The sequence below is a fragment of the Yinghuangia soli genome (genome assembly GCF_021502675.1).
Taxonomy (GTDB): Bacteria; Actinomycetota; Actinomycetes; order Streptomycetales; family Streptomycetaceae; genus Yinghuangia; species Yinghuangia soli.
This window is the reverse complement of sequence record NZ_JAKFHA010000001.1, coordinates 56,965-113,597: the sequence shown is the minus strand read 5'-3', so window position 1 is coordinate 113,597 and position 56,633 is coordinate 56,965. Positions and strand designations below refer to the sequence as shown.

Sequence of the window (56,633 nt, the reverse complement as noted above, 5' to 3'; positions counted from 1 at the left end):
GGCAAGACCACGCTCGGCCGTACCCTCCTCGGCCTGGCCAAGGCCACCGGCGGCAGCATCCAGTACCGCGGGCGCGACCTGGCCAAGCTCAAGGAATCCGAGCTCCGGCCGCTGCGCCGCAGCCTGCAGATGGTCTTCCAGGACCCGCACGCCTCGCTCAACCCCGCGATGGACATCGCCACCGCGGTCGGCCACCCGCTGCAGGTCCACGGCCTGGCCAAGAACGCGGAGGAACGCCGCGCCAAGGTCGCCGAGACCCTGGAGCGCGTCGGCCTGAGCCCGGCCGAGCTGTTCATGGACAAGTACCCGTCCGACCTGTCGGGCGGCCAGAAGCAGCGCGCGGTCATGGCGCGGGCCATCATCGCCGGACCGGAACTCCTCGTCGCCGACGAGCCGATCTCGATGCTCGACATGAGCGTCCGGGCGAAGATCCTGCAGCTGTTCCTGGACCTGAAGAACGACCTGGACCTGACGTACGTCTACGTGACGCACGACCTGGCCAGCGCGAAGTTCTTCTGCGACCGCATCGCGATCATGTACCTCGGCCGGATCGTCGAGATCGGCACCGCCGAGGAGATCTTCGCGAACCCGCGGCACCCGTACACCAAGGCCCTGCTCGGTGCGATCCCGGACCCGGACCCGCACCGCGCCGCCGTACCGCGCGAACTCCCGCGCGGCGAGGTCCCGGACGCCGCACTGCCGCCGCTCGGCTGCTCCTTCCACCCGCGTTGCCCGGTGGCGGTCGCGGGCTGCGGCTGGGAGGCCCGCGACCTGGGGGCCCTCCTCGAACGCCACTGGATGGCGGCCGGCGAGGACGCGCGCCTCGCCGAGTCGGCCCTCTTCGGGCACCCTCAAGAACTGACCACGGCCGGACTGCGCTCCGTCGCCCTCACCCCGGGCAAGAACGCCACGGCCGTCGACCTGGTCGAACTCCTCGAACGGGTCCGGGAGAAGACCTCGGACGACCCGTTCTGGCGGGGCGTGACCGGAATCAAGGGCGCGGCGGGCAAGGCGCACGTCACCTTCGCCGAGGGCAGCGACCCCCGCCTCAAGATCGTCGCGGACGCCACCCGCGCCGACCGCCCCCTCCAGGTGGCCTGCCACCTGGTCGACTGACAACAAGGCGCGCCCGGTTTTCGGGCCGCCGACATACCCGGGGTTGGGGACGGCCGCCCGCACTGAGACTCTCGGTGCGGGCGGCCGCCGTTTGGCCGGGGGCGGGGGCGGGGCCGTGGCCGGGTCGGGGTCGAGGCCGGGTGGGGTAGTCGTGGCGTCCACCGCCCACCGCCCACGGCCCACCGCCCACCGTCCGGCGCTCACCGCCCTCTGGAGGCGGCGCGCATGGCTTCCGCCCACCGCGAACGCCGACAAAAATCCCGTGCCGAACACGAAATTTCTCGGACTACTCCTCATGCTGACCACGTCATGACTCAAGGACCCGCACCGCGCCCCCTGTCCGACGAAGCCCTCTCCGACCTGCTCGGCAAGCACCAATTCGGCACCCTCGCCACCGTGAAGCGCAGCGGTCACCCGCACCAGACCACGATGCTCTACAGCTGGGACCCCGAGGCCCGCATCGTCCGCCTCTCGACCACGGCCGACCGCATCAAGGTCACCCACCTGCGCCGCAACCCGCACACCTCACTGCACGTCCAGGGCGGCGACGTCTGGTCCTTCGCCGTAGCCGAAGGCGACGCCGAGGTCTCCGACGTGACCACCACCCCCGGCGACGCGGTAGGCCGCGAACTCCTCGGCATGATCCCGCCTGCGGCCAAGCCGGAAGACGAGGACGCCTTCCTGGAGCAGCTCGTCGCCGAACGCCGCGTAGTAATCCGCCTGAAGGTCGACCGCCTGTACGGAACAGCCCTCGACATCAACGGCTAAGCGACACCCCGCGTCGTAGGCGGCCGCCCCTCAGCGGGCGGCCGCCGGGCCCGATGACTTGCGGCGGCGGCCGGTGCCCGGTTTCCACGGGTGCGCTCCGGGCGTGGCTTCGAGCCACGCCCGGATACCGTCGTTGCCGGTGGCGTACCCGCCACAGGCCCACTCGGTCCCGGTCCACCATTCGAGTGCGACGGCGCCGGGAGCGTTCACCCCGAGGCGTCGGACGCGGCGCGCGCCGATGTACTCGCCCGGTTGCTTCAGCAGATCATCCAGACTGCCGCCCTCCATGTGCGCCCCCTCCCGTGCCGTCGCCCAGCAGGTTACCGGCGTCCGGGATTCGAGGGTGGTCCGGCTACGTGTGTCAGAGGCTCGACGTTCTCGACGGTTCGCACGTTGCAGAAGCTCGCCGGACAAGGCGAGCGACTTGTGGGCGGGCTTGTGTCGCGAGCCGCTGTCCAAGCGCATTGGTACGCATCTGCGGGACTCTCCGAGCGCTGTCAGATCATGTGGAACCGCGGATGTGCGAGCCAGGCGTCCAAGAAGTCGCGGTCGCCGACGTGGCTGTACCAGCGGCTGCCGCCGTGCAACGTGTACGGCAGGGTCCACACCCGTCCGGGCAGTGCCGCGACGAATGCGTCGACCTCGGCCAAGTGGGCTCGGCGTCCATGCTCGGAATCCTCGTCGGGGAGGTAGGAGCCCGAGCCGAGAAGGCCGTTGAAGTCGACGACCGTGTCGAACCGGGCAGCCAGGATCTGCGCCACTTGCCCAAGGACCAGGTGATTGGCAGCGCCCGAGCAGTAAGCGGAAACGGTCATCTCGGCAACTGGCGGGCGACCCAGCCCGGGCAGATCGAAGTCTTCGAAGTCCTCGGCAGGTTGCACGTCGAGATGGAAGTCGCCGAGTGTCGACCAATCCTCGTCGCGCACTCCGAAGGCGGACGGCTGTCGGACGGTGAATTCGAACGAGCCGTCGTCGCGGAGGGAGACGTCGCAACGGTCTGCGATCCATGGCAGGGCGTCCTGCGCGGTTCGCACTTCGCGCAGCCAGAGCACAGCTGCTGGGCCCATGTCGCCTCCTGGCGAAGTCGCGGTCGTGAGGGTGGTGAGTCTGTACTCGGGCGGATGTGGGTGTACCCGGCGATTGTCGGTGCGGGGACGTAGCGTTCGGGTCATGGGGTCGTCGACCGGGGATCCCGTGCCGCGCGACCGACTGATGCTTCAGGGGGCTTCATGTACCGCCAGGGTGACATTCTGCTGCTGCCCGTCGACGATGCCGCCGTGCCGCTCGGGGTGACCGCGCTGCCGGCCAAGCCGCGCGACAACCGCGGGCGCATCGTGCTCGCGCTCGGCGAAGTGACCGGGCACGCGCACGCCGTCACCGGGACCGGGACGCTCTTCCTCGACCCCGAGCCCACCGTCATCGGACACCTCAAGCTCGACGCGCCGACCCGGCTCGTCCACGAGGAGCACGCGGCGATCTCGCTGCCCAAGGGCTGGTACCGGGTGATCCGGCAGCGCGAGTACATCCCGGGTGCGGTCCGCATCATCGCCGACTGAGCGAATCTCAGTCGGCCGGGTCCGCTTCATCGCCGACGGGCTCGGCTGCTGCGATCCATTCATCGAGGCGGTCCGCGAGGCGGAACTCCTGTGTGACGCGCTGCCGTTCTGGCTCGGTGAGCTGCGGGAGGAGTTGTTCGAGGTCTCGTACGAGGGGCTTGACTCCGTCCCGTTCGTCGAGCGCGATCGACAGTTCGACGAGCGTCGCCACTGCGAGCGCGCGGTCGACGGGTGCAGCTTGGGCGCCGTGTCGGCGCAGGGCTGACTTGACCGCTCGGAACGCGGCGCGGTCGTCGTTCTTGAACTCGCGGAAGATGCGCGCATTGTCGAGTGCGCGGGCCAGCGGAGGCAGGGTCTTGTCGCCGCCGTACTCCAACTCCTCCGGCTCGTCGCGCTGGATGAAGATGATGCCGTTGCCGGACGGGTCGACGACCGTGAAGCGGGACGCGCCCGGACGGTAGCGGGTGATCCGGGGCCGACCAGACGCCAGGACCTTGCCGTACGTCTTCCGCATCGCCGCGGTGAAGGCAGCGTGGTACGGCGCCACCGCGTCCACCAGGACCAGGCAGCCGCCGCCGTCCTCGGTTGCCGGGTCGTGGTTTTTCGGCGCCCGGCCGAAGTGCAGGGCGAAGCCGCTGTATTCGACCACCAGGTAGACGTACGGCTTGCGCATCTCGTACGTGACCTCAAAGCCGAGCGCGCGGTAGAAGGCGAGCGTCTCGTCCGGGTCGGCGCAGGGGAGCAGCGGGACCGTGGTCTCGTTCGGCTTGACGGTGCTTTCTGTGGCGTCGTGCTGGGGCGGGCTCGTCTGCGGCATCGTGGCTCCTCCAGCGGCCGCGGGGACGGGCGGGGCCGCGGCGGCCCGGCCGAGCGTAACCCGGATCGCGATCTTGCGCCTATGACGTGGCGGCCGTCCCTAGTCCGACGGACGGAAGTACGTGGATTCCAGGGGTGGTTGGTGTCGCACCTGCCGGCCTGAGGGGAGCCAGTGGGCGATCTCCAGGGCGAGCTGGATCTCCAGGCGCGCGGTCGCCAGCGGGCGGCCGAGGAGTTCCTCGGCCTGCTTGACGCGGTAGGTCACCGTGTTGCGGGCGATGTGCAGGTCGTCGGCCGCGGCGCGCAGGCTGCGCCCGGCGGCCAGGTAGGAACGCAGGGTGAGGCGTAGCTCCGCGGTCCGGTCGTCGTCGGCGGCCAGCGCGCCCAGAGTCTCCTGGACGAACCACTGCGCCTGCTCGGGGTCGGCGGTGCACAGCGCTGCCACGTGGATGTCGGCATGGTCGCACCACGCCGCCGATCCGGTCGAGGACGCGGCGATGCGCTCGGCGGCCCGCGCTCCCATGTGGCTGCGCCGGAAGCCGTCGACGCCGGACGTCGGGGGACCGCAGGCGACCCGTACTCCGGCCGGCGCCTGTGAGTTGCGGTTCGGTGTCCCCGCGAGCCAGATCCACACGGCAGATTCGGCCACGGGGACAATCAACGAGCATGATTCGTAGGCCAGTTCCGCGGCGTACCTGAGCAGCACCTGCTGCGAGGCGACGCGCGGGTCGGTTGCGGACAGAATGAGCGCGGTATGCCGGGAGCGTACGTCGTAGCCCAGAATCCGGCCTGCGGGCTCGGCCTCGACGGAGCGTCCAGCGACGATGTCCTCGACCATGCGGCGGCGCTGGGCTGCGGTGCTGCCCGCCCAGCGGTCGAGTTCGGCGGTGTAATCGTCGGCCAGGGTGCTGGAGTGCACGTCGACGTACGCGAAGAGCAGTTCGCCGACACGGCGTGCCTCGTCAGGGTCGTCGCCGATCACTTCCATGAGCGCGCGGTGCAGCGCGGCGTGGCCCAGGCGTACGCCGCGCAGCACCCGGTCCAGGGGGATCGAGCGTCGGACGAACTCCCGGTTTCCTTCGAGGGCTTCGGCTGGAATCGAGTCGGACGTCGCCATGACGTCCCGCCGGATCCCGGACAGCGCGGCCAGCACTGACGACTCGGTCGCGCGCCGAAGCGTGTCGAAGGGAGCTGCGCCGCCGCCGTGTTCGGGGACCTGTCGGATGATCTCCGCGGCCATCGGCAGGGCCAGCTGGATGCCCCAGTCCACCGGCCCGTCGCCGAGCACCTCGACCGCGGCCGCGATTGTCACCGGCGAGCAGATCGGCTGCGGCGCGGGACCGTCGGAACACAGCTTGTCTAGCCATTCGCCCGTCATGCCGCCACCCGGCCGGCGCAGTCGTGGGTCATGCAGCGATCACACCTGCCGGGTGGGGCCGCCGTACCGGGCCCGAAGCGCAAGCCGTCCGGCCGCTTCTGGGTTCGGGACGCAAGCCCGGGTCCGCCGTACTGCCCTGGAATCGACACCATGACGCGACCTTGGGACTTCCCGCTGCAATACGCCACCGCCATCGACCGCGAACTGGTCGCCCGGGCCCGGAATCTGCGCCCGCTGCTCGCCGAGAACACCGGGCGAGCCGAGGCCGAGCGACGACTGCCGGACGAGACGATCGCGGCGCTGGCCGGGGCCGGGCTGCTGAAGCTGACCGTCCCCAAGCGGTACGGCGGCCACGAGGCCGGCTTCGCGACGTTCCTCGGCGTGGCCGCGGAACTCGGCCGCGCGTGCGGTTCCACGGCGTGGATCGCCACCTTGCTGAACGTCTGCAACTGGGCGGTCGGGACGTACCCGACGGAGACTCGGGACGAGATCTTCGGCGCCGATCCGGGGGCCACGACGTGCGGCGTCCTCGCTCCCACGGGGACGGCGCGTCGCGTCGGTGGCGGCTACCAGGTCACCGGTTCGTGGGGCTTCGCGTCCGGGTGCCTGCACGCGGACTGGACGCTGATGGGCGTCGCGGTGATCGACGATGCGGGGCAGACGGTCGACCACGGCAACGTGCTCATGCGGATGTCGGAGGTGGCCATCAAGGACACCTGGTACGTCGCGGGCATGCGCGGAACGGGCAGCAACACGGTCTCGGCCGAGGACGTCTTCGTCCCGGACCGCCGATTCCAACGCCTGGCCCTCGGCCCGGATGCCGCCACCGACCCGCACCCGGGGGAGCCCCTCTATCGCTCTGCGGTGGTCCCGGTCCTGGCCCTCGTCCTGGCCGGCCCGCAACTCGGCCTGGCCCAGGCGGCGCTCGACCACACCCTCGCGACGATCGGCGAGCGCGGCATCTCGTACACGTTCTACGAGCAGGCCGCCCAGGCCCCGTCCGTACAGTTCGCGATCGCCGAAGCGGCCCAACTCATCGACACAGCCGCCTTGCACGTCTTCCGCGCAGCCCACGACATCGACACCGCAGCCGCCGGCGGGGAGGCCATGGACGTCACCCAGCGCATGCGCGTACGCATGGACACCGGCCACGCGGTCGCCTGCACGCGCCGCGCCATCGACCTCCTGATCGACGCGAACGGCGCTGCCAGCTTTGCCGAGAAGCACCCGCTCCAGCGCATCTGGCGCGACGCCAACACCGCCGCCCGCCACGCGGTGGTAGGCCCCGACATCAGCAAGGAGGCGTACGGGAGGGCCCTGCTGGGGCTCGACCAGATGACTCCGATGATCTGAGTGCGCCGGGCCGCTGCGCGCCGCTTGCCGTCCGCCGCCCGTCGCCGGCCGCCGTCGGCCCGCACCGAGGTGGAACCGCCGACCGGTCGGCCGCGTCGAAGCCGCATGTCGACTCCGGACGAGGACAGATCCCTCCGGCCCCTTCGCGTGGTCGCCACGGCGATCGGCATCCTCCTGCTGCTGTCGTTGCTGTTCCGCTGCACGGGAATGATGACCGGCGGGGATGTATCCGGCATGCCTGAAGGGGACTGGCGCCAACCGGGCGGCGTCCGCATCGACTCCGGAGTGCTGGCGCTGTCGGACCAGGTGTCCAACTCGGCTCAGATCTTCGAGGTCGCGCACTCGCAGGACGAGTTCGACGCGGGCCGAGCTGGGGACGCAGTCTCCAGTGGGACGCTTCCGACGCCGCGCCCTGTCGACTTCGGCGAAGACGTGATCGTGACGGTGTCCTTCATGTTCGGGTGCCGTATGCCCGGCACCCCCACGCTGCACGCCGTCAACGCCAACTTGGGTATTGGCTTCGTTCCTGGCGACAGGGAGCGCCGCAACTGCGACTTTCACCGTTCCGCCGTGGCGGCCTTCGTAGTTCCCCGTGTCCTCCTTCCTGCGAGCCCCGTCTTCGGAGGACGGGCGCCGGGCCAGGCGGAATTGAAGCCGACGGTCGAGATCCTCGTTACCGGCGCTCCTGGCACCGGCGTCCGCCCGCAGGAAGTGCCGGACGCAGCAGCACTGGAAGCATGGACGAACGACATGCCCGGCTTGACCAAGTTGCCGCCGGACCTGGATTTCGAGTCTCTGTACCGGAGTTCCGCCCGCGGCCTACCTTCCGAAGCCGCGCCCACGGAACGCTACTTCGCCTTCACCGTCCCCGGTTGCGAGGACGAGTCGGAGCGCCGCCTCGACATCGGCCCGGGCGGCACGGTGGCCCTGCGCGTCGACGCCACATGGCGCAGACTGCTCTACACCGCCAGCCCGCCGCCACAATGCGCGGACACCGACTACTGGCTCGTCGTCTTCGCCGTCCCACGCTCTTACATCCCGGAGACGCCGATCCTGCCCACAACGTCCACGGTCACGACCCGGTAGGCCCCCAAGGACCGATCCTCCTGACCACACCCGGTCGCCGTAGGACTGCTGTGCTGCGGCCGCCCTACGAGCTACTGCCGGTTGCGAGGCACCGTGCGCACCGGCAAGCGGGGTAGCCCATGGGGTTCATGTCGATGCCGTCCGCGGCTGGCGGCCATACGGCCTCGAAGCGTTGCGTCGGTTTGATCTGTCTGGCGGTGCCATCAGGGGCGACCGAGTAGACGCGAATGGTCATGCTCGCCTGTCGGCGACGCGATCTGCGCGGCGTCGGATTCGGGTCGGTCACTGGCGCTCCCTCGGATCAACGAGTGGGTTGCTGGTGACCGTACGAGCGCTGACGGGCGAGTCCCAGGAGAGCTCTGTCGTACTTGGGGCGCCAAGGGAGGAGAACTACTACGTAGCGTGGTAGTTGGCCTGTTGTGGACCTCTGGGTGCCCCAGCCCTTAACCGGTGATTTCGAGGAAGACGGCCATGCTGCGTATCTCCGCGGTCAACGTGCGCTTTCTTTTGTGGAGGAGTCCGCTCAGTACGTCCTTGCCCAAGTTCTGGTGGCGGAGCCACTCGGGGGAGCGGGCGCGCAGGTAGGTCAGTTCGTCCATGGACTCTTGATGCCGACCGAGGGCCAGGTTCGCTTGGGCCACGTCGAGTCGGTGCCGATGCCAGTTGTCGCCACTAGGACGCCCGGACTTGCGGCGGCCGTAAGCGCTCAATGGTCCCTCGTCCGCCTGGCGCAGCGCCGTGCGGGCATCTCCGGTGATCATCGTCGCCTCGACGGCTTTCATGGCCACGGTGACCGGCCCGAAACGGGACCACTGATGCCGCGGATCGCTGTACTCACCCCCGAGCGCCACCGCGGCCATCATGGCCATGCGTTGATGCTCCTCGGCCTCCTGTGCACGGTTGTTGCGGACGGCAGCTGCGGCGGCGCGGAGAGCCAGCCATCCCCATGCGGCGTAGCGCTCGCCTTCGCGCTGGGACATTCGCGGTTCGATCACCTCGGCGGTCGTCGACGCAAGCGTCTCGGCGTCATCGAAGCGCCCTTGGCGCAGGAGAAGCCACGCGAGGCCGTTGACCGCGGACGCTCCGGTCATCGTGTCAGCGGCAGCCTTGGCGTCCTCGATGGCCGCCGCCAAAGCGTGGTACGCCAGGTCGTACTGCCGCGTCTGCGTGAGGAATCGACCGGCGAGTTCGTACGTCTGCGATCGGAAGGTGAGCGCGGACGTTCGCAGGTCGCTGCTGGCAGCGGAAGCCAAGGCGGCGGTGGATGCGTCCACCAAGGCTGGGAGTTGCCGAGCAACCTCTTCGTAGCGATCCGCGTGGTATAGGTCACCTGCCTTGCGGAGCGCTCTTTCGAGCGTCGGCAAGTCCTCAGCACTGTTGTTGACTTCATTTTGGGGAGCGAGGCCTACCACCGGCGTGAGCGCCTTGCGCAGGCCTACCAGGAGCGTCCGATTGGAGTCGTGGCGGTCCACCGGTACGGGCGCTCCTCCCGCGAGGAGCGCCGAGGTCTCCACGCTCAGCGCGCGCGCCAGTTTGTGCAGGGTTGCCATCTCGACGGCCTTGCCCTGTTCCGCCTTACGGACCGTCCCTACGCTCAACTCTGCTGTCTCGGCGAGCTTTTCCTGGCTGAGTCCGGCCCGACGCCGGTACATCCTGAGGTTGTCGCCCAGTGTTTGCGCCATCGTTCCGCCCGTCACGTGCGAGATCGATCCCACTCCACCGTACGCCTTGATCCGTTGACTCAAGGGTGGTTGAGGAATTGCCCTGTGCGCGGACGACGAGGCGACTTTGCCCTCCCGCGCCAGCCACAAGTACCGCTCTCCGTCATGGGCGTCGGCTGCTCCGCCGGTGGTGTGGAAGACGCCCGGCAGTGGCAAGCCCATGACGTACTCGCCGAAGCCTCCGAGTGGCCCGTCGAGCGGCTTCCACGAAACGTCGAGGTCGACAGGTTCGGCTTTTCCGGTGTCCGGCCAATTCCGGCGATCCAGCCGCTGAGAGCGCATCCTCAGGAACGAGGCGGGATGCGCGAACCGGCCGACTGCAGAGCCGTCTTGGACGTCGAGCGTCACGACGAAGTCCGTGCTGGCGCTGAAGGTCGTCGCCCAGGGCATCAGCCTCGGCGCGGGCCACCGTCACATCAAGAACGGCTCAGCTCCACAGCCGCCGTCCGTACCAGCTCGTCGCTCACGTGCTACGTGCACTTGGCTTCGGTGACGAACACTCCGACATCAACGCACGAGGCCGCGCCCGGCCCTAATGTAGTAAAGCCGCGTTGAGTTGCGAGGGGAGAGTCTTGGTGGAAGCTGAGCTTGCAGCGCTCGCCGCGAGCGGCGCGACGACGCTAGTGGGATTGATGGCTTCGGACGCGTGGGAGCACGGCAGGACCCGCATCGCGGCGTTGTTCGGGCGCACACGACCTGAGCAGGAAGAACTTGTCGCCTCCGAACTGGACTCCTCTCGAAGCGAGTTGTTGGCCGCTGGGGACGACAGGAGCATGCAGGCAGCTGAGGAACTGGAGGTCGAGTGGCGGGTGCGACTGCGCCGGCTGCTTGCCGCGGACCCGGCCGCAGCGGCGGAGCTCAGGGAGATTCTTGAGGACCTGTCGACGGATGCGGACGTCGTCACGTACCGCGGGGACCATGTTGAGTTCCACCACAACACCTTTTACGGCCCCGTTGTGGGCAAGGGCCCCATGACGTCACCGTAAACGGCCAGCCCGTGACTACGCATGAAGGCGACGTCGTCAGCTTTCACAGCAACGAGTTCCTCGGTCCCGCTGCGGGAAAGATCGAGAATCTTCACTACTACGCCGCCGCTTCGGGGGGCGTCCCGCTGCCGCCACCGGAGGCTTGGCCGCTGGTGGAGCATGCGGACCCGCTGATTCTCGGCGTGCACCGCGCGCGTTCTGACGCCTCCGCGGACGCGTCGCCATTGCCTCCGTACGTTCTCCGCGACGTCGATGCCGAGCTTCGCGTGAGGTTGCAAGGGGCGGCGGAGTCAGGCGGGTTCGTCCTCCTCACAGGTGACTCCACTGCGGGAAAGTCGCGGACGGCTTTCGAAGGCATGCGCGCGGTCCTTGCGGACCACCGGGTTGTCGTCCCCTCCCGCGCCGCCGATCTGCGAGGCCTGGTCCAGGCGGCCGAGTTCAGCCGTCGCAACGGAGCAGGGGTCGTGCTGTGGCTGTATGACCTGGACAACCATCTTGGTCAGCATGGGTTGGATCCCCAAATGCTGGCTGCGCTGATCCAGTGTCATGTCGTGGTGATCGGGACCTTGCGGGACGAACGCTTCGACACCCTGCGTGCGGCTCGCGCACACCCACACACCCTGGTCGGCGGGGCTGGTCATATAGAAGCCTTGGCCGACACCGGGGCGAGAATCTTGAACCTCGCCGATCCCCTCAGAGTTCCCCGGCTATGGACCGCAGCAGAACTTGCGCGTGTGGCCGCTTGTGACGATCCGCGCCTTGCTGACGCCCATGCGCATCATGGGCCTTACGGCATCGCCGAGTATCTGGCCACCGGCCCGTTCCTCTGGAGTGAATGGCTCAACGCTTGCCGTCCGTCCTCCAGCGGCGGCCACCCCCGCGGGGCGGCAGTCGTCGCAAGTGCTGTCGATCTGGCACGAGCAGGCTTCTCCGGCGATATCCCCGAGCGCACGCTCAGAGATCTGCACGCGGAGTTCCTCACACGGGCGGGCGGAATGGTCCTGCGTCCGGAATCCTTCGCAGCAGCGTTGGAATGGGCCACGCACGTGCGCTACGGGGTGACCAGTCTGCTCATGCCTGGCGTTGTGGAGGGTACTTGGCGCGCCTTCGACTACCTTGTGGACTCGTCAGCTCGTGACAGCGCCTCCGCGCCAGTGTCGTCCGCGGTGTGGTCCGCTGCGTTGGAAATCGCCGGCGTCGCCGATCGCCAGATGATCGGCATCGCCGCCGTATCCGCGATGCGCTGGGAGGTCGCCACGGAGGTGTGGCGGCCCTTGGCCGAGGCCGGCAGCGCACTCGCCATGAGCAGTCTCGCCGCGACCCTGGTGCTTGACGAGCAGGCGGTCGAGGCCGAGGAACTCGCTCGCCGCAGCGCCGAACGAGGGGACGTCGTCGGCCAACTGAATCTGGGCACTCTCCTGGTGCAGCGTGGAAACGTCGACGAGGGTATTCGGTGGTGGGAACGAGCCGCTGAGGTGGGCATGCCCGTGGCAGCCCAGCATCTGTTCCTGGCGTTGGCCCAGCTTGGCCGGTTCGAGGAAGCGGAGCGTTGGCTTCGCAAGGGCGCTGAAGGCCGCTACGCCCCCTCTGGCACCACGTTGGGGATGATTCTCGCTGCACGAGGCGAGACGCTTGACGCCGAGATGTGGTGGCGCCGCGTACTGTCCTGGGGTGTCGACGGTCACGGTGGCGTGGATGTGAAAACCCCCGGGTCAGACGCTGAGACGACGGTACTCCTGCTCCTGTGGGGGCCGCCGGACAGTCACAGCGGAGCCTATGCGAACGCGGCGTTGTGTCTCGGGCACTCGCTTTATCGACGCGGCGCCGAAGAAGAGGCCGTCGACTTCCTGCTGCGGGCCGTCGGGCTCGGTTCGTCTGAGGCACTGTTGGTGCTGGGCGCCATTCAACATCGGCGTGGCAGGCTCGACAAAGCCGTGTGGTTCTTCGAGCAGGCAGCCGCCCAAGGTGACATCACCGCCGCGTACCAGCTCGCACGGCTGGCCGAATCGCGCGGCGACAAGGCCGCTGCGGAGTCTTGGTGGATCGTCGCGGCGGAAGGCGGGAACACCGACGCCGCGAACGAATTGGGGGTTCTCGCGGCTCAGGAAGGACGACAGGACGACGCGGAGGACTGGTACCGGAAGGCCGCCGAAACGGGCAGCGAAGTCGGCGCGTTCAACCTCGCCTGTGCCATGGCTCGCCGTGGACGACCCCAAGACGCGGAACCCTGGTTCAGGCGTGCCGCGGCGTCCGGATACGTCGGGGCGTTCAACAACTTGGCAAGTCTTGTGCATGCGAGGGGTGACGCCGAGGAGGCTGAATCCTTGTACCGCCAGGGAGCCGAGCGCGGAGACGAGTTGGCCACGGTGAACCTGATCGCCATGCTCGCCGCTGGGAACCGCATCGACGAGGCCGAATCATTGTGGCGGGACTTGGCCGAGACCCCTGAGGGGCCCGGAAAGCTGAACGAACGTGCCCTCGCGCTTGTAGGCGCTGGCCACATGCAGGCGGCCGAGGGGTTGTTGCGTTGGGCCGCACTCGCAGACGAACCTGCGGCCGCTCACAATCTGGCGGCACTGCACTACCAGCGAGACGAACCTGAAGAAGCCGAGAGGTGGTGGGCCAAGGCAGCCCCGATAATCCCCGGCTCGGCATACAACTTGGCTTCGAGGATGGAGGATCGAGGCGAGACGGAGGAAGCCGAGAGCTGGTACCGGCATGCTGCCGAATCAGGACACAGCGATGCGGCCTTCTGCTACGCCAGGCTCCTGGCGGCACGCGACGAGCTCGAACATTCGGAACACTGGTGCCGCACGGCTGCGGAACGCGATCACATTCAAGCTGCGTGCGTGCTCGGACAGTTTTTGGCCAACAGAGGCGAACTGGCGGAAGCGGAGGTCTGGCTCAACGTGGCCGCCGAGGGCGGCTTTGCCCCCGCAGCGCAGACGCTGGAAGAACTGCGGCGCTACGTAGCCGAGATCGAGCAAGCCGAGAATGCGAGCCCAGCGGATACGGAACCACCCCGCTGATGGTCCGCCGCGCCGTGCCGAGATGCCAGCGGTGTTTCGACTCCTGGCGCAGGTCCGCAAGGTGCCAGTAGCGCTCACCTCAGTCAGCCCGGAGCGATCTCCGTTACGTCCTGATCAGGTACATGAATCCCAGCGCACGTGCGATACGGAAGGGCCGTGCGGGGGACCGGCGCACGTCGATGCACCCTATGGTCCAGCAACTGGACCTTCGACCAAGAGCAGTCGCATCAGCCCATGGCCTTCCGACCGACCGGGCCAGAACGCGCGGGACCTCTTGGCGACACACGGCAACCCATGGCACTCTGCGCCGCTGCCATCCGAGAGGACAATGACCTGCCCCGGAGGTTTTCAAGTAGGTCGCGGTAGAAGTGCTCGACAATGGCGCGCGGTATCAGCTCGGTTTCCGCCTCCTGGCTGTCCAGCTGTCGGTACGTGAGTACACGCGTAGGCGGCTGTCCTGCCGGATCGTCGGCGAGCCGTTCGGGTACGCGATGCGGGCCGTCTCGGCGGCGCGGTGGAGGTCGGACGTGAATATGGCAGCGAAGTCGTGGACAGGGCGTCGGGTGCCCAGTTCCCGCGCCTGGCGGCGGCCGAGTTCCGAGAGTTGCCCCGGGAGCCAGCCGGTGGCGATGCCGGCCTCGTTGTCCGTGGTGGTGGAGTGGGTCTCGTAGACGATCTCGATGGCCATCAGTGCTCCGGAGAGTGGAGGCTGGGCAGGATCGGGCGGCGAGGTATCCCCATGCCGCGACTACGTGCCGTGGTACGGGCCGCCGAGTACTTCGTGGCCGATTTGGTAGGCGAGTCGCTCGGCGCGGCGCATGACTTGGCTGCCGTAGTCGTGGATGTAGACGGTGAAGTCGTCGGTGCGGGCCAGTTCGTCGCCGTCCCAGAAGTGGCAGTTCAAGGCCAGGTCGATCTGGCCGTACTTGCCCTCGAAGTCGAGGCCCCAGGCGCGCTCAGCAGGCCACTCGATGTCCCAGCTCAGCAGGGCCGGTGCGGTGCCGCGGGCGGACAGGGCTCGGGGTGCGAGATCGAGGGGTGCATCGATGATCCACAGCCACGCCGGAAGGTAGGCGGTGAGGGCGGTCTCCGGTCCCTGCAGTGCCGACCTGGGGATCATGACGTCGCCATCCGGGTACGCCGAGGCGGGGCAGTGGAAGCCGCATCCGCCCGGGTACGTGGCCTCCCAGCGCAGTACCTCTTCAGGTGTCATCAGGTCGGCCTGGACGTCAAGGCTTGCGTACGGGGCGACGATCGCCAGGTCCAAGAGCTCACCGGCGATACGTACCGCCGCTGCTTCGTCGGAGCTGCGGAACATGGCCGCGACCTTGGAATTGCCCATGGGGTGATCCTGCCAAGCGCCGGAGGTGATGTCGTCGGGGGCTGCAATGCTGGAGGTGTTCGGCGGAGAGAGCGTCGGACTGGGACCCGGGGCGGCTTGTTGTGCGTCCGGTTCTTTCCTGACCTTCCCCCGCGAGGAGTTGTGACCGTGACCAGCACTGGAGCGCTTGCCCGTCGGGAGCTCACTCTTGCGCACCGCGCGACGCTTGCGGAGGCGGCCGACGAGTGGGCGGCGATCGCGGCGGCGACCGGGCCTGCGGACCGGGCGGCTGCGGAGGAGGGGATCCGGGACGCGTATCGGGCTGCCGGGCTGGTCCCGCCCCACAAGGTGCTCTGGTACGACTCGCCGCTCGCGGCCTCGGTGGCGGCGACGGTGATCTCCGGGGCGTTCAAGCCGCAGGCGCTTGCGGCGCTGGGGCTGCCGGTGCGGGCGCCGGCCGGGTCGCGGGCGGGCAAGTCCGTGCGGGACAAGCTGCGGGCCGCCACGTGGGAGCGGGCGCGGACCGAGGCCGCCGCGCAGTTGGGGCAGGCCGTCTGGGCGCAGGCCTGGCACGAGATCGCGGACCGGCTGTGGGCGCCGACGACCGGGCTGTCGGCGCGGATCCGGGAAGGCGTGGAGGCGGCTGTTGCCGTAGCCGTGGGGGACACGACGTCCGGTGCTCGCGGGGGAGTTGCGCCCGGCGCCATGGGACGCGGGTCCGCGGCGCGGGGGACGGACGCAGCCTCGCGGACCATCGCGGTCGAGGCGCGCGCGGCGACGCTGGACGCGCTGGGCGGCCAGCACGACGCGGCGTGGCTGGCGGCGTTCGACGGACTGCGGCGCTGCTTCCCGGAGTTGGGGGACTCGCCGGCCGCTGAGGCACTGGACGCGGTGGGCCGGGTGGCGCGGGCCGGTGGATGGTGGTGGCCGTACGAGGGGGTCGTGCTCGCCGCCGAGCGGCCGGTCGCCCTGGAGCGCGACGAGAACGCCCGGCTGCACAGCGGCGAAGGCCCGGCGCTGGCGTTCCCCGACGGCTTCGCGCTGCACGCGTGGCGCGGGATGCCGATCCCGGCGGACTTCGTCACCGGCCTCGGGCCGCAGGGGAGCGGCCTGGACGCCAACCGGATCCGCCGGGAGGCCAACGCCGAGCTGCGCCGCGTGATGCTGGAAATCTACGGCTACGACCGGTACTTGGAGGAGGTCGGCGCCCGGCCGCTGCACCGCGACGCCACCGGTGTGCTGTGGCGCATCGACCTGCCGAACGACGAGCCGGTGGTCATGGTCGAGGTCCTCAACTCCACGCCCGAACCGGACGGGACCACGCGTACGTACTGGCTGCGCGTCCCGCCGACCACCACCACCGCACGGGCCGGCGTGGCCTGGACGTTCGGGCTGACCGAGGCCGAGTACCACCCGGCTCGGGAGACCTGAGGCGGGACCAAGCAATGGCTGTGGCACCGGACTGAAGGGTCCGGTGCCACAGCCATTTACGGGTGTCAGGAGCTGGTCAGGACCACCAGCTGCCGCGTCGCGCGCGTCATCGCGACGTAGCGGTCGACCGCCCCCGCGATGCCGGTGCCGAAGTCCTGCGGGTCGACGACCGCGACCAGGTCGAACTCCAGGCCCTTGGCAAGGCTCGGCGTCAGCGACTTGATCCGGGACGTCGGCTCGAAGGACGGGTCGCCGATGACGCAGGCAGTGCCCTCCGGGTTCTCCCGGACCCACGCGCCCAGCAGGTCTTCCAACTCGTCCGCGGAACCATGCACGACCGGAATGCCGCTGCTGCGGATGGACGTCGGGACGTTGGCGTCCGGCAGTTCGGCCCGGATCGCCGCCTCGGCCTCTGTCATGACCTCCTCGGGCGTGCGGTAGTTGACCGTCAGCGAGGTCATCTCGATCCGGTCCAGGCCGATGCGCTTCAGCCGCTCCTGCCACGACTCGGCGAAGCCGTCGCGGGCCTGCGCGCGGTCGCCGACGATCGTGAAGCTGCGGGACGGGCAGCGCAGCAGGAGCATCTGCCATTCCGCGTCGGTCAGCTCCTGCGCCTCGTCGACGACGATGTGGGCGAACGGCCCGGCGAGGGGGTCGACCACGCCGGGCGCCGCGGTCTCGTCCATCAGGGTGTCCCGCAGGTCCTGCCCGCGCAGCATCGTCATCGCGCCCTCGCCGTCCGCGTCGGCTTCGAGCAAGTTGTCGATGACGCCGGCCCGCAGCTCGCGCTCCGCGTCGGCCTCCGCAGCCTGGCGGCGCTTGCGCAGCGACGCCGCGGGGTCGCCGAGACGCTGCCGGGCCGCATCCAGGAGCGGCAGGTCGGAGACCGTCCAGGCCTGCGGGTCGGCCTTGCGCTGCAGCTTGCGGACGTCGTCCGGGCTCAGCCACGGCGCGCACATGCGCAGGTACGCGGGCACCGACCACAGGTCGCCCACGATGTCGGTCGGCTCCAGCAGCGGCCAGGCCTGGTTGAGCGCGGCGGACAGCTCGGCGTCGTAGCGGAGCGACCTGCGGAACAGGTCGGGCGAGACCTCGTCCTCGTCCGCGCCCAGCTTGTCGAACAGGATCGTGGCCAGCTCGTCCCAGATCAGCTCGCGCGCCTCGTTGTGCGGCGTGCCCGGGCCCGCGGCGGCGAACGCCTCGGCCCAGTCCCGGGCGGTCAGCCGGATGTCGGCCCAGTCGGTCGAGACCGTCATGCCGTTCTTCGGCGGCTCCTCGTAGAACTTGACCGCCGCCTCGACCGCCTTCGCGACCATGTCGGCGGTCGCCTTGAGCACGGCGACGGACGGGTCGGCCTCGGCCGGCGCGGTCGCGCCCTCGGCGACGAGGTCCCGGACCGTGCAGGTCCGCACGCCCTCCTCGCCCAGGCTCGGCAGCACGTCCGCGACGTAGTTCAGGTACGGCTGGTGCGGTCCGACGAACAGCACCCCGCCCCGGTTGTGGCCGAGCCGCGGGTCGGAGTACAGCAGGTACGCCGCGCGGTGGAGTGCGACGACGGTCTTGCCGGTGCCCGGCCCCCCGTCCACGACCAGCGCGCCGCGCGAGCCGGCCCGGATGATGGCGTCCTGGTCGGCCTGGATGGTGGCCAGCACGTCGCGCATCTGCGGGGACCGGTTGCCGCCCAGGCTCGCAATGAACGCCGACTGGTCGTCGAGGGCCGCGGCGTGCCCCTCGAGGCCCTCCGCGGTGAAGACCTCGTCCCAATAGTCGGTGATGCGGCCGCGCGTCCAGCGGTAGCGGCGGCGGCTCGCCAGCCCCATCGGGTCGGCGTGCGTCGCGGCGAAGAACGGTTCGGCCGCGGGCGACCGCCAGTCGACCAGCAGCCGGCGCCCGTCGGCGTCGGTCAGGCCGAGGCGGCCGATGTACAGCGGCTCGTCGTCGTCCGCGCGTACGACGTGGCCGAGGCACAGGTCGAGGCCGAAGCGGCGCAGCGCCCGCAGCCGCCCGGTCAGCCGGTGGATCTCCAGGTCGCGCTCCATGGCCGCCTGGCCCGCGCCGCCGGGCGCCGCGAGCTCGGCGTCGAGGCGCTCGGACAATTCCGCGATCGCGTGCTCGAGGCTTTCCGCGATGGCGGCGAAGTGCGCTTCGTCGCCGGCGATGAGCTTCGGGTCGGCTTTGAGGGACAACTGCTGGGGAAGGTCGAAAGCGCTGGTGTCCAGAGTGTTCATTGCCGAGGGGCGCAAACGCACTTGGTGAATCTCCGATTTCCGCAGGTTGCCGGGCTGAGATCAGCGATTCTGCGGCACATGGGGGGCCTTGCCACAAGGCCCCCCATGCGGTATAAGTTGAGCATGGCGAGGAACTCACTTGAGTCCTCGCCTTTGTCGTTGCCGCAGTTCACGAGCCCCTGGCGGGTCCGGGCGCGGCCTCGTGTCAGTGCGGGTACGCCTGCCGCGGGCGGATCGGATCGACCTCGTCGCGGAACGCCTCGATCTCGCGGACCACGTCCCACATCGTGTACGTCCCGCCCAGGCGGTCCAGATACAGATTGCGCCGGGCCAGCGCCTCCAACTCGACCGCGAAGTACATCGCCATCAGCGGATTGACGAACAATTCACTGTCCGCCGTGCGCTTGCCGAGCGGCACATTCCCGAATTCGCCGCTTACCGCCGCGGCGACCGATCCGTGCACGATACTCGGGCGCGACGGGGTCTCCGCATTCGCCTGCGCGACCGCCTCGACGTACAGCCGCCCCTCGCGTGAGTCGCGCGGGATGGAGACCGCGCCCAGGTAGCCGCCGTCGCGGTCCAGGGCGGCGAGGTTCTCCAGGACGTGCGCGTGGCAGACCCCGTGGTACGCGTCGATCCCGAACCCCAGCGAGGCCACCAGCTTCGTGCCGACCTCGACGGCGTCGACCGCGGCCAGGCTCGTCATGTCCTCGCCGGGGGTGCCCAGGCCCGCCTCGTCGCCGCGCATCAGGATGTCGGTGCCGCCGTCCACGAGCACGATCGCATCCAGATCGAGCAGCGTGACGAGCGTCCGGTACGCCGCCGCCAGAGGCCGCACCCCGGTCATCTGGAACGCGAACACTGTTGCGGGCAGGCCTTGTTGCTCAAGCCAGCGGGACAACGACCGCTCCGGGAAATACCCGCTCTCGCCACCGGTGTCCGGCACTACCGCCGCGACGCCCGGCCGCAGCATGTCGCGCTTCGGCAGCCGGTCGACGCCGACGAAGGACAAGTTCGCCAAGTGCACTTGCTTGCCCGCGTCCCACAGCGCGAGGGCAAGCGGCAGGCCGGCATAGACGTCGAATCCGCCGCCTGCACCGGCGATCAGGATGCGGTCGCAGGACTTCAGGCGGGTGAACAGCGGAGGTTCCGCGAGGGAGAACATGCGGCGGACCGTACCAAGGGGAAGGCCCGGAAAATCGAGGGACTTTGGCCTATCCACGCTGGTCAGGTCGATAGAAGACTCGACGAAGATGCCCGGGGTGGGCTGCGGGAAGCAGGCTGCGGGCTGTGCCCGTGGGCTGTGGGCAAGCGGTCTCATGCGGGTACGCGCGCCGCGGACGGGCGCCGCCGGCCTGGTCGACCCCGTCGTGGAAGGCCTCGATCTCGTACGCCACGTCCCAGATCGTCCGGGTCCGGTGCAGGCGCGGCAGATAGAGGTTCCGCCGTGCCGGCGCGCCGAGTTGGGTTTTCGGCCTCGTGTTCCTACAGGAGCAGGCCGCCCACGACCGGGAGGGTGAGCAGGTTGCAGTGCGGCGGGACGGCTTGGGCCGGGTCGAGGGCGTTGAGCGTGAGGCGGACGACCACCGGGTCGTACGAGGCGTCGAGGTGGTCGGACAAGTCCGTGGGGCACACGTCCTGCAGGACGATGTTGTGCACCGTCGCGCCCGGGCCCGCGGTCAGGAACGAGTTCGTGAACGGGACCAGCACCTCGTCGGCGCGGCTGGCGATGACCGTGTACTCGACCCCAGGCTCGGTGTCGCCGCCCGCATCCAGTCGCTTGTTGAACGCGGAGCCCACGGACTGCTGTTCGGCCCACGGACCGTCCAGCCCCGGGAGCAGCACAGGGTCCACAAGCGGGCCGAGGATCCCCACCAGCGGGGCGCCCAGGTTCCCGACCGCGGTGCCGTGGTTGCTCGGGGTGATCCCGACGAGCCGGCCCACCTTGTTGCGGGTCGGATCGGCCGCGTCGGCGCCGCCCGCGAAGCGCAGGTACTGGCGGGGCATGACGCCGCCGCCCTGGGAATGCCCGACCAGGTCGACCTGCCGGGCGCCGGTCGCCGCCAGCACCCGGTCGACGTACGCGGCGATCTCCTGTGCGGAGACCGCGATGTCGCCGGTCCCCTTGAACGGCTCACCGGGCAGCGCACCGTAGTTCGGGGCGAAGACGCAGTAGCCGGCGTTCTTCAGGGCCGGCGCGAGCCGGTTCCAGTTGGCGAACGCGTTCTCGAGCGTGCCGTGCAGCAGGACCACCGGCCGCGGGTGGGCCGCAGTGGGCCGGCAGTTCCAGTCGTCGGCGCCGGGCGGAGCGGCATCCGGGGTCGCCAGCGATGCCAGCAGAGCCATGGGGAAATTGCCGATGCCGTGCACGGGTGCGGCCTGCGAGCCGGCCGCGGTCCCAGTGGCGGGGAGCACGGCGAGCAGCGCGGCGGCGCACAGGACGGCGGTGCGGCGGGCATGCCGAAGGACCGAGGATCGACGCATGATTCCCCTCAGGATGAACGGTACGGAAAGACACAAACACGCCTGACCGGCAGAAGCTCGTCAGGCCCGCGTGCTTTCACCCGTTCGGCGGGCCGCGGTGTCGGTCACCGTGTCGGCCACCGTGTTGGCCGCGGGCGGCCAGAGGGCCGGGATGCGTTCGAGGATGCCGCCCGCGAAGACGTCGTACAGCGGCAGCTCCGGCATGTGGACGTAGCCGATGTGGCAGTCGCAGACCGGCTTGGGGCACGGACGGGGGCCCAGCGCGGTACGGAACGAGCCGTCGTAGAGGTTGCCCAGGACCTCGGGGACGAAGTGGCAGCGGCGTACCGTGCCTTCGCCGTCCACGCTCACCACGGACTCGCCGGTCCGGCAGGCGTGGCCCGCGGACGGGTGGGCGTGCCGGCTGAAGGCGAAGTGCGGGTCGAGGGCCGCCCAGTCGGCGGCCTCGGCGTCGGTGTACGTGTGACCTTCGGCGGCGTTGACCCACAGGTAGACCTCCGCGGGGAGGTCATCGCGCAGGCGGCGCGCGGCCGCCAGATGCTCCGGGAGACCGACCACGCCGACACTGAAACGCACGCCGCGGGAACGCAGTTCGCCGCAGCGGGCGACGAAGCGCTCGTACGGGACCTGGTCCGGGTGGTACGTCCCCCACAGTGCGAGCGTGTCCAGATTGGCGGCCTCGGTCCAGGAGGGGCGGGTGCCCAGGTTGGTCTGGATCGCGATGCGGTCGACGTGCCGGAGGTGCGACAACTCGGCGAGAGTACGCCGGTACCACGAACGGGTCAGTCCCTCGCCCCACGGCGTGAAGAGCACCGAGATGCGCTCGGGAGCGTCCGCCACCCACCCGGCGAACCGCTCCAGCGCGGCCCGGTCGACGCGCAACTGGGCGGGGGTGTCGCGGCGCTTGGCGAACGGGCAGTAGCCGCAGTCGTAGTCGCACGAGGCGAGCGGGCCTCGGTAGAGGATCGTGAGGTGGTCGGGGGAGGTGATGGTCGTGGGCGCGGGAGCCGCGTCGGAGGCGGCCAGGAGCGGCAACTGGGTGCGTCGACCGGGTGTGGGCTGCGGTGTCGACGGAGCCGGAGTGGCGGTCGGCGCCGGTCCCTCAGGAGCCGTCACCTGAGCCGGTACCCGTCCATCAGCTGCGCCGTCTGCTCCGAGAACAGCGCCGGCCCGATGGCGTCCGACCAGGCCAGGCCCTCGTCGGTGAGCACGATCCGGTCGGGGGACACCGCAACGAGATCCGCATCGGCCAGGCGGCCCAATTCGGCGGCGAAGTCGGCAGCCGGGTCTGTGCCGAACTGGGCGCGGTAGAAGGCCGGATCGAGCCCCTCGGCCTGCAGCAGAGAGACCATCAGCGTCCGGCGCTGCGCCTCGGCGCGGTCCATTCGGACACCGACCCGGGCACTGGAGAAGGCGTCCTGGTCGAGTGCCACGTACTCGTCGATGATGGCCCGCACCTCGCCGATGCCGACCGCGTAGTCGAACGAGTAGTGCAGGTCGGAGGTGTACGAGCGGGCCCCGCAGCCCAGCCCGACCATGCCGTCGCGCTGGCAGCAGTACCCGGTGTCGGCATCGCGCGGCGCGTCGGCCCGGCGGAACATGCGCATGGACACCTGCTCATAGCCCGCCGCGCGCAGGTGGTCGCGACCCGCCCGGTACAGCGCGAGGCGGTCCGCGTCCCAGTCGGCCCGCGAGACCGCGCGCCGGCCCAGGCCGGTCAGCGGCCGGACGTAGAGCGGGTAGAGGTAGATCTCCTCGGCCTGCCAGCCGAGCGCGGCGTCGATCGAGGCGAGCCAACTGGCCTCGGTCTGCCCGTCGATGCCGTAGATGAGGTCGATGTTGAGGGACGGGATCGCAGCGTCCCGGATCGCGGCGAGGGCGGTCTCCACCTCGGCGCGCCGCTGCGGACGCCCCGCGGCCCGGGCCTCGGCGTCGTCGAAGGACTGGACCCCGATGCTGACGCGCGTCGTGCCGTACGCGGACAGGACGGCCAGCCGGTCGGGGGTCGCGGTGGCGGGGGAGGTCTCGACCGAGAGCGGGAGGCCCGGGAGCCGCGCGCCCATGACGTCGGTCGCGATCGCGAAGAGGCGTTCCAGCTCGGCGGGTTCGAGGTATGTCGGAGTGCCGCCGCCGATCGCGGCGTTCACGAAGGACGCGCCGGGTATCGCCTCGCGTACGGCCCGGGCCTGGCGCGCGAGCGCGTCGAGGTAGCGGTCGACAAGCTCGGCGGGGGCACCGGTCCGCGTGAAGAGGTTGCAGAAACCGCAGCGCATCTCGCAGAACGGGATGTGGAAGTACAGGAACAGCGCAGAGAGATCCTCGCCCGCCCACACGTCGCGCAGCGCGGGGGCGGGGGAGAGCGGCCGGTACGCGGTCTTGTGCGGGTACGAGTAGACGTAACCGCTGTACGGGGACTCGAGGAAATCGGGAGAAACGGACGCCGGACGGGGATCGGCGTGAGCGGTCGACCCCATGTGCGGAGACCTCCGGCGTGGACGGCGAATCGGACGGCTCCGACCTTATGCGCACCGGCCGACACCCCGGCCTCCGGGTAGCGGAGGCGCACGGGGTGCCGGCCGGGTGGGCGGCGGCGCTCAGCCGAGGGGCTTCACCCAGGTGGTCGGGTCGGTGCAGTCCTTGATCTCGGACTCGCGCACGATCCGCTCGAGCTCGGCGCGGGGGACTTTGGTCCGGTCGCTGACACCGAAATGGACCCGGCATGTCGAGGTCTCGACGACGATCCCCGCGCGGAGGTCGTCCATGCCGTTGCGGTTCTTGGACCAGTCGACGTACCAGCCCTGCCCCTGTTCCAGCTCCAGTGGTTCGGCATCGGCGAGCGGGCCGAAGCCGCCTGGGCGGTTTCGGTCGGCGACTGTCACGGAGAACCCCTTGGTCATCGGCATGAGGAAAGGAGCAGGATTCGATGTCGGCAGGGCGTCCGAGAACTCGAGCAGGATGCTTCCGTCCTGCACCTGGACCGCCTGTGGCAGGAAGCCGGTCGGCAGGCCGCCCAACTTGACCGGCCCGCGGAAGTCGGTCTGCTGGAACCGCAACATCTCCGCGACGATGATCGACGCCCGCTTGATTCCTCCGGCGGCGTATTGCGGGCCGCTCGGAGTGACGACGACCCACCTGCCCGAGGGTTCCTGCCAGGCGAGCTGACGCAGGGGCGGCGCGGGCCGACCGGAAGGCGATGGGTCGGCCCACTGCCCCGGGAGTTCGGCGAAGTAGCCGCGGGTTCCCTGCACGGTGACTTCTTCACCGGAGAGGTACCGCGCCGGGTCGAAGGTGCCCGGCGCGTAGATGACGACGTCGGCCCAGATCTGGTCGGGAGCACCGGCCTTTGGCTGAATGGTCAGCGATTGCCGGTCGCCGATGAGCCGCTCGATCCGGACGAAATGATCGGATCCCGGCTTCAGGTCCGCATAGGACGTGAACGGTGCCGCAGTGGGCTTAGGAGGCGCGGAAGCAGTCGACGTCCCACCCGTCGGCGTCGTCACGTTCACATCCCCCGACCGTTCCTCGCCCGGCCCCAGCAGCATCCCCGTCGCCAATCCCGTCGTCAGTACCAACGTGAACGCCCCCGCCACGGCCAGATTCCTTCGGCGGTGCCTGATCTTCCGGTCGGCTGACTGCTTGGCCGCTTCGAGGATTCCCCGGCCTTCGGGCGCGTCTTCGGCATGTGCGGCCAGTGCGCTGCGCAGGTCTTCGGTGTCGTACGTGGTCATCGACCGTCTCCGTCTCGTACCGCGAGTACCGGCGCTGATCCCGCAAGGGGATCGTCCGGCTCTTGGGACAGCTCGACCCGGAGCGTGGCCAGCGCCCGGGCCGCATAGCCGCGGACGGTCGAGGGCCGGCAGCCGAGAGCGTCCGCTATCTCGGCGTCGGAGAGGTCCTCGTAGTAGCGCAGGACGATGACGGCGCGCTGCCGCCGCGGCAGGGCGCCCAGGCGCTGCCACAGGTCGGCGCGTTCGCCGACGGCGTGCGCCGGATCGTCGGCGGTCGGTGCGGCCGGCCCGTCGAGCGCCTCGTACGTCAGCGCGACGGTGGCCACCGCCTTCCGGCGGCGCAGCGACAGGAACTCGTTGGTGAGCATGGTCCGGACGTACGCGTCCGGCCGGTCCATGCCCTCGATCCGCCGCCACTTGACCAGGGCCCGGGCCAACACCTCTTGCGTCATGTCGCGGGAGAGTTCCCGGTCGCCGCAGAGCATGTAGGCGTAGCGCAGCAGCGCGGGCAGCCGCGCCGCCGCGAACTCCTCGAAACCCATCCGTGCCGTCTCCCCCGCTAGGTGCCTCTGCGGAGAACAAACGCGGTGCGGGCGCGATGTGCTGTGCTTGGACGGCCGCTATTTTCCCCGGCCGAGTTTCTGCCGGCGAAAGATCACCATTCGCCCGGGTTCAGCGTGAACTCCGCGTACGGGACCGTCCACACGACCTCGTGGCCGATGCGGTGCCCCGTGTAGCCGCCCTCGCCGTACGCCGTCCCGTGGTCGGACGTCACGATGGTGAAGCACGGGCGCCGGCTGCTCATCGCCCGGAACAGGCGGCCGATGTGCCGGTCGACGTACTCCAGCGCGGCGGCGTGCGTCGCGCGGGTGTCGCCGTCCGCGGCCGTCGCGCCGGGCGTGTGGAACCAGTTCGGCTGGTGCAGCGCGGACACGTTCACCAGCAGGAACAGCCGCTGGTCGGTGTCCAGCGCGCCGACCACCCGCTCCGCGCGGGCGACCTGCGCCTCGAAGGAGATCGGCGAGGTGACGCCCAGCTCCGGGTCCCAGTGGCTCTCCGCGAACAGCCCGGGCAGCACCGAGCCCAGCGCGCCCTGCTTGTTGAAGAAGCCCACGCCGCCGATACACGCGGTGTGGTACCCGGCCCGGGCCAGCCCGGCCGGCAGGTCCGGCTCCTCGAACACCCAGGTGTGCGGCGCGGTCGACTCGCTGCCGCCGAAGCGGGCGGCGAACAGCCGCGGGTGCGGCCCCTGGCCCAGCGGCGTGGGCAGGAAGCCGGCCAGGAATGCGGTGTGCGCGGCGTACGTGAAGCTGCCCGGCGTGTGCCGGGCCTCCCAGCGGCCGTCGGGCAGTACGCGCGCCAGGTTGGGCAGGCGTCCGGCGGCGGCCAGTTCGACCGCGACGTCGTAGCGCAGTGTGTCCAGCGTGATCATGAGCAGGTCGTGGTGGCCCACGACGGCGTTCATGTCGCGCACGCCGGCGGGTTCCTCGCCGTTGTCCCCGTGGTTCGGCGGGAGGGGTCTGGTCATGTCGGGCACGGCAGTGGGTCCTCGTCTGGTGCAGCTGATGCAGCCTGTCCCGCCGGACGTACCGGTCCGTGCGGGCGCCATCCTTCCACCAGGGCGCGCACCTGTTCCCCCCACGTGTCACGCCCCCGGTGTGCCACGCCCGGAAGCAGGTCGCCGAACGCGTTGACCTCGCCGACGGCGTGGCGGCGCCGGTCCACCGCGAAGAGCAGATCGACACCGACGTGCAGCGTACGGGGAAAACACCCGGCCGCGCGGACACACGTCGTCATTGCCTGGTCCCAGACCGTGTCGCCCACGGCCGCCCGTACCGCGTCCGCGTCCGCACGCGCGTTGCCCAGATGCAGGTTGGTCATCGGCGACCGGCTGCCGCGGGCCACGACGTGCGTCGCCCGCCCGGCCACGACCAGCACGCGGAGGTCGACGGCGAGGCCGCCGAGGGTCAGCTTGGGCAGCCACGCCTCGACGTGCACGCCGCCCGGACCGCCGTCCGCGCACAGAGCGTCGACCAGGGCCGCGACGTCGGCCGCGTCCCGGTACTTGCGGATCCGCAGCGAGTTGAACAGCTGCACGCCCTCCGCGGTACGCACAAGTTCCGCCGACGTGGTGGCCTGCACCCGCGGCCCGGCCGTCTCCAGCGCGACCACCCCGGACGCCGAGGAGCCGTGCGCGGGCTTGACGAACACCCGCGGGCAGCGAGCCTCGTGCATCAGCTCGCGCAGCTCCGCGTACGAGCCGACCGGGACCCCGGAACCGTCCGGGCCCAGCCCGCGCGGCACCTCGACCCCGGCCGCGCGCAGCCGCGCGTGGGCGCGCGGCTTGTCGAACAGCACCGCGACGTCGTCCGGGTCGTGGGTGAGCCACGCCCCGCCCGGCACCGCCGCGGCCGCGTCCCGGACCCGGCCGAGGCCGGCCAGCAGCGCGGCATGGCGTACTGCGCCGCCCTCGACCCGGTGCGGGTCCGCGGGCCCGCCGAGCAGCGCGTGCACGGCCGGGTCCTCGCCGGGCGAGTCGATGCGCACCGGTCCGGGGGCGAAGTCGAGGGCAGCACCGCGCAGCACGTCCGCCCAGGGCACCACGCGCGGCTCGGGCAGGCCCGCGGCGAGCGCGGCGGCGGCGAATCCGGCGATGCGGCGGTGCCCCGGATTCCCGACCACCGTGATCTTCATCCGCTCACCCTGGCATGCCGGTCCGACGGGCGGGCAGCGAGCCCGCCGACCCAGGAACCGGGCATGCCGATCCAGGAATCGGGCCCGCCGGTGAAAGAACCAGGCCGGCCGGCGCAGGGACCGGGCTGGCCGGCGCCCGAAGCGGGCCGCACGTCACTCGCTCACCTCGATGTAGCGGCCGCCCGAGTGCGACTCCTTCTGCCGGTCGGCGAAGTTGCACACGTCCGTCGCGGCCGTGAGCCGCTCGACGAGCTCCTCGCTCACGAAGTGGTGGTTCGCCCGCAGCTTGAGGTGGGTGAGCGGCTGCCCGAGCAGCAGCGCCTCCGCGCCCTCGTCGCCCAGCGTGCCCATCGACAGGTCGAGGCTGCGCAACTGCGCGACCAGCGGTGCCGTGGACAGCTGCGCGGCCACGGTGTCCGCGGCCGCGCAGTTGAGCAGACCCAGGTGGCGCAGCGCCGGAACGCTCGTCCCGTCGAAGAGCGCCTCGGTCGAGGCCGGCAGGTAGGCGGCCCCGATCCACAGGTCCAGGACCTCCAGGGCCGGGTACGACCCCGCCCCCAACGCCTCGATGAGGGTCGCGCGCAGGTCGCAGGCCTCGACGGTGAACGAGCGCAGGTGCTCGTGCCGGGTCGGCGCGAACGTCACCCCCGAGCCCCGGACGACCAGTTCCTCCAGGCGCGGGTAGGCGGTGAGCAGCGCGCCGATGTCGTCGTGCTCGATCCAGGCCAGCTCGCACTCCTCGTAGATGAGGTCCCCGAGGAACAGCGCGCGCAGCCCGGTGAGCCGATCGGCGGCCTCGACCAGGGCCGCCACGACATCGCCCGACTCGACCCCCTCGCTCACCCCCCAGTCGCCGACGACGAGCGCCTCGATGCCCGCCGGATCGACGTGGCCGAGGAGCCGGGCGAACATCTCGGCCCACGAGAAGTCGCCCTCGTACGGGGCCTCCACGCGCCACGCGTGCGGCCCTTCCGGCACCGGCCAGAGCTCGGAGGGGAGGGGCACCGGGACGACGGGCCGGTCGGCGAACTCCTCCAGATGGTCGACGAAGGACATGGCTACTCCGACACCTCCACGAAACGGCCCTGGAGCCCCGGTCGCCAAAAGGCGTCGGACAGGTCGACGTGTACCCCGGCCGGCTCCAGGGTCTCCCGCAGGCGGTACTGCAAAGGCTTGCCGACGAAGTGGTGGCGCAGAGTGAGCCGCGCGAGATGCGTGAGCGGCTGCCCGGCGAGCAGCGCCTCCGCGCCTTCGTCGCCCAACGTGCCCATCGACAGGTCCAGTTCGCGCAGCTGCGCGACGACGGGGGCGGACGCGACGGCGGAGGCGATCTCGTCCTGGGCCGGGCTGTCCATGAGCCCCAGGCGGCTCAGCTTCGGCAGCGCGGTGCCGGCCAGGATCGGGGCCAGGTCGGCGATCCGCGCCGTGCCGCCGTACGCCGCCAGGCCGAACCAGATCTCCAGTTCGCGCAGTTCCGGGAACGAGCCGGCCGCGACCGCCCGGACGACCTCGCTCGGCATGCCGCCGCTCTGCAGCCGCAGCGAACGCAGGTTCGGGTGTGTGCGGGCGGGGAAGACCAGCCCCTCTGCGCCACGTACGGTCAGCTCTTCCAGGCCCGGGTACGCCTCGATCAGGTCGCCGAGGTCGCCCTGCTGGATGTACGCGATGTCGGATTCCTCGCGCACGATGTCGCCGAGGAACAGCGCCCGCAGGTTGGTCAGCCGGTCCCGCGCGCCGTGCACCAGGCCGATCGGGCCGCGCGGGCCGGTGGCCTCCTGCTCGGAGACGTAGCCCCAGCAGCCCATGATCAGCGCGGTGATGTCGCCGGCGCCGACCGTGTCGAGCAGGGTCGCGAACAGGTCGGCGTACGCCTTCTCCGTCCCGTCGATTCCGGTGTAGTCCCAGAAGTCCTCGAGGCGCAGCCGCCAGGCCACCGCCGAGGGGTCGGCCACCTGCGGGATGGAGACGGTGCCGTCGGCGGTGACCGCGGCCTCCACCACGGGCAGCCCCGCGAACTCTGTCGCGTGGTCCTCGACGGTCATTCCGCCACCGCCACGTACCGGCCGTCGCCGCCCCAGTCCCGGCGGACTTCCGGATCGGACAGGACGACGTCGACCCCGGCCGGCTGCAAGGCCGCCTTGATGCGGTCGGCCATCGGCTCGCTCAGGAAGTGGTGGTCGACCTTCAGCGTCTTGAGGTGCCCGAGCGGCTGCCCGGCCAGCAACGCCTCGGCGCCCTCGTCCGAGAGCGTGCCCATGGACAGGTCGAGGGACTCCAGACGGGCGGTGACCGCCGCGCCCGCCACCGCGGCGGCGATCTCGTCCTGCTGCTCGCTGTTCAGCAGGCCCAGGTGCCGCAGGGACGGCAGGCGGGTGCCGGCCAGGATCTCGGTGAGGTCGTCGACGGTGGTGTCGCCGCCGTACTCGTCGACGCCCATCATGATGTCGAGGCGTTCGAGCGCGGGCAGGTCGCTGCGCCCGACGGCCCGGACGATGTGCGCGGGCAGGCCGCCGCTCTCGAAGGCCAGACTGCGCAGGTGCTCGTGCCGGAACGGGACCAGGGCTCGGGCGGTGTCCCCGTCTTCGTCCTCCCCGCCTTCGCCTTCGCCTTCGTTGGGCTCGGGTTCCGTTCCGCCGCGGGCGCTCAACTCCTCCAGGAGCGGGAAGGCCGCCAGCAGCGGAGTGAGGGCGCCCATGTCGATCCAGGAGATCTCGGACTCCTCGCTGACGATGTCGCCGAGGAACAGGTGGCGCAGCGCGGGGAAGCGGTCCGCGTCGGCGGCCAGGCGCGCGTGCAGCGGGTTGGGGTCGGACATGTCCTCGGTCCAGGCGCCGATGACCAGCGCGGTGACCTTGGTAGTGTCCACGGATTCGAGGAAGTAGTCGTACAGCTCCTCGAGTTCCGGGTCGTCCTCCCAGTGGCGGTAGCGGAGCCGCCAGGCGACGGCTTCGGCCGGGTATTCGCCGGGGGCGATGCCGTACTGGTTCTCCTTGCCTTCCTCCGCGTAGCCATCGTGGGCCGGCTCGCCGGGCACGGCCGAGGTCTCGGTGGAGCCGGGCGGGCGCAGGTCGGCGACCGGGAGTCCGCCGAAGTGCGTCAGGTGGTCGTGTATGCGGCTCATTCGGCTACCTCCACGTAGCGGGCGTTGTCGGCCCAGGCATGGCCGATTTCCGGGACGGACATGTCCAGTTCGGTGCCGGAACCCTTGAGAGCCGCCCGGAGCCGGTCGGTCATGGCCCTGCCGACGAAGTGGTGGCGGATGGTCACCTTGTGGAGGTGGCCGAGGGGCTGGCCCGCCAGCAGTGCCTCCACGCCTTCGTCGCCCAAGGTGCCCATGGACAGGTCCAGGGACGTCAGGCGCTCGGTGACCGGCGCACCCGCGACAGCGGCCGCGATGTCGTCCTGGAACTCGCTGTTGAGCAGTCCCAGGTGCCGCAGCGCGGGCAGGCGCGCGCCGCCCAGGATGTCGGCGAGGTCGTCGATGGTGGCGTCGCCGCCGTAGTTGGGCACGCCGAGCATGAGGTCGAGCTCTTCCAGCGCCGGGAGTTCGCTCAGCGCGACGGCCTGGACCACGCGACCGGACAGGCCGCCGCTCTGCAGCGCGAGCCGACGCAGATGGGCATGCCGGACCGGGGTCAGCGCTGCGACGTCGTCGCTCGTCTCGACACCGCGCCCGCCCAGGGTCTCCAGCAGCGGGAAGGCCTCCAGCAGCGGGGTGAGCGGGCCGAGCGCGGTCCAGGAGATCTCGGACTCCTCGCTGACCACGTCCCCGGCGAAGATGTGGCGCAGCGCGGGGAAGCGGTCCGCGGCGGCGGCCAGGCGGTCGATGAGCGGGTTGCCGTCCGAAGCGTCGTCGTCCCAGAGCCCGAGCACCAGTGCGGTGACCCGGGTGGTGTCCACGCTGTCGAGGAAGTAGGCGAAGAGCTCCTCGATGTCGGGGTCGCCGTCGCCCCAGTAGCGCTTGCGCAGCCGCCAGGCGACCGCGTCCGGGGCGTACTCGCCCGGGGCGATGCCGTACGCCCGTTCTCCCGCGGGACGGTAGCGCCGCTCGTCGAGCGGGCTGCCGGGCTCCAGGGAGATGTCCGCCGAGCCGGGCGGGCGCAGGTCGGCGACGGGTAGGCCGGCGAAGTGCGTCAGATGCTCGTTCTCGAAGATCACTCCGACACCTCCACGTAGCGGCCGTCCTCGTCCTCGTCGTCGTCCCAGGGCTCTTCGGCCTCGGACATGTCGACCACGACACCCGAGCTGCCGAGGGACGCCTTGAGGCGCTCGGCCATCCGCTCGCCGATGAAGTGGTGGTGGATCCACAACTTCGTGAGGTGGCCGAGCGGTTGGCCGGTGAGCAGTGCCTCGGCGCCCTGGTCGCCGAGCACGCCCATGGACAGGTCGAGGACGTCCAGGCGGGCGGTGACCGCGGCGCCCGCGATGGCCTCGGCGATCTCGTCCTGGATGATGCTGTTCATCAGGCCCAGGTGCCGCAGGGCGGGCAGGCCGGTGCCGGCCAGGATCCCGGCGAGGTCGTCGACGGTGGCGTCGCCGCCGTACTCGTCGACGCCCAGCCACAGTTCGAGGTGTTCCAGGGCCGGGTACTCGCCGAGGCCGATGCCGCGGACGACGTCGCCGGGAAGCCCGCCGCTCTCGAAGCGGAGCCGGCGCAGGCGCTCGTGGCGGACCGGGCCGAGCCGCGCGCCGCCGCCGCGCACGGCCAGTTCCTCCAGGCGCGTGAAGCGGTTGAGCAGCGGGGTGAGGTCGGCGAGCCGGATCCAGGAGATCTCCTGCTCCTCGGACACGATGTCGCCGAAGAACAGGTGGGTGAGGCGCGGGAACCGGTCGGCGGCGGCGCACAGCAGCGTGACCACGGTCTCTGCGGACGTGCCGTCGTCATGGCCCCAGGTTCCGATCGACAGCGCGGTGACCCGGGCGGTGTCGACGGTGTCGAGGAAGCGCGCGAAGTAGTCCGGGAATTGCTCGTGCTCGGTGGCGGCGTACTTGTCGAGCACGTGCAGCTTCCACGCCACTGCGCCGGCCGCGGGCAGCGCTTCGGGGTCGGCGTCCACCGACAAGTGGTCGCGGTACGTCCGCTTCCCGCGTGGTGGGAAGCCGACGATCGGCAGGCCGCCGAACTGCGGGCCGGATGAGGTCATGCGGGAGTCCTCGGGAGCGATGGGTGGCACGGCAGGGTGGCCCCGGGGCGGACACGTGGTGTCCGTGGGTCCGGGGAGGCTCCTGACTATCAGAAGCCGCCGACTGCGGTGCACGCGCGCCCCTTTGGCCACCCGTGCGCTCCCGGTGGGCGCCGGATGGGCCACCGAGGCGCTCCCGGATGAGGGAAAACCCTGTCGCCGCCGTCGGATGCGCCGTGTAAGTTGTTCTCAGCAGTAGAAATTCTCAAGTCGAGAATAACCAGGCCGACCCCTGTGCGGGGCCGGCACCGGACCTTGAGGCAGGCGCACATGACGACGGTCGGACCACCGGACAGCGAGAGCGAAAGCGCCTGGCTGGCGGCCTACGACCCGACCGCGTTCACGCCGATCGCGGTCACCGTCGACGTCGTCGCGCTGACCATCCGCAGACTCCCGGACAGCGGCGCCAAGGCGCTGCACGTCCTCACCATCCGCCGCGGCGCGATGCCGTACGAGGGCCGCCGCGCCCTCCCCGGCGGATTCGTCCGCGCGGCCGAGAACGAAGACCTCGACCAGGCCGCGGTCCGCGAACTGGCCGAGGAGACCGGACTCGCCGCGCACGGGGGCGGCGAGTCCGGCGCCCTCGCCGCGGCCCCGCTGCTCTCCCGACTGCACCTGGAGCAGCTGGGCACCTACGGAACGCCCGGCCGCGACCCGCGCATGCGCGTCGTGTCGGTCGCCTACCTGGCGTTCGCCCCCGACCTGCCCGAGGCGACGGCCGGCGGCGACGCCGCCGCCGCGCACTGGGTCCCGGTCGCCGAACTGGACCCCGGGCGCGACCCCGAAGGCCTCGCCTTCGACCACGCGCGCATCCTCGCCGACGGCCTGGAACGCGCCCGGGCCAAGCTCGAATACACCTCGCTGGCCACGGCGTTCGCCGGACCGGAGTTCACCGTCACGGAACTGCGCGAGGTCTACGAGGCGGTGTGGGGCGAGCCCCTGCACGCCGGAAACTTCCACCGCAAGGTGCTGTCCGTCCCCGGGTTCCTCGAGGACACCGACACCACCACCGCCCGCGGCGGTGCCCGCGGCGGCAGGCGCGCCCGGCTCTACCGGGCCGGCGGCGCGCGTCTGCTGCACCCGGCACTGCTGCGTCCGTCACGGGAGGAGACGTTGTGACAGGCATTCCCGGAACCACCACTCCTGCGATCCCGCGGACCCTGGAGGAGGCCCTCGACCTGGTCGGCGGAGCCACCGCTCCCGAAGACCTGTTCGGGCCTTACGACGGCACCCCGGAGGCCTGCCTGCGCTCCGGCGGGCGCATGTACCGCGCCCTCGCGAGACTGCTGCACCCCGACACCGTGCCGGACGCCCGCAAAGGCCCCGCCCAGGCGGTGTTCACCCGGCTGTCCGAACTGTGGCTGCGCTACCAGCAGACCATCACCGGAGTGACCGGCCGCCAGGTCGTCATCACCACCCGCAAACGCGCCTACTCGGTGGGCGTCGAACGCGCCCGCGGCGACATCGCTTCGCTCTACAAGGTGACCTACGCCGACCGGGACGGCACCGAGGCGCGCGCCCTGCTCAAGATGCCGCGCTCGGTCGCCGACAACGACCTGATGGAGCGCGAGGCCGCCGCGCTGGCCCGGATAGAGCGCGACGGCGACCCCGAGTACGCGGCGTACGTGCCGCGCCTCATCGAGGCGTTCCGGCACCGCGACGCGGCCACCGGGACCGAGCGCCGCGCCAACGTAGTGGAGCGCGTGCGCGGGTTCGTCTCGCTCACCGAGGTGCGCGAGGCGTACCCGGACGGGCTCGACGCCCGCGACGTCGCCTGGATGTGGCGCCGGCTCCTGGTCGCACTCGGCTATGCGCACCGCGCCGGCGTGGTGCACGGCGCCGTGGTGCCCGACCACGTCCTCATCCACCCGCAGAAGCACGGCCTGGTGCTCGTCGACTGGTGTTACGCCACGCTGCGCGAGCGCGGCGCCGACGGGGAGTTCGGCCCGGCCGCCGAGCACGTGCCGGCACTGCTCGACCGCTTCGCCGACCTGTATCCGCCCGAAGTGCCCGGCAAGGCCACGCCGGACGCCTCGACCGACATCTTCATGGCGACCCGCTGCATGACGTACCTGCTCGGCCCGGACGCCCCCAAGCCGCTCTTCCGCTTCGCCCGCGGCTGCACGCTGCCCGCGCAGGCCCGCCGGCCGCACGACGCCTGGCAGCTGCTCGGCGAACTGGACGACCTGCTCGGACGGCTCTACGGACCGCGGCGGTTCCGCCCGTTCACCATGCCGGGGCGGCGCAAGAGCACCACCTGACGGGCGCACCAGGCCCGCTCGGCGCACCTGCCCCGCTCCGCGGGCGCGGCGCCGCCTCACCGGCACACGAACCGTTCACCTTCTCGGAGGGACACCATGGGAAGCGGCAACTGGTCCACCAACGTGTACGACGCGGCCCAGAGCTACAACGCGCGCGCCGGCCGCAGCGCCTTCGACTACAGCGACCGCACGCACCGGTCCGTACCGCGCAGCGCCTGGAAGGCGCACGCCGACCTCGACCCGCGCGGCGTCGGGGCGCGGGAGAGCCGGGACAGCGACGAGCACCCGACCTCGCTCGCCATATCCGTGCTGTTCGACGTCACCGGCTCCATGCAGTCGGTGCCGGTCACCCTGCAGACCAAGCTGCCCGAACTCTTCGGCCTGCTGCTGCGCAAGGGCTACGTCGACCACCCGCAGATCCTCTTCGGCGCGATCGGCGACGCCACCTGCGACCAGGTGCCGCTGCAGGTCGGGCAGTTCGAGTCCGACAACCGCATGGACGACCAGCTCGGCAACATCCTGCTCGAAGGCGGGGGCGGCGGGCAGAAGACCGAATCGTACGAACTGGCCATGTACTTCATGGCCCGGCACACCGAGATGGACTGCCTCGACAAGCGCGGCAAGCGCGGCTACCTGTTCCTGATCGGCGACGAGATGCCGTACGGCCGGGTCAAGCGCCGCGAGGTCGAGGCGGTCGTCGGCGACACCATCGGCGAGGACATCCCGATCGAGGCGATCGTCGCCGAACTCCAGCGCAAGTTCGAGGTGTACTACATCCTCCCGGCCGGGTCGTCGTACGTCGGCGACACCGAAGTCCTCGGCCGGTGGCGCGGCCTGCTGCGCCAGAACGTCATCGAACTCGACGACCTGGACGCGGTCTGCGAGACCATCGCGCTCACCATCGGCCTCGCCGAGGACGCCATCGACCTCGACGAAGGCCTCGGCCACCTCAAGGACGTCGGCGCCGCCGACTCCCAGGTCGGGTCGGTCTCGCGCGCGCTCGCCTCGTACGCCGAGGGCCGCGCCGGCGCACTCGCGGTCAGCGGCACCCTCCCCGGCCTGGACGCCGGCGAGAGCGGGCCGGCGGCCGGCACCACCCGGCTGTGAGCACGAACCAGCCGCCGGGAGACGGGAACCACGCGGATCGCGCGGACCGGATGGACGACGCCGAGCGCGCGGGCCATACGGACGACGCGGACCGCGGGGACCACGCGACGCCGGCCCCGGACCGGGATCTGGACCCGGACCGGAGCCGGACACACCGGCCGCTGCCGCCGCCCGCGGGGCTCGGGGGCGCGGCGGCGGCCGGGGTGGGGGCCGGGGGAGGCGAGGCGGCCGGACCGGGGGGCCCGGCCGCCTCGGGGCCGGATGCCGCGGGGCTGGTTGCCGCAGGGCCGGATGCCGCGGGCGCGGCCGTACCCGGCCCGGCCTTGTCGAGCCTGGCCGTACCCGGCCTGGCCTTGCCGGGCCTGACCATGCCGGGCACCGCCCGTCCGGGCCGGGCGGTGCCGTCCGTCCCGGCCCATCCGGCTCCCCTGGAGGAAGGGCCGCCTTCGTACCGGCTGCCCTCCACCGCTGGGACTCCCTACAGCGGGGGGCGCCGCGACGCGCTGCGCCACGAGCACGTCGCGGTCGTGGACCTCGGCTACGGCGACGCCGGCAAGGGCACGATCGTCGACTACCTGTGCCGCCGCGGGCGCGCCACCGGCAACGGCATCCCGGTGAGCACCGTCGTGCGCTTCAACGGCGGTCCGCAGGCCGCGCACAACGTGGTGACCGACGACGGACGGCACCACACCTTCGCCCAGTTCGGCTCCGGCATGTTCACGCACGGCGTCGAGACGCATCTGTCGCGCTTCATGCTGGTCGACCCCCTCGCGCTCGCCGCCGAGGCCGACCACCTCACCGCACTCGGCGCGACCGGCGCGTTCGCCTGGCTCAGCATCGACCGCGAGGCGCTGCTGGTCACGCCGTACCACGCGGCCGCCAACCAGGCCCGCGAGCGCGCCCGCGGCGACGCCCGGCACGGCTCGTGCGGCATGGGCGTGGGGGAGACCGCCGCGTACGCCCTCGCCCACCCCGAGGACGCGCCGCGCGTCGGCGACTGCCAGGACCCGCCGCGGCTGCGCCGGCTGCTGACCGCACTGCACGACCGGCTCGCCGACGAACTCGGGCCGCTGCCCCTGGTCCCCGACGTCGACGACTGCGTGACCGCCTTTCGCGGCTTCGCGCAAACCGCCCGGATCGTGGACCGCACCCACACCACCAAGCTGCTGCGCCGCGGCCGCGTCGTCTTCGAAGGCGCCCAGGGCGTGCTGCTCGACGAGTGGTACGGCTTCCACCCCTACACGACGTGGTCCACGACGACCTTCGCAAACGTGGACGAACTCCTCGCCGACGCGGGCGAGAGCGCGCTGCGCCTCGGCGTCGTGCGTACCTTCACGCCACGGCACGGGCCGGGACCGCTGGTCACCGAGGAGCCCCGGCTCACCGCCGCGCTGCCGGACCGGTACAACGGCACCGGACCGTGGCAGGGGGCGTTCCGGGTCGGCCACTTCGACGCGGTCGCGTACCGGTACGCGGTCGAGGTGTGCGGCGGCGTGGACGCGCTCGCCGTCACCCATCTGGACGCGCCCTGGCAGGTTCCGCTGGGGGTGTGCCACGCGTACCGGGTGGACGGCGAGCGCATCGACCGGCTGCCGGTCGGCCCGCGCGAGGACCTGGCCGGGCGGGCCGAGCTGACCGCGCGCCTGATGCGGGCCGAGCCGGTGTACCAGGTGCAGCGCGGGGCACAGAGGTACTGGCCGGACGACGGCTGCCCGCACCGTGCGGAGGACTGGTCCACCACGGTCGAGCCGCGCGCCTGGCCGAATGTGATCGCCGACGCACTGGGCGCCCCGGTGGTCGTGCGCTCGTCGGGCCCGCGCACCGGTGACAAGGCCCAGGCTTCGGTGTTACTGTCCAGTAACAAGTAGTCGGAGGCCCGTCAGGGTGCCGGGAGGAACCCCCATCTTTCGCCCACTCGGCGGGGCGGTGGTCAGGTTCCCTTCCGGGGGCGCGTACTCTCGACTAGAAGTTGACGGACCGTCACATGATGGAAGTGCCGGAACCTTTCGCTCGCGCGTGCGCGGCCGGAAGGGGACAGTGCCGACATCACAGGATCGAAGGGGCCGGAGCCGTCATGCCTTCGCAGGAGGTCGTACATGGTCACACCTGCGCGGATGCAATGATGCCGGAGTGATCGAACACCCCGGCGGCGAGCATCGCGAGCAGCCGCGGGTGGGGCCATAGCGGCGTCTTCGGACGGGCATGACACCCTCGGACCGGCACCTGGGTGACCGGACGACCACAGGAGAACTGTTGTGAAAATCGTTGTCTGCGTGAAGTACGTGCCCGACGCCACCGCGGACCGCGGGTTCAACGAGGACGGCACCACCGACCGCGAGTCGGTCGACTCCCTCCTCTCCGAACTCGACGAGTACGCGATCGAGCAGGCGCTCCAGATCGTCGAGTCCGGCGTCGAAGCCGAGATCACCTACCTGACCGTCGGCCCGGACGACGCCCGGGAAGCCCTGCGCAAGGCCCTCGCGATGGGCGGCGACAAGGCGATCCACGTCAGCGACGACGACATCCAGGGCAGCGACGCCCTCGGCACCTCGCTGATCCTGGCCAAGGCCATCGAGAAGGCCGGCTTCGACCTCGTGGTCTGCGGCATGGCCTCCACCGACGGCGCGATGGGCGTCCTGCCCGCGATGATCGCCGAGCGCCTGGGCGTCCCGCAGGTCACCTACCTCGACGAGGTCTCGGTCGAGGGCGGCGTGGTCAAGGGCCGCCGCGAGGGCGACGTCGCGTCCGAGACGGTCGAGGCGAGCCTGCCCGCCGTCATCTCGGTCACCGACCGCACCGGCGAGGCCCGCTTCCCGTCCTTCAAGGGCATCATGGCCGCCAAGAAGAAGCCGGTCGAAGAGCTGGACCTGGACGACCTGGAGATCGACTCCGACGAGGTCGGCCTGTCCGCCTCGTGGTCGACGGTCGACGCCGCCACCGCGCGCCCGGCGCGCACCAAGGGCGAGGTCGTGACGGACGAGGGAGAGGGCGGCGTGCAGCTGGCCGCGTTCCTCGCCGCGAAGAAGTTCATCTGAGTCGGGCAGCACCGGACCTATTTCTGATCTTCCGGGCTACACCGGACAAGGAGACATTCAATGGGTGAGATCCTCGTTCTCGTCGACCACGTCGACGGAGCAGTACGCAAGCCGACCCTGGAGCTGCTGACCCTGGCCCGCCGGATCGGCGAGCCGTCCGCGGTCTTCCTGGGCAAGGGCGCCGACGCCGCCACCGAGACGCTGGGCCGCTACGGCGCCCAGAAGGTCTACGTCGTGGACGCCGCCGAGGTCGACGACTACCTCGTCGTCCCGAAGGCCGACGCCCTCGCGCAGATCGCCGAATCGGCGAGCCCCGCCGCCATCCTGGTGCCGTCGTCCGCCGACGGCCGCGAGATCGGCGCCCGCGTCGCGGTGCGCCTGGGCTCCGGCCTCATCACCGACGCGGTCGACGTGGTGGCCGGCGAGAATGGCCCGGAGACCGAGCAGTCGGTCTTCGCCGCGACCTACCAGGTCCGCGCGCACGTCACCAAGGGCACCCCGATCATCACGGTCAAGCCCAACGCCGCCACCCCGGAGGAGGCCCCGGCCACCCCCGCGGTCGAGGCCGTGTCGGTGACCTTCTCGGCCGCCGCCACCGGCACCAAGATCGTCGCCACCGCGGCGCGCGAGAAGTCGGACCGCCCCGAGCTGACCGAGGCCGACATCGTCGTCTCCGGCGGCCGCGGCGTGAACGGCGCCGAGAACTTCGTGGTCATCGAGCGCGTCGCGGACGCCCTCGGTGCGGCCGTCGGCGCCTCCCGCGCCGCGGTCGACGCCGGCTGGTACCCGCACAGCCACCAGGTCGGTCAGACCGGCACCCAGGTCTCGCCGCAGCTGTACATCGCGGCCGGCATCTCGGGCGCGATCCAGCACCGCGCGGGCATGCAGACCTCGAAGACGATCGTCGCCGTCAACAAGGACGAGGACGCGCCGATCTTCGACCTGGTCGACTACGGCGTCGTCGGCGACCTGTTCAAGGTCATGCCGCAGCTGGAAGAAGAGATCAACAAGCGCAAGTGAGCCGGGGCGGGCAGTTGTCCGCCGATCGAAGGTGAAGCCGAGCCGAGGCCGAGTCGAAGCCGAGTTGAGCCGAGGCCGAGTCGAACCGAAGCCGAGCTGAGCCGAAGCTGAGGTGAGCCGACGGCGACACCGTGGCCCTGGCCACCACCGCCGCAACGCGGAGCACCCCGAACCGACAAGGTCCGGGGTGCTCCGCGTTTCCGCGTTTCCGCGTTTCCGCGTCCCCGCGCTCCCGCGTCCCCGCGTCCCCGCGTTCCCGCGTCCCCGCGGTTTCCGCTGGGCGGGGGCGCGGTATGCCGTTCTCGATGATCTTCGGGTGGGCGTGCCGCGGTCCGGCTAGAGTGGCCGCGCATCGGACGGGGAGGCGGCCATAGAGCGACCGGGCTACGAGGTGACCGACGAAGGCGGCGAGGCCTTGTTGGCCGAATGCGCTGACGTGGAAGGCCTGTTCGCGCCCGACGATCCCGTCGCGGACTGGGTCTGGCTGGCCGGTTGCACGACGCGCGATCTCTGGGACGCGTTGCTCGCCGAGGGCCGCGAAGTGAGCATCTGGCTGGCCGCACGCGACGAGGCGGGGCAGGACATCGGCGGCGACGGCTTCGACCATGCGGTGGTCTGCGAAGTCGTACCGAGCCCCGAGCATCCCGGGTGTGTGGACGTCGGCCTCCAGTACCGCATCGACTTGTGGCAAGCGCGGCCCGAGCTCCCGTCCGCCGCAGCTGCGGTGTCCGTCGAGGTCCTCTCCGGGCTGGCGACCGATTCCGGGCCGGGGCGGGAGTGGCGCTCATCGGGCGATTGCCGCGGCGTCCAGTACCGCGTCGACGGCCCGTGGTTCCCGGTGCATCCGCTGACGCTCGTCGGCTGCACGCCGCAAGGCCGCCTGGCCGACGCCCTGGCCGCCTTCGCCGAACGGCTCGCCCGCGACGGTGCCCATGACCCCGAAGAAGCCTCCCGCGAAATGGAGTTCGGCCCGGTGATGCTCCGCGTCTTCGACGATGCGGGGCTCGGCGTCGAGGACATTCCGCTCGGCCTCGACATCGCCGAGGTCCGCCCGTCCGTACGCTTCCGCGGCCGCGTCGACCTGGTGGTCACTGCCCCCGCCGGCTTCCGTCCGCCGCCCGCGGCGCGGCCGGTGTGGGAGCTCTGGCGGAACGGACCGCCGAACGAACCAGGCCTCTGGGAACGGCTCGACACCCCGGGCCGCCGTGCCTGGCTGCACTGCGCGGTCGTGCGCGGCCGCGCGTACGGCATCGGGACTGTCGACGATCCGCCGGGCGCGGTCTACGACCTCGACGGCCGGCAGGTGACCGACGAGGCCGGCATGTACTGCGCCTTGGGAGAGGCGGTCAACGGCCCGGGCGGCTACTTCGGCCAGGACCCGCAAGGGCTGCATGAGTGCTGCTCCCGCGACTTCGGTGCGCGCTCGCCGTTCACGATCGTCTGGAACGACGCGGAGGTCGCCCGCACGCACGGCAGCAGCCCGGGCGACGCGTGGTTCACCGACACCGTGGCATTGCTCCGCGAGGAAGGTGTCGAGGTGGTGCTTCGGTGACCTCGGGTCGCGGGATCGTCCTGACCCGGGACGAGGACGACTCTCTGCTGGCCGAATGCGCCGAGATCGACGGGCTGTTCGCCCCCGACCGCGAGCCGGATCCCCGTCCGCGCGTCACGCTCCTCGGTTGCTCGGCTGCGGGCGCGATACGCCGGGCCTTGGGCTCGGACACCGCGCGGCACAGCTTGATGGCCGTCTATCCGGGGCGTTCGGGAGCCGCCGCGGATGCGGAGTGGTTCGAGGACGTCCGGCTGGTCGGTGACGTCCCGTGCGCTCGGGATCTGTCGCTGCGGGACATGACGTTCGACTACGAGGAGACCTCCGGCCGCTACCCGGCGGAGATGTGGGGAGTGACGTCGTCGTCAAGGATTCCGCAGGTCTTCGTCGACGAGGGCAAGGCGGCTGTCGCCGGATTCCGTGACGTGGCCTGGCTGCAGCCTTACCTCGAGCCGCCCGAGCGGACGATCACCCTCGTCGGCTGCGTACCGCAGGGCGCGCTTGCCACGGCGATCCGGGTGACCAGTCGGCGGCGACGGCAACTGGGCCTGGTTTATTTTGAGTTCCGGGATACGGCTGGTACCGATGCCTTCGCCTTCGGTGCCGGTGTCGAGGTACTCGGCGCACGGCCCACGCGCCTGGCAGGCGACGGGCCGCCGGAGGGGCGTCGGGGCGGGCGTCGGGACGGGCTTGTCGACGTCGACCTGCGGGTGCTTTGGGACGCCCTCCCTCGGGCCGCGGTGCGCCCGGTCTGGGACTCGTGGCTGACGGGGCCGCCGGAGACGTCCGGCACTTGGATCCCGTACGACGCCCGCGGCCGGCAGGCATGGCTGGACTTCGCCGGCCATCGGCGTCGGGAAGAGGACTGCACGGGGCCGCCGCGGGGGACGGTCGTCGAACTCGACGGGACGCACCTGACCGACACGGCGGCGTTCTTCTGTGCGTTCGGTGAGGCCGTGCGCGGGCCGGGCGGCTGTGTGACGCCGTACTTCGGGAGCCTCCACGAGTACGTACGCGAGCCGTTCACGCTGGTGTGGTCGCGCGCGGATGTCGCCAGGCAGGCTTGGGCGGCCGACGACCCGAGTGTCTTCGGCCGGCTGCTGGACGACGCGGCGCGGGCCGGGATCGACGTCGTCCTGCGGTGAAGCCTTGCAGTGAAGCCGTGCGGCTGGACCGGGTCAGTCGCCGGCCGGGGTGCCGGTCGGGGCGGCGGCGTAGCGCTTGATGAGCTCGAACGGGACGCGGCCCATGGCGACGAGGCCGAGACCGTACGCGGCCAGGACGGTGGCCGACGACGTGGTGAGCGATTGGCCCTCGACTCCGTCGGTCATCAGCTGCACGAGGGGGAAGAGCGGGGCCACGGCCAGCACCGAGACACCCGTGCACCAGAAGGCCACGCTCTGGTTCGCGCGGCGGTTGAGTTCGGGGTCGCGGACGACGTGCTCGGGGAAGACGTAGCCGCGGTCGGGGTCGCAGGCGATGCCGCGGTAGCCGGTCGAGGCGGCGACCAGGGTGATGGCGGCGAGCGCGCCGAAGACGAGTGACACGAGGAGGATCAAGGCGCAGCCCTTCCCGACGGCCCGCGGTGGCGATGAGTTGTCCGCCCGGCGGCAGGTGGCGGGGGACGCGCGGTGCTCGGATGTGGCTTCGAGGTTAGGTCACACAGGTGAGAGGTTTAAACACCCCTATGTCCAGATGTGACGAGTTTCTCGTGGGGAGGGGAGCTCGCTTTTGCGGGTAGGCCCGGTCGGCGGCCGCGGCCGGAGTGGCCGGAAAACGCCGTTCCGATGGCGATCATGATCGCTGATTCGAATAATAGTTCGAGAAGGTTCCGTGATCGGCATCGCCGGCCCGACCCCTGGAGGACCCCATGCTCACGACCCGGTTCACTCCCGGATCGCCGATCTGGCTCGAACTGTCCACGCTCGACGTGGACGCCTCCGTGCACTTCTACCAGGCGCTGTTCGACTGGGACTTCCAACCGCTCGGGCCCGAGTTCGGCGGGTACGGGACCTTCGTGACGGGCGGCCGCAGCGCCGCCGCGCTGTATCCCTGCACCGCGGGCGACGACGAGTTCCCGTGCTGGACGCTCTACTTCCACACCGCCGATGCCGAGGCGCTCGCCAAGGCGGTCGAGGGAGCCGGCGGCACGGTCCGGCGCGCACCCGAGGACGTCTTCACCAACGGGCGCGAGGCGCACTTCGTGGACCCGTCCGGGGTGCGGTTCGCGGCGTGGCAGCCCGGCGACACCAAGGGGCTGGAGGTCGTCAACGAGGTCGGGTCGCTGGCCTGGACCGAGCTGCTCACCGACGACGCCGCCAAGGCCGAGGCCTTCTACACCGCGGTCTTCGCGTGGCGCTTCCAGGCGGTGCCGATGGCGGGCGGTGCCGAGTACACGGTGATCACCCCGGCCGCGCAGGACGAGGGCGGCGAGACGGGCGGCCTGGTGGGTGTCGACCCGGCTTCGGACATGCCGGGGCACGATGCCGCGCCGAGCTGGTACCCGTACTTCGAGGTCGCCGACTGCGATGCGGCGGTGGCCCGGGCGGTCGCGGCCGGTGGATCGGTGGTCGTGCCCGCGATGGACCTGGACGGCGTCGGGCGCATGGCGATGATCGCCGACCCGGCCGGCGTGCGCTGCCAGGTGATCACCAGCGCGGTGCCGGCACCGCCGCTTCCGGCGTAGGGCACCGGTACGGATCGAGAGCACTGCTCTCGATCCGGGGCTGCGCTCCCATGCCAGGGCTGTGTTCTACGCCAAGGCGTGCGCTCTGCGCCCAGGCCATTGCTCTTCGCCCGGACCAGTGCTCTCTCCCCGGGCCGATGCTCTTTCCCCAGGCTGGTGCTCTGCCTCCGCGGCTGTGCTCTCTTTCCGGGGCTGTGCTCTGTTTCTAGAGCGGCGCTCCGTTTGCGTCCGCGCCGCCCGTGTTCTGCTCGCGGTCGTGTTCGCGGTCGCGCTCGCGGTACGTGTGCAGCGGTACGGCCACGCTCGTGTCCGTACCGACCCGGCGCCGGTCCGGCTCGACCGCGGTCAGTGCGGTGGCCGGCCGCAGGCTCGCCAGCGAGCGCGCGGCGAGGTCCTGGTAGACGCGGGTGCCGTTGGCCTTCCAGGCCAGTTCGGTGTCCGTCAGCTCGCGCGTCACGACCCCGGGCGAGCCGGTGATCAAGTGCCGCGCCGGGACCGCGGTGCCGGCCTTGACGAACGTGTGTGCGGCGACGAACGCGTACTCGCCGAGGTCGACGCCGTCCATGACCACCGCGTTCATGCCCACCAGCACGCCGCGCCCGACCCGGCAGCCGTGCAGGATCGCACCGTGGCCGACGTGCCCGTCCTCCTCGATGACGGTGTCGGTGCCGGGGAAGCAGTGCACGACGCAGCCGTCCTGCACGTTGGCGCCGGGGCCGACGGTGATGCGCCCGAAGTCGCCGCGCAGGCTCACCAGCGGCCCGATGTAACAGCGGGGACCGATGACCACGTCCCCGACCAGCACCGCATCGGGGTGCACGAACGCCGTCGGGTCGATCACCGGCACCACCGAGTCGATCTCGTACACGCGGGCCATGGCCTTGCTCCGTTCCACGCCGTACTGCGCCGTTCGAACTGTCCACGCCGTCCTGTGCCGGCGCGTCCGGCCCAGTATTTCTGACGTACCGTCAGGTGCAATGCGGCGGGTACAGATACGGAGGTGCCGGTGCGCGCGGGCGGCCGAGCCGCGGCCGATGCGGACGCGGCCGGCTACTGGGTGGCGACCTCGATGCAGCGCCGCAACGCGTCCACGGCCTCCGGGTCGCCTTCCACGGTCACGCCGCTGGGTCGGTCGGCGTCCGTACGGCGCCACAACCAGCGCAGCACCGACATGGGCGCGCCGGTGATGTGGACGTCGGCGGCGTCGTCGCCGGGGCCGTCCTCGACCTCGAAGAGCCCAGGCGCGGTCCGGGCCCGCCAGGCAGCGCCGTCGGTCTGCACCACGTACGTCCGCCCGGGCGAGCCGGCCAGGATGTCCGTGAAGTACTCGCCCCACGCGGACACGCTGTACGCGACGAAGACCCTGAGCAACTCGTCGATGCCGTCCACGGCGAGGTCGTCGGGAACCGGGGCGACGGGGCGTCCGGCACCGAGTTCGGCGTCGATGCGGTGGATCGCCGTCTCGTGCGCCATGCGGCGGATCCAGAAGCCGACCGTGGGGTCCGGCGCGTACCAGGAGCCGGCCGGGTCGCCGGGCTTCCGGGCGGCGAACTCCGCGGTCAGAGACGCGTATCCGTCGTCGAGCAGGGACAGCGGCACGGTATCGGCCAGTTCGTCCGGCGGCCACGGCTCGGGCTCGGCGCCGTCGCGCATCGCCAGCGTCTTGTGCAGGTAGACCTCGCCGACGTGACGCGTCAGATCGGCGACCGTCCAACCGGGGCAACTCGGTACGCCCGCGGCCGGAGCGGCGGCCGCGGCGTCCCGCAATCGCGCGAAGTCGGCTGCCAGGCACTCGAGGAATCGGGAGTACTCCATGCCGCACAGTGTTGCCGAACCCCCGCACCAAAGGGCAACCGCCGCCGCCCGCGAACCGCGCGGCGTCCGGACTGGTCCGAATCGGCGACGGACTGGCTGATGCGGCCTAGGGTTCGGCACATGGGCATACGGGATGCGTCGCGCGTGCGGCCGGTTCGTCTGTACGGCTGGCTGTGCGCGGCGGCGGTCATGGTGCTTGCGGCGTCCGGGTGTTCGTCGTCGGACGGGCCGCCGGGGCAGATAACAGTGGCCGAAGTCGCGGCCGCGCAGGCGGGCCTGGCGCCGGGGGCGCCGTGCCCGTTCAAGGTCGACATGGCCGCGGCCGCCAGGAAGGCCGGCATCGATGCGCGGGTGGAACCGGGCGATCCGGCGAGCGCGGGGGAGTTGGTCCCGGCGCAGGCGGGCGGCGTACCGACCTTCTCGACGCCGCCTCCGGTACCGCCGCCTTCGCTGCCGGCGCGCAAGGCGTACCCGAGCATCGACTGCACGTTCCGGGTCGGTGCCCGGGCCGTCAAGCTCACCGTCGTCGCCACCGAGGACGCATCGGCACGCAACCTGCTCCTGCCGGCGATCGTCGCGGCGGGCAGGATCAGCCTTTCGTCCGAGCCGTTCCTGGAATGGGCCCGGAAGACGCCCGCCCCGGGCGACGTGGTGATGCCACCGGGTGGGAACACCGTCGCGTTCGTACGCATCCCGGTCGACGGCGGTGGCGACGTCGGGATGGTGGTCCAAGCAGACACCGTGGCGTCCCCGACCCCACCGGACTTGACGGGCCGGACGCTGCGCACGATCACCGAGGAACTGCGCGACGGGATGAGAGTCTGAGCCGGGCGAAACAGATGGTCGAGCGGGTGCCGGCACGGCCTCTTGGATCTTGGATCTGCCCGTGGCTCAAGACCGGAGAGGCCGGTTCGGCTCAGCGGGATTCCAGCTCGTCGGCCTGCTTTATGAGGGCTTTTGCGATGTCGTCCCAGCTCGGACCGTACATGCACAGGCTCTGCGCGGCCTCCCGCAGCAGAGCCGGCTCGTCCGGTCGCTGCAGCAGGACGAGGCGATAGGCGAGGTTGCGAATCCAAACCGGCAGATCGCGTCCGCGTCGGCGAACGTCAGCTCTTCGACGAAGTAGTGCTCGCGGTGGTCCCGATCGCATGGCGGTGTCGGACGATACTCGTCTCCATAGACGCATCGGGCGTGCTCGGCCAGGGTGCTGTGCATGCGCGGCAGCCTACGACGCCATGAGCTGTCGACCGGGTCTCAGAAGTAACCCTTTCCGCCGTCCAGCAGTTCGCGGACGATGTCGGCGTGGCCGGCGTGCCGTGCAGTCTCCTCGATGACGTGGATCAGCATCCAACGCAGATTGGCGCCGCCGGAGTGGTACTCGGTGTTGCGTCCTACGTCGTCGAGAGAGGCGGCGGCGACAATCTCGTTGCTGCGGGCGCACTGGGCCTCGTACTCGGCGAGAAGCTCGGCGAGCGGCCGGCCGCCGGTCTTCCACTCGGCGTCCTCGATGGTCTTGTCGAAGGCCGGGTTGACGCTCGTGTCCGCGTCGAGGAACAGCACCTCGAACCACATGTGTTCGGTCCATCGAGCGTGGGAGATGAGGCCGGCCAGCGTCATCAGAGGTGAGGTGGGGATGAGCGCGCGGTGCGCGTCGTCGTCGCTCAGGCCTTCGCATTTCCAGCGTAGGATCTGCCGCTGCGCGTCCAGCCAGCCGACGAGCGCGGTCCGTTCGTCCGCGCGGAGCGCAGGGCGTTCAACATCAGATGCCATGTCGGCGCACGCTACCCGGACACATCGGACGAGGCACGTCAATTGTGCGGATCGCGCGGTAGGAGTCGCGGGGAGATCGGCTGCCGAGAGGAGCGGACGTACGACAACGCCGATGGCGACACGGTACGGATCACGATGAGCGAAGTGGACGCGCTGTACGTGCTCGAGGACCTCCCTGATGGTGTGGAGGTGGCCTGTACGCGGACGGAGGACGTCACGCCTTCGCCGTACGCCTGGGACCACCGCTTCGCGCCGGAAAAGTCGCAGCCCGGGCTGACGCTGTGGCGAGTCTTTGACGGATGCGAAGGGCCGTCATAGCGAGGTCAGACGCAGGTCCCCGGACGAGATCCCACAGCGGACCCGGTCGGTCGGGAAGGACAGTTCCCGGACCATAAGGGTGCCGCCGGAATGAGGAACCGTGAAGCGGCCAGCGGGCCGACCCGCGAGGTAACCGGTTCTGGGGCATGCACGGTCGGGCGTGGGTGCGGGGGCGGACCGTGGTCAGCGTGTATGGCGACGGGTGAGACGTCCTCAAGCAGGTGGGGAGTCCAGCCAGCGGTGGTCGTCGAACTCCGGGGGGATTTCGTCGTTCCAGGGGTCGATGCCTTGGCTTTCCAGGGCTTCGAACCAGGCGTCGCGGCGGGAATCGGGGAGGCGGTGGCCGCACCAGGGGCAGAAGGCGATGGTGATGACCGATGCGCCGCCGTCGTGGATGACCAGGCCGTATTCCTGGAACTTGGCGCTGAAGTCGATCAGTGCGTCCGGGCACTCGAAGGGGTCGGGGTGCGTGTCGCACTGCGCGTCGACCTGCCGGGTCATCGTCTCGCAGCAGTGGGTGGGCGTGGTGGACATGATCGGAAGTAGATCATGGCGTGCCGTGGACCAAGAGGCCGTTGGCGAGGGTGAGGCGGACCAGGGTGTGGTCGGGGGCGGCCAGGGCTTCGCGGAGTGGGGTGTGGAGGAGGCAGAGGTCGGCGGGGTCGCCGGGGGCCAGGGGGCGGGGTGTGGTGGCGCCGGGGTCGGGGTGGGTGAGGGCGGCGAACGCTGTTCGGGTGGGGACGCGTTCGGTGGGGTTGAGGGTGCGGCCCGCGGGGGTGCGGCGGTCGCGGGCGGCGCGGAGGGTGTGCCAGGGGTCCGGGTCGCCGTAGGGGGCGTCGCTGGACAGGGCGACGGCGATGCCCGCGCGGAGAAGCGACGCGTACGGGTAGAGGTGGGGCAGGTCGGCGGGATCGACGTCGCGGGTGTACGTGTCGCCGCGGTCGGTGAGCAGGGTGGGCTGGGTGACGACGATGATGCGGCGTGCGGCCAGTTCGGGGAGCAACTCCGGGGGTACTACGGCTGCGTGTTCGATGCGGTCGCGGTGGGGTGGGGGCGGTGGGCCGGCTTCGGCTAGGGCGGCCAGGGCCAGGACGAGGCCTTCGCGGGTGACGCAGTGGATTGCCACGGCGGGGTTGGCGCCGCGGCGGGCGCGGGTGATGCGGGACAGCAACTCGTCGTACGGCCAAGGGTGGTGGTCCGGGGGGAGGAGTTTGGTCGGGCCTTGGAGGATGCGGTGGGGATTCGGGGGTGGGGCCGGGTGCCGTTGTGAGGGCGGGGTGGGTGGGGTTGCGTCGGTGGGGCGGCCCAGGAGGGTGATGCGTTGGGGGAGGGCGCCGGTGCGGGTGGCGTCGGCTATGTGGCGGGCGGCTTCATCGGACAGGTCGGGGGTTGCGTCGGTGAGGGCGGTCACGCCGTACGACGCGTAGCGGTGGCCGACCGGGGTGAGGTCGGGGAGGCCGGTGGGCGGGACGCCTGCGCGGTGGAGGCGGTCGCGGAGCCAGGCGTCGAGGCGCCAGAGGCGGCCGGTGGGGTGTCCGGAGGCGTCTGTCTCGACGCCTGAGGGGTGGTCACCAGGCCTGTCCAGTCCGAGAGTTCGCAGCGCGGGGGAGTTGAGGATCCACAGGGCGCCGCTGCGGTGTTGGATCCGGACAGGGTGGGTGGCGCCGAGGGCGTCGAGGGATGCCCGGGTCAGGGGGCCGGCGGTGGATTCGTGGTAGTTGATGCCGCGGATCCAGGTGGTGGGCGGGAGGGTGCGGGCGGCCTGCCGGAGTGCGGTGGCGAGTTCTTCGGGGGTGCGTACGTGCGGTGGGCCGCAGTCGACCGAGCGCATGGCGGCGGCGAGGGCGTGGAGGTGGGTGTGGTGGTCGGTGAAACCCCGGAAGAGTGCACCGCCTTGGCCGTCCACGACGACGTCGTGCTGGGTGGTGGTCGGTCGTAGTGCGCCGGCGTCGGTGATCTCGGTGATGCGGGGAAGGGGGGCGTCGGGGAGCTGGGGGCGTTGGGGGAGTCGGGGGAGCTTGGGGGTCTCGGGCCGCCTGGCGTCGGGGAGGTGGAAGCCGGTGACGGCTACGTCATGGTGCGTGGCGCCGTTGAGTTCGACGTTGCGGAAGATGAGCCGCCCCGTCATGCGATGTCGAACTCGGCGAGGAACGCAGCGGTGTGGGCGCCGAGTTCAGGTGCCTTGTGGGGCGGTGGTGCGGATGTGCGCGCGCCGGAGCGGGGGCGTGGCGTACGGCGCGGAGCGGGGGCCTTGCGGGATCGCGGGGCGGTGCTCAGGGCGAGGGTCACCGCGTCGTACATGGACACGTCGAACATCGCACCGCCGCCCGTGACCAGCCCGGACATCGCCGCCACCGCGGCATGGACGCCGGTCAGCGGGTCGGCGATCGCGTCTCCGTGGACGGTCGGGGTGTCCGGGTCGTCGGGGGCGGTGTCGTGGAGGCCGGCTTCGAAGGCCACGTCGTCGCCGAAGCCGGGGCGGTTGGCGTCGGGGCCGGTGCGTCCGTACGCGGTGATCGACACCCACGTCTGCCCGGGCCGGGCAGCAGCCACCGCGGCCGGGTCGATGCCGAGTTGGGCGAGGGCGCGGGGGCGGGACGCCTCGATGACGACGTCCGCGAGCGAGAGGACCGCTTCGAGCCTGGCCAGGTCGGCTGGTCGCGTGAAATCGAAGGCCACGGACTCATGGCCACCGTGCAGCAGGTCGTAGAAGTCGGACGGTCCCGAACGGGCGCCGTCGGGGCGGCGGGTGCTCTCCACCTTGACGACGCGCGCACCGGCGAGGCCCAGCAGGTGGGCGCACAGCGGACCGGCCCAGAGGGACGAGAGGTCCACGACAAGCGGACGGGGGCGCGGAGTCGACCAGGCAGGGCCGGGGGCGGACTTTTCCGGGACGGCCCGGAGCGCGGGGGTGCTCGGCTGCCAGGTATCGCGGGGGACGCGTACGCCGTGCGGGAGTCGCCCGGGGAACGCACGGGGCCGGGCGGAGGGTGAGGGGTGCCGGGCGCGCTGCCGCCGGTCGGGGAGCGCGGCGGGGATGTCGAGCAAGAGGGCCTGGCGGTAGGCGGCGTCGGCCTGTTGGGTGGCGGCCCAGGCGTCCATCGCGGGCCAGTCCGGGCGCCCGGCGGGCGGCTCGGGCAGTGCGCCGAGGGTGAGGGCAGGGACGGACGCGAGGTCGGCGGGGCGGGCGAGGCTGAGCCCGAGCCAGCGGGCGTCGGCGGTACGCAGGATCCGGAATGAGCCGCCGGGGGAGGTCCGCCCTTGCGGTGCGTACCCGGCGAGCCTCGCACGGTCGGTGAGCAGCGCTTCCGGCTGCGGGAGCGGGCCCGGCGCGAGGCCTCCGAGCTGGGCGAGATCGTGGAAGGTGCCGAGTGCGCGGCGTATGAACTCGACGACGCTGGGGAACTCGACCACGGCAATGATCCTAGGGCGGATTCGCCGGCGACTTCGCCGGATAGCCGGTATGCGAGACCCCCGGCGGTGTTGCGTGTGCAGGCGGCGACGGCTCTGTCCCGGCTGGGCAACAGAGGTCTTTGGCGGGAAACCGTTTACGTACTGTCGGCCGTGGTAGCTGGCGACTCGCACACGCGGGGCGGCGGAGAGGGAACAGGCATGGCATTCGACCCGGGCATGCACGCGGCGCAGCACGCCACGGCGGACGCGCATCGGCGTACCGCCGAGGGTGTGCGGGCCGATGCTGGGGAGGACCGCGGGCCGGGGCGCCGTACGCGCCGCCGCCGCTGGGTGGGCGTCGTGTCGGGCCTCGTGCAGTTGGGGGCGGTCGTCGCGGCGCTGGTGTGGGCGGGCGACCACCCGGACACGGTGCAGCAATGGGTCGACGGGACTTGGGCGTTCATCGACGCGCATCACTGAGGCGGGGTCGTCGGGCTGAGGCCGGCTCACGTTTCGGGCGGGGCGGCGGCGAACAGCCGATCGAACTCGGCGGCCAGTTCGCAGTACCTGGTGCCCCAGCCGCTGGACAGTGACAGTTCCTGCAGCGGACCGGTGGGAAGAAACAGGACACGCATGTCGGACGGGCGCCCGCCGCGTTCGATGGCGGCGACGAGGGTGTCGAACTCCTCGAGGGCTTCGGCCGCGTCGTCCCAGCCGGACCAGGCGAAATCGTTGCCGGGGAGAACGATCAACTCGCGCATGCGGGCGAGGACGTCCAGGAGGGGCGTGGACGGCCGGCGGTGACCGGGGTGCGGCGGTGGCGGTGCTGCGTCGATCAGGCCGTCGACCAGACCCCACTCGAGTGCGGTGGCCGCCGCGAGTCGTTCGCCGGTCAGGACCAGCCAGGCCGTACGCCAGCGCCCGATCCGTGCGGTGATGCTCACGGTGCCGCCCGCGCCGGGGACCAGGCCCAGGTCGAGTTCCGGGAGTCGGAACCAGGCGTTCGGGTCGGCGAGGACTCTCGCGGCGAAGGCCGGCACCTCGATTCCGGCGCCTACGCAGGCGCCGTGCAGGTACGGGGTGACGCGGTCGCGAACCGCGTGCAGGGCCAGGCCGGCCGAGCGTGCGACGCGGACGACGTGGGCGGTGGCCGGGTCGGCTGCCGTACCGAACTCGTCGAGATCGCCACCGCTGCAGAAGGCCGTTCCGGCGCCTCGGAGTTCGGCGTGCAGGGCCGGGTCGGCGGCGACGACGTCGAGTGCGTCGATGAGGGCGTCGCGGAGGCCGTGGCCGAGGGCGTTGCGGCGGTCGGGGCGGTTGAGGGTGATCCGGAGCCGGTCGCCGTCGCGGGTGAGGAGGACGGCGTCGGGCGGGACGGCGGGTTTGGGGCGGAACGGGCGTCCGGCGCGCCAGGCGGCGAACTCGGGGCCGGCGAGGAGCGCGGAGTAGGTGAGGGACTCGGCGGTGAGTGCGTCGGCGATGGGGCCGGGGGCCGGGTCGGTGGTGTTGTGGGCATCGGTGCCGGCGCCGGTGCCGGTACTGGTGTTGGTGCTGGCGTCGGCGGCTGTGGTGAGCAGGCGGGCGTTGATCCGCAGCAGGTGCGCGAGCGCGAGTGCGGCGCGCGGGGTGCGCTCGACGGCGGCGGTGATGCGGGCGGCTTCGGCGTACGGGTCGGGCACGTGGATGTGCGAACGCGCGGTGCGAGGAGGCCAGTCCGGTGCTGTCCCTGCCTCGGGGGCTTGGACGACGGTGAGGGTCAGGGCGTCCACGACCTGCTGCAGCGCAGGTTGCCACGGGCGTCGCGCGACGCCGACGGTGAGGCGGGTGGCGGCGGCGAGTGCGCGGGCGGCGTACTGGGGGTCTTGGCTGCCCGCGTCGAGGTCGACGACGGTGAGGACGTCGGCGGCGCGCGGCGGGAGGTCGCCGGTGACGGTGGGGCGGAGAGCGGGGTGGCCGGGCGCGGCGAGGATGTCGTCGAGGGGGATGGGACGGGGGAGTTCGCGCATCGCGGCGGGGTCCTTCCTGCCGCGTCCCGCGGTGCCGGGGCGGCACCGCGGGACGCAGAGAGTCCGACCCTTACGCCTGGACCGGGCGCGTGCCGTCCATGCCCGCGTTCGGGGCCGCCTTCGCGACCAGGTCCGGGATCACCTCGGTCAGCTCCGCCGGCGTCCAGCGGCTGCCCTTGTCGACCGTCGGGCCGTTCGCCCAGCCCTCCGCCACGCTGATCGAGCCGCCCGCGACCGAGAAGACCCGGCCGGTCACGCCCGCCGACGCGGTCGAACCGAGCCACACCACCAGCGGCGAGATGTTCTCCGGCGCCAGTTTCTCCGCGGCCTCGGTGCTGTCGCCGATCAGGCCCGCCAGGTCCTCCGTCATACGGGTCAGCGCGGTCGGCGCGATCGCGTTGACCGTGACGCCGTAGCGGCCCAGCTCCTGCGATGCGATGACCGTGAACGCCGCGATGCCCGCCTTCGCCGCACCGTAGTTCGTCTGGCCGACGTTGCCGAAGATCCCGGACGGCGACGACGTGTTGATGATGCGCGCGTCCACCGCCTCGCCCGCCTTGGCCAGGTTGCGCCAGTGCGCCGCCGCGTGGTGGGCCGGGCCGAAGGTGCCCTTCAGGTGCACCTTGATGACCGCGTCCCACTCGGCCTCGCTCATGTTGGTGAGCATGCGGTCGCGCAAGATGCCCGCGTTGTTGACCAGCACGTCGATCCGGCCGAACGTGTCGATGGCCAGCTGGATCAGCGACGCAGCGCCGTCCCACGTCGAGATGTCGTCCGCGTGCGCGACCGCCTCGCCGCCCGCCGCCACGATCTCGTCGACGACCGCCTGCGCCGGACCGGCCGAGGCGCCCGTGCCGTCGCGCGATCCGCCCAGGTCGTTCACCACGACCTTGGCGCCCTCGGCGGCGAACGCCAGCGCATGCGAGCGCCCGATGCCGTTGCCCGCGCCCGTGATCACCACAACGCGGCCGTCGCAGATGCCCATCCAGTCCTCCTGGCATGTGAGGTGCGCCCTCAGCGAGAGGCGCCCTTAGCTGACGCTCAATCAATAGCAGGCAATCGCCGCCACGATAACCGGGGGCCCCGCGGGTCGGTCTAGATCGACCGGAGATGTGGGGCGCCACAGGACCGCGTCGCGGCCAGTTCGGCGGCCACCTCGCGCAGCGCCGGGAGCAGCGGCGTGCTGCCGCTGCCGCGCCGCACCGCGGCGAACAGGTGCCGGCGCGGCGCGGGTGCGCGCAGCGGCCGCAGCGCCACCCCGGGCGGCGCCGAGGCCACCGACATCTGCGGCATCATCGCCACCCCGAGCCCCGCCGCGACCATCGCGTACACCGCACCGAAGTCCGTCACCGAATGCGCCACCCGGGGCTGGAACCCGGCCTGCCCGCAGGCCTGCGTGGCCAGCGCATGGCACGCGGTGCCGTCCGCGGTCAGCACCCACTCCTCCTCCACCAGGTCCTCGGCGAGGTCCAGTTCGTCCTTCGCGGCCAGCGGATGCCCGGCCGGCACCGCCATGTGCACCGGCTCGTCGTGCAGCGGATGCAGCAGCAGCGTCGGATGGTCGGCGGTCGGGACCTGCGGCGAGTTCATGACCACCGCCAAGTCGAGTTCTCCCGCGATGACCAGCGGGATCGCGTCCTCGGTCTCCCGCTCCGCCACCGCGAACCGCCACCCCGGATGCGACGTGCGCGTCCGCGCCACCGCCGGAGCCACCAGGTACGCCAGTGCAGTCGGGAACGCCGCCACCCGCGCCGACCCCACCCCGCCCTTCGCATGCGCGGCCAGGTCCGCGCGAGCCCGCTCCAACTGCACGCCGATCGCGTCCGCATGAGTGAGCAGCACCTGCGCGGCACTCGTCAGGCGTACGCCGCGCCCGTGCTTCTCCAGCAGCGGCACGCCCGCTTCCTTCGCGAGCACCGCGAGCTGCTGCGACACCGCGGACGGCGTCAGATGCAGGCTTTCGGCCGCCGCGGCGACCGTGCCGTGCCGGGCGAGCGTCTGCAGGATGCGGAGGCGCTTGAGATCCATGTAGAGAATCTACCGAATAAGCTCCGGAAAAATTAGCTGGTTCTTGGGGATTGCGGTCCGGAGACTTGCGTCATGCCCATCCAGCGCTCGCACTCCACCCAGGCTGTCCTCGTCGCCGTCATCTGGGGCCTCAACTTCGTGGCCATCGACTACGGCCTCGACAGCTTCCCGCCGCTGCTCTTCGGCGCGCTGCGGTTCACGCTGGTGGCGATCCCCGCGGTGTTCTTCGTGCCGCGCCCCAAGATCGCGCTTCCCCTGCTCGTGGGCATCGGGATGTTCGTCTGCGTCCTGCAGTTCGCCCTGCTGTTCAGCGCCATGCACCTGGGCATGCCGGCCGGGCTGTCGTCGATCGTGCTGCAGTGCCAGCCGATGTTCACCGTGCTCTTCGCCCTGCTCTTCCTCGGCGAACGCCCGGCCCGGGCCCGGCTCGCCGCCCTGGCCCTCGCCGCGGCCGGCCTCGGGGTGATCGCGGTCGGACGCGGCCAGAGCGCCGGAGTCGGACCGTTCCTGCTGGTCGTGGCGGCCGGTGCGGCCTGGGCGATGGGCAACGTGCTCACCCGCAAGGCCGGCAGCCAGGCCGGCTTCGGCCTCGTGGTGTGGAGCGGGCTCGTGGCGCCGCTGCCGCTGTTCGGGCTCTCGCTCGCCTTCGAAGGCTGGTCCGCGGACCGCGAGGCGATGACCGGGCTCGGCATGTCCGGCGTACTGGCACTGCTCTACGTCGTGGTGGTGTCCACGTTCATCGGCTACGGCCTGTGGAACAACCTGCT

General features: G+C 71.2%; 52 protein-coding genes and 1 pseudogene (2 of these 53 only partly in view). 21 read left to right on the top strand and 32 right to left on the bottom strand.

The genetic code is table 11. The features are described 5' to 3' along the window. Positions 1–1,116, top strand: partial view of an ABC transporter ATP-binding protein gene (locus LZ495_RS00510; RefSeq protein WP_235049739.1) — the 3' portion only. Its footprint begins 213 nt before the window's first position; only the last 1,116 of its 1,329 coding nucleotides appear in the window; the start codon falls outside the window, past its left edge; its stop codon occupies positions 1,114–1,116. Positions 1,117–1,425: 309 nt separating this feature from the next. After that, positions 1,426–1,884 (top strand): TIGR03618 family F420-dependent PPOX class oxidoreductase, encoded by a 459-nt coding sequence (locus LZ495_RS00505; RefSeq protein WP_235049738.1) that lies wholly within the window; start codon positions 1,426–1,428, stop codon positions 1,882–1,884. A gap of 30 nt (positions 1,885–1,914) precedes the next feature. Here the strand turns inward: LZ495_RS00505 and LZ495_RS00500 are convergent, their stop codons facing one another. Both LZ495_RS00500 and LZ495_RS00495 read right to left on the bottom strand, forming a co-directional pair. Next, positions 1,915–2,172, bottom strand: a complete 258-nt coding sequence (locus LZ495_RS00500) for a hypothetical protein (protein ID WP_235049737.1) — start codon at positions 2,170–2,172, stop codon at positions 1,915–1,917. Between the two features lie 209 nt (positions 2,173–2,381). Continuing rightward, complete coding sequence (locus LZ495_RS00495) at positions 2,382–2,951, bottom strand: DUF6368 family protein (protein WP_235049736.1); 570 nt, start codon at positions 2,949–2,951, stop codon at positions 2,382–2,384. A 162-nt stretch (positions 2,952–3,113) separates the two neighbouring features. On the opposite strand from LZ495_RS00495, the gene LZ495_RS00490 reads away from it, so the two are divergent. Next, positions 3,114–3,440, top strand: coding sequence for a DUF8820 family protein (locus LZ495_RS00490; protein ID WP_235049735.1), 327 nt, complete (start codon positions 3,114–3,116; stop codon positions 3,438–3,440). A gap of 7 nt (positions 3,441–3,447) precedes the next feature. Here LZ495_RS00490 and LZ495_RS00485 read toward each other — a convergent pair whose 3' ends face one another. Continuing rightward, complete coding sequence (locus tag LZ495_RS00485) at positions 3,448–4,257, bottom strand: DUF8817 family protein (RefSeq protein ID WP_235049734.1); 810 nt, start codon at positions 4,255–4,257, stop codon at positions 3,448–3,450. 99 nt (positions 4,258–4,356) lie between these two features. Beyond that, positions 4,357–5,568 carry a PucR family transcriptional regulator gene (locus tag LZ495_RS44605; protein ID WP_235049733.1) on the bottom strand — a complete coding sequence of 404 codons (1,212 nt, stop codon included), beginning with the start codon at positions 5,566–5,568 and terminating at the stop codon, positions 4,357–4,359. A 216-nt stretch (positions 5,569–5,784) separates the two neighbouring features. On the opposite strand from LZ495_RS44605, the gene LZ495_RS00475 reads away from it, so the two are divergent. Both LZ495_RS00475 and LZ495_RS00470 read left to right on the top strand, forming a co-directional pair. Next, on the top strand, positions 5,785–6,987 hold the full coding sequence (locus LZ495_RS00475; RefSeq protein WP_235049732.1) for an acyl-CoA dehydrogenase family protein: 1,203 nt from the start codon (positions 5,785–5,787) through the stop codon (positions 6,985–6,987). A 147-nt stretch (positions 6,988–7,134) separates the two neighbouring features. Next, a complete protein-coding gene (locus tag LZ495_RS00470; RefSeq protein ID WP_235049731.1) occupies positions 7,135–8,073 on the top strand; it encodes a hypothetical protein in 939 nt (312 codons plus the stop codon). A gap of 443 nt (positions 8,074–8,516) precedes the next feature. On the opposite strand, the gene LZ495_RS00465 is transcribed toward LZ495_RS00470, so the two are convergent. Further along, positions 8,517–10,142: a helix-turn-helix domain-containing protein gene (locus LZ495_RS00465; protein WP_235049730.1), complete on the bottom strand. Its 1,626-nt coding sequence runs from the start codon at positions 10,140–10,142 to the stop codon at positions 8,517–8,519. A gap of 227 nt (positions 10,143–10,369) precedes the next feature. Between LZ495_RS00465 and LZ495_RS00460 the strand changes: the two genes are divergently transcribed. After that, positions 10,370–10,780, top strand: coding sequence for a hypothetical protein (locus LZ495_RS00460; protein WP_235049729.1), 411 nt, complete (start codon positions 10,370–10,372; stop codon positions 10,778–10,780). A gap of 11 nt (positions 10,781–10,791) precedes the next feature. Continuing rightward, positions 10,792–13,809, top strand: coding sequence for a tetratricopeptide repeat protein (locus LZ495_RS44600; protein WP_235049728.1), 3,018 nt, complete (start codon positions 10,792–10,794; stop codon positions 13,807–13,809). Between the two features lie 391 nt (positions 13,810–14,200). Here the strand turns inward: LZ495_RS44600 and LZ495_RS00450 are convergent, their stop codons facing one another. After that, entirely contained in the window at positions 14,201–14,497 is a 297-nt protein-coding gene (locus LZ495_RS00450; RefSeq protein ID WP_235049727.1) for a histidine phosphatase family protein, read from the bottom strand. 60 nt (positions 14,498–14,557) lie between these two features. Next, positions 14,558–15,151, bottom strand: coding sequence for a hypothetical protein (locus tag LZ495_RS00445; protein ID WP_235049726.1), 594 nt, complete (start codon positions 15,149–15,151; stop codon positions 14,558–14,560). Positions 15,152–15,298: 147 nt separating this feature from the next. Here LZ495_RS00445 and LZ495_RS00440 point away from each other — a divergent pair, with 147 nt between their 5' ends. After that, positions 15,299–16,561, top strand: coding sequence for a DUF6745 domain-containing protein (locus tag LZ495_RS00440; RefSeq protein WP_372498499.1), 1,263 nt, complete (start codon positions 15,299–15,301; stop codon positions 16,559–16,561). A gap of 65 nt (positions 16,562–16,626) precedes the next feature. On the opposite strand, the gene helR is transcribed toward LZ495_RS00440, so the two are convergent. The 14 genes from helR to LZ495_RS00370 form a co-directional block, all read right to left on the bottom strand. Beyond that, positions 16,627–18,789, bottom strand: a complete 2,163-nt coding sequence (gene helR, locus LZ495_RS00435; RefSeq protein ID WP_235049725.1) for an RNA polymerase recycling motor ATPase HelR — start codon at positions 18,787–18,789, stop codon at positions 16,627–16,629. A gap of 205 nt (positions 18,790–18,994) precedes the next feature. Continuing rightward, the gene (locus LZ495_RS00430; protein WP_235049724.1) at positions 18,995–19,954 is read right to left on the bottom strand and encodes a DUF1152 domain-containing protein; all 960 of its coding nucleotides are present in this window, start codon (positions 19,952–19,954) and stop codon (positions 18,995–18,997) included. 320 nt (positions 19,955–20,274) lie between these two features. Then, on the bottom strand, positions 20,275–21,273 hold the full coding sequence (locus LZ495_RS00425) for an esterase/lipase family protein (protein WP_235049723.1): 999 nt from the start codon (positions 21,271–21,273) through the stop codon (positions 20,275–20,277). A gap of 60 nt (positions 21,274–21,333) precedes the next feature. Continuing rightward, the gene (locus LZ495_RS00420) at positions 21,334–22,263 is read right to left on the bottom strand and encodes an STM4011 family radical SAM protein (RefSeq protein ID WP_235050444.1); all 930 of its coding nucleotides are present in this window, start codon (positions 22,261–22,263) and stop codon (positions 21,334–21,336) included. Between the two features lie 122 nt (positions 22,264–22,385). Beyond that, the gene (locus LZ495_RS00415; RefSeq protein WP_235049722.1) at positions 22,386–23,747 is read right to left on the bottom strand and encodes an STM4012 family radical SAM protein; all 1,362 of its coding nucleotides are present in this window, start codon (positions 23,745–23,747) and stop codon (positions 22,386–22,388) included. 120 nt (positions 23,748–23,867) lie between these two features. After that, positions 23,868–25,001: a hypothetical protein gene (locus LZ495_RS00410; RefSeq protein WP_235049721.1), complete on the bottom strand. Its 1,134-nt coding sequence runs from the start codon at positions 24,999–25,001 to the stop codon at positions 23,868–23,870. Then, a complete protein-coding gene (locus tag LZ495_RS00405) occupies positions 24,998–25,543 on the bottom strand; it encodes a SigE family RNA polymerase sigma factor (protein WP_235049720.1) in 546 nt (181 codons plus the stop codon). The genes LZ495_RS00410 and LZ495_RS00405 overlap by 4 nt, the downstream gene beginning before the upstream one ends. 113 nt (positions 25,544–25,656) lie before the next feature. Then, entirely contained in the window at positions 25,657–26,466 is an 810-nt protein-coding gene (locus LZ495_RS00400; RefSeq protein WP_235050443.1) for an STM4013/SEN3800 family hydrolase, read from the bottom strand. 59 nt (positions 26,467–26,525) lie between these two features. After that, positions 26,526–27,695, bottom strand: coding sequence for an STM4014 family protein (locus LZ495_RS00395; RefSeq protein ID WP_235049719.1), 1,170 nt, complete (start codon positions 27,693–27,695; stop codon positions 26,526–26,528). A gap of 153 nt (positions 27,696–27,848) precedes the next feature. After that, complete coding sequence (locus LZ495_RS00390; RefSeq protein ID WP_235049718.1) at positions 27,849–28,751, bottom strand: leucine-rich repeat domain-containing protein; 903 nt, start codon at positions 28,749–28,751, stop codon at positions 27,849–27,851. A gap of 2 nt (positions 28,752–28,753) precedes the next feature. Continuing rightward, entirely contained in the window at positions 28,754–29,737 is a 984-nt protein-coding gene (locus LZ495_RS00385) for an STM4015 family protein (protein ID WP_235049717.1), read from the bottom strand. Beyond that, on the bottom strand, positions 29,734–30,816 hold the full coding sequence (locus tag LZ495_RS00380; RefSeq protein WP_235049716.1) for an STM4015 family protein: 1,083 nt from the start codon (positions 30,814–30,816) through the stop codon (positions 29,734–29,736). The genes LZ495_RS00385 and LZ495_RS00380 overlap by 4 nt, the downstream gene beginning before the upstream one ends. Further along, positions 30,813–31,853, bottom strand: coding sequence for an STM4015 family protein (locus LZ495_RS00375; RefSeq protein WP_235049715.1), 1,041 nt, complete (start codon positions 31,851–31,853; stop codon positions 30,813–30,815). The genes LZ495_RS00380 and LZ495_RS00375 overlap by 4 nt, the downstream gene beginning before the upstream one ends. Beyond that, positions 31,850–32,839: an STM4015 family protein gene (locus tag LZ495_RS00370; RefSeq protein ID WP_235049714.1), complete on the bottom strand. Its 990-nt coding sequence runs from the start codon at positions 32,837–32,839 to the stop codon at positions 31,850–31,852. Before LZ495_RS00370 ends, LZ495_RS00375 begins: the two co-directional genes overlap by 4 nt. Before the next feature lie 309 nt (positions 32,840–33,148). Here LZ495_RS00370 and LZ495_RS00365 point away from each other — a divergent pair, with 309 nt between their 5' ends. From LZ495_RS00365 to LZ495_RS00330, 8 genes are all read left to right on the top strand, one after another. Beyond that, positions 33,149–33,997 carry an NUDIX hydrolase gene (locus LZ495_RS00365; protein ID WP_235049713.1) on the top strand — a complete coding sequence of 283 codons (849 nt, stop codon included), beginning with the start codon at positions 33,149–33,151 and terminating at the stop codon, positions 33,995–33,997. Then, entirely contained in the window at positions 33,994–35,139 is a 1,146-nt protein-coding gene (locus LZ495_RS00360; RefSeq protein WP_235049712.1) for an RIO2 family protein, read from the top strand. The genes LZ495_RS00365 and LZ495_RS00360 overlap by 4 nt, the downstream gene beginning before the upstream one ends. Positions 35,140–35,235: 96 nt before the next feature. Continuing rightward, a complete protein-coding gene (locus LZ495_RS00355) occupies positions 35,236–36,246 on the top strand; it encodes a hypothetical protein (RefSeq protein ID WP_235049711.1) in 1,011 nt (336 codons plus the stop codon). Then, positions 36,243–38,114: an adenylosuccinate synthetase gene (locus LZ495_RS00350; protein WP_235049710.1), complete on the top strand. Its 1,872-nt coding sequence runs from the start codon at positions 36,243–36,245 to the stop codon at positions 38,112–38,114. The genes LZ495_RS00355 and LZ495_RS00350 overlap by 4 nt, the downstream gene beginning before the upstream one ends. A gap of 405 nt (positions 38,115–38,519) precedes the next feature. Further along, on the top strand, positions 38,520–39,281 hold the full coding sequence (locus tag LZ495_RS00345; protein ID WP_235049709.1) for an electron transfer flavoprotein subunit beta/FixA family protein: 762 nt from the start codon (positions 38,520–38,522) through the stop codon (positions 39,279–39,281). A gap of 60 nt (positions 39,282–39,341) precedes the next feature. After that, positions 39,342–40,301 carry an electron transfer flavoprotein subunit alpha/FixB family protein gene (locus LZ495_RS00340; protein WP_235049708.1) on the top strand — a complete coding sequence of 320 codons (960 nt, stop codon included), beginning with the start codon at positions 39,342–39,344 and terminating at the stop codon, positions 40,299–40,301. A 391-nt stretch (positions 40,302–40,692) separates the two neighbouring features. Next, positions 40,693–41,853 (top strand): barstar family protein, encoded by a 1,161-nt coding sequence (locus LZ495_RS44595; RefSeq protein ID WP_235049707.1) that lies wholly within the window; start codon positions 40,693–40,695, stop codon positions 41,851–41,853. Continuing rightward, positions 41,850–42,995 carry a barstar family protein gene (locus tag LZ495_RS00330; protein ID WP_235049706.1) on the top strand — a complete coding sequence of 382 codons (1,146 nt, stop codon included), beginning with the start codon at positions 41,850–41,852 and terminating at the stop codon, positions 42,993–42,995. Before LZ495_RS44595 ends, LZ495_RS00330 begins: the two co-directional genes overlap by 4 nt. A gap of 33 nt (positions 42,996–43,028) precedes the next feature. On the opposite strand, the gene LZ495_RS00325 is transcribed toward LZ495_RS00330, so the two are convergent. Further along, positions 43,029–43,409: a hypothetical protein gene (locus tag LZ495_RS00325; RefSeq protein ID WP_235049705.1), complete on the bottom strand. Its 381-nt coding sequence runs from the start codon at positions 43,407–43,409 to the stop codon at positions 43,029–43,031. Between the two features lie 311 nt (positions 43,410–43,720). Between LZ495_RS00325 and LZ495_RS00320 the strand changes: the two genes are divergently transcribed. Then, the gene (locus LZ495_RS00320; RefSeq protein WP_235049704.1) at positions 43,721–44,536 is read left to right on the top strand and encodes a VOC family protein; all 816 of its coding nucleotides are present in this window, start codon (positions 43,721–43,723) and stop codon (positions 44,534–44,536) included. 205 nt (positions 44,537–44,741) lie between these two features. On the opposite strand, the gene LZ495_RS00315 is transcribed toward LZ495_RS00320, so the two are convergent. Both LZ495_RS00315 and LZ495_RS00310 read right to left on the bottom strand, forming a co-directional pair. Next, on the bottom strand, positions 44,742–45,413 hold the full coding sequence (locus tag LZ495_RS00315) for a gamma carbonic anhydrase family protein (protein ID WP_235049703.1): 672 nt from the start codon (positions 45,411–45,413) through the stop codon (positions 44,742–44,744). Positions 45,414–45,586: 173 nt separating this feature from the next. Beyond that, entirely contained in the window at positions 45,587–46,351 is a 765-nt protein-coding gene (locus LZ495_RS00310) for a maleylpyruvate isomerase family mycothiol-dependent enzyme (RefSeq protein ID WP_235049702.1), read from the bottom strand. Between the two features lie 120 nt (positions 46,352–46,471). On the opposite strand from LZ495_RS00310, the gene LZ495_RS00305 reads away from it, so the two are divergent. Continuing rightward, positions 46,472–47,176 carry a hypothetical protein gene (locus LZ495_RS00305; RefSeq protein ID WP_235049701.1) on the top strand — a complete coding sequence of 235 codons (705 nt, stop codon included), beginning with the start codon at positions 46,472–46,474 and terminating at the stop codon, positions 47,174–47,176. A 91-nt stretch (positions 47,177–47,267) separates the two neighbouring features. Here the strand turns inward: LZ495_RS00305 and LZ495_RS00300 are convergent. Both LZ495_RS00300 and LZ495_RS00295 read right to left on the bottom strand, forming a co-directional pair. Then, positions 47,268–47,566: pseudogene (locus tag LZ495_RS00300) on the bottom strand (hypothetical protein). Positions 47,567–47,605: 39 nt separating this feature from the next. After that, positions 47,606–48,121 (bottom strand): DinB family protein, encoded by a 516-nt coding sequence (locus tag LZ495_RS00295; RefSeq protein ID WP_235049700.1) that lies wholly within the window; start codon positions 48,119–48,121, stop codon positions 47,606–47,608. Between the two features lie 135 nt (positions 48,122–48,256). Here LZ495_RS00295 and LZ495_RS00290 point away from each other — a divergent pair, with 135 nt between their 5' ends. Then, entirely contained in the window at positions 48,257–48,439 is a 183-nt protein-coding gene (locus LZ495_RS00290; RefSeq protein WP_235049699.1) for a hypothetical protein, read from the top strand. 213 nt (positions 48,440–48,652) lie between these two features. Here LZ495_RS00290 and LZ495_RS00285 read toward each other — a convergent pair whose 3' ends face one another. The 3 genes from LZ495_RS00285 to LZ495_RS00275 are packed head-to-tail and all read right to left on the bottom strand — an operon-like array spanning position 48,653 to position 51,853. Then, a complete protein-coding gene (locus LZ495_RS00285; protein WP_235049698.1) occupies positions 48,653–48,973 on the bottom strand; it encodes a DUF6980 family protein in 321 nt (106 codons plus the stop codon). A 13-nt stretch (positions 48,974–48,986) separates the two neighbouring features. Further along, the gene (locus LZ495_RS00280) at positions 48,987–50,567 is read right to left on the bottom strand and encodes an amidohydrolase family protein (RefSeq protein ID WP_268822168.1); all 1,581 of its coding nucleotides are present in this window, start codon (positions 50,565–50,567) and stop codon (positions 48,987–48,989) included. Continuing rightward, positions 50,564–51,853, bottom strand: coding sequence for a CoA transferase (locus LZ495_RS00275; protein ID WP_308267407.1), 1,290 nt, complete (start codon positions 51,851–51,853; stop codon positions 50,564–50,566). The genes LZ495_RS00280 and LZ495_RS00275 overlap by 4 nt, the downstream gene beginning before the upstream one ends. A 198-nt stretch (positions 51,854–52,051) precedes the next feature. Here LZ495_RS00275 and LZ495_RS00270 point away from each other — a divergent pair, with 198 nt between their 5' ends. After that, positions 52,052–52,312 carry a hypothetical protein gene (locus LZ495_RS00270; RefSeq protein ID WP_235049697.1) on the top strand — a complete coding sequence of 87 codons (261 nt, stop codon included), beginning with the start codon at positions 52,052–52,054 and terminating at the stop codon, positions 52,310–52,312. A 26-nt stretch (positions 52,313–52,338) separates the two neighbouring features. Here the strand turns inward: LZ495_RS00270 and LZ495_RS00265 are convergent, their stop codons facing one another. The 3 genes from LZ495_RS00265 to LZ495_RS00255 form a co-directional block, all read right to left on the bottom strand. Continuing rightward, entirely contained in the window at positions 52,339–53,838 is a 1,500-nt protein-coding gene (locus LZ495_RS00265) for an enoyl-CoA hydratase/isomerase family protein (protein ID WP_235049696.1), read from the bottom strand. Positions 53,839–53,908: 70 nt separating this feature from the next. Further along, positions 53,909–54,823: an SDR family oxidoreductase gene (locus tag LZ495_RS00260; protein WP_235049695.1), complete on the bottom strand. Its 915-nt coding sequence runs from the start codon at positions 54,821–54,823 to the stop codon at positions 53,909–53,911. Positions 54,824–54,933: 110 nt separating this feature from the next. Then, the gene (locus LZ495_RS00255) at positions 54,934–55,866 is read right to left on the bottom strand and encodes a LysR family transcriptional regulator (protein ID WP_235049694.1); all 933 of its coding nucleotides are present in this window, start codon (positions 55,864–55,866) and stop codon (positions 54,934–54,936) included. A 72-nt stretch (positions 55,867–55,938) separates the two neighbouring features. On the opposite strand from LZ495_RS00255, the gene LZ495_RS00250 reads away from it, so the two are divergent. Beyond that, positions 55,939–56,633 carry the 5' portion of an EamA family transporter gene (locus LZ495_RS00250; RefSeq protein ID WP_235049693.1) on the top strand. The gene runs 274 nt beyond the window's last position, so only the first 695 of its 969 coding nucleotides appear in the window; it begins with the start codon at positions 55,939–55,941; its stop codon lies off the right edge, out of view.

Coding starts and splice junctions, on each gene's coding strand:
- LZ495_RS00320 (WP_235049704.1), top strand. CDS start 43,721: ATGCTCACGACCCGGTTCACTCCCGGATCGCCGATCTGGCTCGAACTG.
- LZ495_RS00310 (WP_235049702.1), bottom strand. CDS start 46,351: ATGGAGTACTCCCGATTCCTCGAGTGCCTGGCAGCCGACTTCGCGCGA.
- LZ495_RS00490 (WP_235049735.1), top strand. CDS start 3,114: ATGTACCGCCAGGGTGACATTCTGCTGCTGCCCGTCGACGATGCCGCC.
- LZ495_RS00265 (WP_235049696.1), bottom strand. CDS start 53,838: ATGCGCGAACTCCCCCGTCCCATCCCCCTCGACGACATCCTCGCCGCG.
- LZ495_RS00370 (WP_235049714.1), bottom strand. CDS start 32,839: ATGACCTCATCCGGCCCGCAGTTCGGCGGCCTGCCGATCGTCGGCTTC.
- LZ495_RS00380 (WP_235049716.1), bottom strand. CDS start 30,816: ATGAGCCGCATACACGACCACCTGACGCACTTCGGCGGACTCCCGGTC.
- LZ495_RS00280 (WP_268822168.1), bottom strand. CDS start 50,567: ATGACGGGGCGGCTCATCTTCCGCAACGTCGAACTCAACGGCGCCACG.
- LZ495_RS00290 (WP_235049699.1), top strand. CDS start 48,257: ATGAGCGAAGTGGACGCGCTGTACGTGCTCGAGGACCTCCCTGATGGT.
- LZ495_RS00295 (WP_235049700.1), bottom strand. CDS start 48,121: ATGGCATCTGATGTTGAACGCCCTGCGCTCCGCGCGGACGAACGGACC.
- LZ495_RS00405 (WP_235049720.1), bottom strand. CDS start 25,543: ATGGGTTTCGAGGAGTTCGCGGCGGCGCGGCTGCCCGCGCTGCTGCGC.
- LZ495_RS00255 (WP_235049694.1), bottom strand. CDS start 55,866: ATGGATCTCAAGCGCCTCCGCATCCTGCAGACGCTCGCCCGGCACGGC.
- LZ495_RS00475 (WP_235049732.1), top strand. CDS start 5,785: ATGACGCGACCTTGGGACTTCCCGCTGCAATACGCCACCGCCATCGAC.
- LZ495_RS00485 (WP_235049734.1), bottom strand. CDS start 4,257: ATGCCGCAGACGAGCCCGCCCCAGCACGACGCCACAGAAAGCACCGTC.
- LZ495_RS00385 (WP_235049717.1), bottom strand. CDS start 29,737: ATGACCGTCGAGGACCACGCGACAGAGTTCGCGGGGCTGCCCGTGGTG.
- LZ495_RS00260 (WP_235049695.1), bottom strand. CDS start 54,823: ATGGGCATCTGCGACGGCCGCGTTGTGGTGATCACGGGCGCGGGCAAC.
- LZ495_RS00425 (WP_235049723.1), bottom strand. CDS start 21,273: ATGCGTCGATCCTCGGTCCTTCGGCATGCCCGCCGCACCGCCGTCCTG.
- helR (WP_235049725.1), bottom strand. CDS start 18,789: ATGAACACTCTGGACACCAGCGCTTTCGACCTTCCCCAGCAGTTGTCC.
- LZ495_RS00365 (WP_235049713.1), top strand. CDS start 33,149: ATGACGACGGTCGGACCACCGGACAGCGAGAGCGAAAGCGCCTGGCTG.
- LZ495_RS00430 (WP_235049724.1), bottom strand. CDS start 19,954: ATGTTCTCCCTCGCGGAACCTCCGCTGTTCACCCGCCTGAAGTCCTGC.
- LZ495_RS00395 (WP_235049719.1), bottom strand. CDS start 27,695: ATGAAGATCACGGTGGTCGGGAATCCGGGGCACCGCCGCATCGCCGGA.
- LZ495_RS00445 (WP_235049726.1), bottom strand. CDS start 15,151: ATGGGCAATTCCAAGGTCGCGGCCATGTTCCGCAGCTCCGACGAAGCA.
- LZ495_RS00315 (WP_235049703.1), bottom strand. CDS start 45,413: ATGGCCCGCGTGTACGAGATCGACTCGGTGGTGCCGGTGATCGACCCG.
- LZ495_RS00500 (WP_235049737.1), bottom strand. CDS start 2,172: ATGGAGGGCGGCAGTCTGGATGATCTGCTGAAGCAACCGGGCGAGTAC.
- LZ495_RS00495 (WP_235049736.1), bottom strand. CDS start 2,951: ATGGGCCCAGCAGCTGTGCTCTGGCTGCGCGAAGTGCGAACCGCGCAG.
- LZ495_RS00505 (WP_235049738.1), top strand. CDS start 1,426: ATGACTCAAGGACCCGCACCGCGCCCCCTGTCCGACGAAGCCCTCTCC.
- LZ495_RS00270 (WP_235049697.1), top strand. CDS start 52,052: ATGGCATTCGACCCGGGCATGCACGCGGCGCAGCACGCCACGGCGGAC.
- LZ495_RS00305 (WP_235049701.1), top strand. CDS start 46,472: ATGGGCATACGGGATGCGTCGCGCGTGCGGCCGGTTCGTCTGTACGGC.
- LZ495_RS00390 (WP_235049718.1), bottom strand. CDS start 28,751: ATGTCCTTCGTCGACCATCTGGAGGAGTTCGCCGACCGGCCCGTCGTC.
- LZ495_RS00400 (WP_235050443.1), bottom strand. CDS start 26,466: ATGAACGCCGTCGTGGGCCACCACGACCTGCTCATGATCACGCTGGAC.
- LZ495_RS00285 (WP_235049698.1), bottom strand. CDS start 48,973: ATGTCCACCACGCCCACCCACTGCTGCGAGACGATGACCCGGCAGGTC.
- LZ495_RS00450 (WP_235049727.1), bottom strand. CDS start 14,497: ATGGCCATCGAGATCGTCTACGAGACCCACTCCACCACCACGGACAAC.
- LZ495_RS00410 (WP_235049721.1), bottom strand. CDS start 25,001: ATGACCACGTACGACACCGAAGACCTGCGCAGCGCACTGGCCGCACAT.
- LZ495_RS00415 (WP_235049722.1), bottom strand. CDS start 23,747: ATGGGGTCGACCGCTCACGCCGATCCCCGTCCGGCGTCCGTTTCTCCC.
- LZ495_RS00355 (WP_235049711.1), top strand. CDS start 35,236: ATGGGAAGCGGCAACTGGTCCACCAACGTGTACGACGCGGCCCAGAGC.
- LZ495_RS00340 (WP_235049708.1), top strand. CDS start 39,342: ATGGGTGAGATCCTCGTTCTCGTCGACCACGTCGACGGAGCAGTACGC.